The organism is Lentzea aerocolonigenes, assembly GCF_000955955.1.
Classification (GTDB): Bacteria; Actinomycetota; Actinomycetes; order Mycobacteriales; family Pseudonocardiaceae; genus Lentzea; species Lentzea aerocolonigenes_A.
Genome location: NZ_JYJG01000045.1, coordinates 1 through 56,994, shown reverse-complemented (window position 1 = coordinate 56,994; position 56,994 = coordinate 1). Strand labels below are relative to the sequence as shown.

At 68.1% G+C, this 56,994-nt stretch carries 52 protein-coding genes (1 of these 52 only partly in view); 28 read left to right on the top strand and 24 right to left on the bottom strand.

Annotated features, from left to right (window positions below):
- From UK23_RS08655 to UK23_RS08625, 7 genes are all read left to right on the top strand, one after another.
- Positions 1–215, top strand: partial view of a MarR family winged helix-turn-helix transcriptional regulator gene (locus UK23_RS08655; RefSeq protein WP_045310911.1) — the 3' portion only. 223 nt of this gene lie to the left of the window's left edge; 215 of the gene's 438 nt are visible here — the last part of the coding sequence; its start codon lies beyond the left edge, outside the window; it ends in the stop codon at positions 213–215.
- Between the two features lie 122 nt (positions 216–337).
- Complete coding sequence (locus UK23_RS08650; RefSeq protein WP_045310871.1) at positions 338–2,551, top strand: xanthine dehydrogenase family protein molybdopterin-binding subunit; 2,214 nt, start codon at positions 338–340, stop codon at positions 2,549–2,551.
- A gap of 12 nt (positions 2,552–2,563) precedes the next feature.
- The gene (locus UK23_RS08645; RefSeq protein ID WP_045310870.1) at positions 2,564–3,022 is read left to right on the top strand and encodes a (2Fe-2S)-binding protein; all 459 of its coding nucleotides are present in this window, start codon (positions 2,564–2,566) and stop codon (positions 3,020–3,022) included.
- Positions 3,023–3,032: 10 nt separating this feature from the next.
- Positions 3,033–4,274: an SLC13 family permease gene (locus UK23_RS08640; RefSeq protein ID WP_045310869.1), complete on the top strand. Its 1,242-nt coding sequence runs from the start codon at positions 3,033–3,035 to the stop codon at positions 4,272–4,274.
- A 2-nt stretch (positions 4,275–4,276) separates the two neighbouring features.
- Positions 4,277–4,711: a universal stress protein gene (locus tag UK23_RS08635; protein ID WP_045310868.1), complete on the top strand. Its 435-nt coding sequence runs from the start codon at positions 4,277–4,279 to the stop codon at positions 4,709–4,711.
- A gap of 37 nt (positions 4,712–4,748) precedes the next feature.
- Positions 4,749–5,735: a hypothetical protein gene (locus UK23_RS08630; protein ID WP_045310867.1), complete on the top strand. Its 987-nt coding sequence runs from the start codon at positions 4,749–4,751 to the stop codon at positions 5,733–5,735.
- 94 nt (positions 5,736–5,829) lie between these two features.
- The gene (locus UK23_RS08625) at positions 5,830–6,600 is read left to right on the top strand and encodes a TIGR02452 family protein (protein ID WP_045310866.1); all 771 of its coding nucleotides are present in this window, start codon (positions 5,830–5,832) and stop codon (positions 6,598–6,600) included.
- Here UK23_RS08625 and UK23_RS08620 read toward each other — a convergent pair.
- Positions 6,584–7,366 (bottom strand): hypothetical protein, encoded by a 783-nt coding sequence (locus tag UK23_RS08620; RefSeq protein WP_045310865.1) that lies wholly within the window; start codon positions 7,364–7,366, stop codon positions 6,584–6,586. The genes UK23_RS08625 and UK23_RS08620 overlap by 17 nt on opposite strands.
- Entirely contained in the window at positions 7,356–7,886 is a 531-nt protein-coding gene (locus tag UK23_RS08615) for a SigE family RNA polymerase sigma factor (RefSeq protein WP_045310864.1), read from the bottom strand. The genes UK23_RS08620 and UK23_RS08615 overlap by 11 nt, the downstream gene beginning before the upstream one ends.
- Positions 7,887–7,922: 36 nt before the next feature.
- Between UK23_RS08615 and UK23_RS08610 the strand changes: the two genes are divergently transcribed.
- Positions 7,923–8,381, top strand: coding sequence for a MarR family winged helix-turn-helix transcriptional regulator (locus UK23_RS08610; RefSeq protein WP_231114425.1), 459 nt, complete (start codon positions 7,923–7,925; stop codon positions 8,379–8,381).
- On the opposite strand, the gene UK23_RS08605 is transcribed toward UK23_RS08610, so the two are convergent.
- Positions 8,338–8,991 (bottom strand): FMN-dependent NADH-azoreductase, encoded by a 654-nt coding sequence (locus UK23_RS08605; protein WP_045310862.1) that lies wholly within the window; start codon positions 8,989–8,991, stop codon positions 8,338–8,340. The two genes, UK23_RS08610 and UK23_RS08605, sit on opposite strands and share 44 nt — an antisense overlap.
- Positions 8,992–9,087: 96 nt before the next feature.
- On the opposite strand from UK23_RS08605, the gene UK23_RS08600 reads away from it, so the two are divergent.
- From UK23_RS08600 to UK23_RS08575, 6 genes are all read left to right on the top strand, one after another.
- A complete protein-coding gene (locus tag UK23_RS08600; RefSeq protein WP_045310861.1) occupies positions 9,088–9,768 on the top strand; it encodes a nitroreductase in 681 nt (226 codons plus the stop codon).
- A gap of 67 nt (positions 9,769–9,835) precedes the next feature.
- Positions 9,836–10,357, top strand: a complete 522-nt coding sequence (locus tag UK23_RS08595) for a ribbon-helix-helix protein, CopG family (RefSeq protein ID WP_045310860.1) — start codon at positions 9,836–9,838, stop codon at positions 10,355–10,357.
- A 69-nt stretch (positions 10,358–10,426) separates the two neighbouring features.
- Positions 10,427–11,269: a DUF4097 family beta strand repeat-containing protein gene (locus UK23_RS08590; RefSeq protein ID WP_045310859.1), complete on the top strand. Its 843-nt coding sequence runs from the start codon at positions 10,427–10,429 to the stop codon at positions 11,267–11,269.
- Positions 11,270–11,279: 10 nt separating this feature from the next.
- On the top strand, positions 11,280–12,206 hold the full coding sequence (locus tag UK23_RS08585) for a daunorubicin resistance protein DrrA family ABC transporter ATP-binding protein (RefSeq protein WP_045310858.1): 927 nt from the start codon (positions 11,280–11,282) through the stop codon (positions 12,204–12,206).
- Entirely contained in the window at positions 12,203–12,985 is a 783-nt protein-coding gene (locus UK23_RS08580; protein WP_045310857.1) for an ABC transporter permease, read from the top strand. Before UK23_RS08585 ends, UK23_RS08580 begins: the two co-directional genes overlap by 4 nt.
- 32 nt (positions 12,986–13,017) lie before the next feature.
- Complete coding sequence (locus UK23_RS08575) at positions 13,018–14,214, top strand: cytochrome P450 (protein ID WP_045310856.1); 1,197 nt, start codon at positions 13,018–13,020, stop codon at positions 14,212–14,214.
- A 4-nt stretch (positions 14,215–14,218) separates the two neighbouring features.
- On the opposite strand, the gene UK23_RS08570 is transcribed toward UK23_RS08575, so the two are convergent.
- Positions 14,219–14,740: an RICIN domain-containing protein gene (locus UK23_RS08570; RefSeq protein ID WP_052684477.1), complete on the bottom strand. Its 522-nt coding sequence runs from the start codon at positions 14,738–14,740 to the stop codon at positions 14,219–14,221.
- A 179-nt stretch (positions 14,741–14,919) separates the two neighbouring features.
- On the opposite strand from UK23_RS08570, the gene UK23_RS08565 reads away from it, so the two are divergent.
- Positions 14,920–15,774: a hypothetical protein gene (locus UK23_RS08565; RefSeq protein WP_045310855.1), complete on the top strand. Its 855-nt coding sequence runs from the start codon at positions 14,920–14,922 to the stop codon at positions 15,772–15,774.
- Here the strand turns inward: UK23_RS08565 and UK23_RS48400 are convergent.
- The 6 genes from UK23_RS48400 to UK23_RS08535 form a co-directional block, all read right to left on the bottom strand.
- A complete protein-coding gene (locus UK23_RS48400) occupies positions 15,771–16,715 on the bottom strand; it encodes a LuxR C-terminal-related transcriptional regulator (RefSeq protein ID WP_052684476.1) in 945 nt (314 codons plus the stop codon). The two genes, UK23_RS08565 and UK23_RS48400, sit on opposite strands and share 4 nt — an antisense overlap.
- 77 nt (positions 16,716–16,792) lie before the next feature.
- The gene (locus tag UK23_RS08555) at positions 16,793–17,494 is read right to left on the bottom strand and encodes a 3-oxoacyl-ACP reductase family protein (protein ID WP_045310854.1); all 702 of its coding nucleotides are present in this window, start codon (positions 17,492–17,494) and stop codon (positions 16,793–16,795) included.
- Between the two features lie 51 nt (positions 17,495–17,545).
- Positions 17,546–19,417, bottom strand: a complete 1,872-nt coding sequence (locus UK23_RS08550) for a hypothetical protein (protein WP_045310853.1) — start codon at positions 19,415–19,417, stop codon at positions 17,546–17,548.
- 93 nt (positions 19,418–19,510) lie between these two features.
- Entirely contained in the window at positions 19,511–20,491 is a 981-nt protein-coding gene (locus tag UK23_RS08545; protein WP_045310852.1) for a fatty acid desaturase family protein, read from the bottom strand.
- Between the two features lie 55 nt (positions 20,492–20,546).
- On the bottom strand, positions 20,547–20,897 hold the full coding sequence (locus tag UK23_RS08540; protein ID WP_045310851.1) for a VOC family protein: 351 nt from the start codon (positions 20,895–20,897) through the stop codon (positions 20,547–20,549).
- A 30-nt stretch (positions 20,898–20,927) separates the two neighbouring features.
- Positions 20,928–21,554, bottom strand: a complete 627-nt coding sequence (locus UK23_RS08535; protein ID WP_045310850.1) for a class I SAM-dependent methyltransferase — start codon at positions 21,552–21,554, stop codon at positions 20,928–20,930.
- A gap of 14 nt (positions 21,555–21,568) precedes the next feature.
- Between UK23_RS08535 and UK23_RS08530 the strand changes: the two genes are divergently transcribed.
- From UK23_RS08530 to UK23_RS08520, 3 genes are all read left to right on the top strand, one after another.
- Complete coding sequence (locus tag UK23_RS08530) at positions 21,569–22,714, top strand: amidohydrolase family protein (RefSeq protein WP_045310849.1); 1,146 nt, start codon at positions 21,569–21,571, stop codon at positions 22,712–22,714.
- 195 nt (positions 22,715–22,909) lie between these two features.
- The gene (locus UK23_RS08525; RefSeq protein ID WP_196777663.1) at positions 22,910–23,101 is read left to right on the top strand and encodes a hypothetical protein; all 192 of its coding nucleotides are present in this window, start codon (positions 22,910–22,912) and stop codon (positions 23,099–23,101) included.
- Positions 23,102–23,103: 2 nt separating this feature from the next.
- Positions 23,104–24,918, top strand: a complete 1,815-nt coding sequence (locus UK23_RS08520) for an HEXXH motif domain-containing protein (protein WP_045310847.1) — start codon at positions 23,104–23,106, stop codon at positions 24,916–24,918.
- 6 nt (positions 24,919–24,924) lie between these two features.
- Here the strand turns inward: UK23_RS08520 and fxsT are convergent, their stop codons facing one another.
- From fxsT to UK23_RS08505, 3 genes are read right to left on the bottom strand one after another with little or no spacing between them, the layout of a single operon-like run.
- A complete protein-coding gene (gene fxsT, locus UK23_RS08515) occupies positions 24,925–29,262 on the bottom strand; it encodes an FxSxx-COOH system tetratricopeptide repeat protein (protein ID WP_269112250.1) in 4,338 nt (1,445 codons plus the stop codon).
- Position 29,263: 1 nt separating this feature from the next.
- Entirely contained in the window at positions 29,264–30,340 is a 1,077-nt protein-coding gene (locus UK23_RS08510; protein ID WP_045310846.1) for an AAA family ATPase, read from the bottom strand.
- The gene (locus tag UK23_RS08505; RefSeq protein WP_156212960.1) at positions 30,337–32,067 is read right to left on the bottom strand and encodes a hypothetical protein; all 1,731 of its coding nucleotides are present in this window, start codon (positions 32,065–32,067) and stop codon (positions 30,337–30,339) included. Before UK23_RS08505 ends, UK23_RS08510 begins: the two co-directional genes overlap by 4 nt.
- A gap of 395 nt (positions 32,068–32,462) precedes the next feature.
- Here UK23_RS08505 and UK23_RS08500 point away from each other — a divergent pair, with 395 nt between their 5' ends.
- Together UK23_RS08500 and UK23_RS08495 are read left to right on the top strand one after the other, a co-directional pair.
- Positions 32,463–33,116, top strand: coding sequence for a Crp/Fnr family transcriptional regulator (locus tag UK23_RS08500; protein WP_045310845.1), 654 nt, complete (start codon positions 32,463–32,465; stop codon positions 33,114–33,116).
- A 68-nt stretch (positions 33,117–33,184) separates the two neighbouring features.
- The gene (locus UK23_RS08495; RefSeq protein WP_052684474.1) at positions 33,185–33,514 is read left to right on the top strand and encodes a hypothetical protein; all 330 of its coding nucleotides are present in this window, start codon (positions 33,185–33,187) and stop codon (positions 33,512–33,514) included.
- Between the two features lie 166 nt (positions 33,515–33,680).
- Here the strand turns inward: UK23_RS08495 and UK23_RS08490 are convergent, their stop codons facing one another.
- The 4 genes from UK23_RS08490 to UK23_RS08475 are packed head-to-tail and all read right to left on the bottom strand — an operon-like array spanning position 33,681 to position 38,083.
- Complete coding sequence (locus UK23_RS08490) at positions 33,681–34,946, bottom strand: ABC transporter substrate-binding protein (protein WP_156212958.1); 1,266 nt, start codon at positions 34,944–34,946, stop codon at positions 33,681–33,683.
- A gap of 47 nt (positions 34,947–34,993) precedes the next feature.
- Positions 34,994–35,845 carry a carbohydrate ABC transporter permease gene (locus tag UK23_RS08485; protein WP_196777662.1) on the bottom strand — a complete coding sequence of 284 codons (852 nt, stop codon included), beginning with the start codon at positions 35,843–35,845 and terminating at the stop codon, positions 34,994–34,996.
- Entirely contained in the window at positions 35,826–36,785 is a 960-nt protein-coding gene (locus UK23_RS08480) for a carbohydrate ABC transporter permease (RefSeq protein WP_052684473.1), read from the bottom strand. The genes UK23_RS08485 and UK23_RS08480 overlap by 20 nt, the downstream gene beginning before the upstream one ends.
- A complete protein-coding gene (locus UK23_RS08475; RefSeq protein ID WP_156212956.1) occupies positions 36,785–38,083 on the bottom strand; it encodes an ABC transporter substrate-binding protein in 1,299 nt (432 codons plus the stop codon). The genes UK23_RS08480 and UK23_RS08475 overlap by 1 nt, the downstream gene beginning before the upstream one ends.
- A 305-nt stretch (positions 38,084–38,388) precedes the next feature.
- Between UK23_RS08475 and UK23_RS08470 the strand changes: the two genes are divergently transcribed.
- The 6 genes from UK23_RS08470 to UK23_RS48390 all read left to right on the top strand — a co-directional run bounded on the left by UK23_RS08470 (position 38,389) and on the right by UK23_RS48390 (position 45,618).
- Positions 38,389–39,273, top strand: a complete 885-nt coding sequence (locus UK23_RS08470) for an SIS domain-containing protein (RefSeq protein ID WP_045310843.1) — start codon at positions 38,389–38,391, stop codon at positions 39,271–39,273.
- 30 nt (positions 39,274–39,303) lie between these two features.
- Complete coding sequence (locus UK23_RS08465) at positions 39,304–40,398, top strand: GntR family transcriptional regulator (protein ID WP_045310842.1); 1,095 nt, start codon at positions 39,304–39,306, stop codon at positions 40,396–40,398.
- A 42-nt stretch (positions 40,399–40,440) separates the two neighbouring features.
- A complete protein-coding gene (locus tag UK23_RS08460) occupies positions 40,441–42,396 on the top strand; it encodes a DUF5107 domain-containing protein (RefSeq protein WP_045310841.1) in 1,956 nt (651 codons plus the stop codon).
- A gap of 135 nt (positions 42,397–42,531) precedes the next feature.
- Complete coding sequence (locus UK23_RS08455) at positions 42,532–44,541, top strand: glycoside hydrolase family 27 protein (protein ID WP_045310840.1); 2,010 nt, start codon at positions 42,532–42,534, stop codon at positions 44,539–44,541.
- A gap of 112 nt (positions 44,542–44,653) precedes the next feature.
- Entirely contained in the window at positions 44,654–45,265 is a 612-nt protein-coding gene (locus tag UK23_RS48395; RefSeq protein WP_052684470.1) for a hypothetical protein, read from the top strand.
- Positions 45,259–45,618, top strand: a complete 360-nt coding sequence (locus tag UK23_RS48390; protein ID WP_052684469.1) for a response regulator transcription factor — start codon at positions 45,259–45,261, stop codon at positions 45,616–45,618. Before UK23_RS48395 ends, UK23_RS48390 begins: the two co-directional genes overlap by 7 nt.
- A gap of 58 nt (positions 45,619–45,676) precedes the next feature.
- On the opposite strand, the gene UK23_RS08445 is transcribed toward UK23_RS48390, so the two are convergent.
- Entirely contained in the window at positions 45,677–47,752 is a 2,076-nt protein-coding gene (locus UK23_RS08445; RefSeq protein ID WP_082114510.1) for a M4 family metallopeptidase, read from the bottom strand.
- 384 nt (positions 47,753–48,136) lie between these two features.
- On the opposite strand from UK23_RS08445, the gene UK23_RS08440 reads away from it, so the two are divergent.
- Both UK23_RS08440 and UK23_RS51340 read left to right on the top strand, forming a co-directional pair.
- The gene (locus UK23_RS08440) at positions 48,137–50,212 is read left to right on the top strand and encodes a putative Ig domain-containing protein (RefSeq protein WP_045310902.1); all 2,076 of its coding nucleotides are present in this window, start codon (positions 48,137–48,139) and stop codon (positions 50,210–50,212) included.
- 143 nt (positions 50,213–50,355) lie between these two features.
- Positions 50,356–50,595 (top strand): hypothetical protein, encoded by a 240-nt coding sequence (locus UK23_RS51340; protein WP_156212954.1) that lies wholly within the window; start codon positions 50,356–50,358, stop codon positions 50,593–50,595.
- Between the two features lie 28 nt (positions 50,596–50,623).
- Here the strand turns inward: UK23_RS51340 and UK23_RS08435 are convergent, their stop codons facing one another.
- The 6 genes from UK23_RS08435 to UK23_RS08415 all read right to left on the bottom strand — a co-directional run bounded on the left by UK23_RS08435 (position 50,624) and on the right by UK23_RS08415 (position 56,523).
- A complete protein-coding gene (locus UK23_RS08435) occupies positions 50,624–51,454 on the bottom strand; it encodes a transglutaminase-like domain-containing protein (protein ID WP_052684468.1) in 831 nt (276 codons plus the stop codon).
- A gap of 55 nt (positions 51,455–51,509) precedes the next feature.
- Positions 51,510–51,665, bottom strand: a complete 156-nt coding sequence (locus UK23_RS52575) for a DUF6307 family protein (RefSeq protein ID WP_196777661.1) — start codon at positions 51,663–51,665, stop codon at positions 51,510–51,512.
- Positions 51,662–52,225 carry a DUF5994 family protein gene (locus UK23_RS08430; RefSeq protein WP_196777660.1) on the bottom strand — a complete coding sequence of 188 codons (564 nt, stop codon included), beginning with the start codon at positions 52,223–52,225 and terminating at the stop codon, positions 51,662–51,664. Before UK23_RS08430 ends, UK23_RS52575 begins: the two co-directional genes overlap by 4 nt.
- A gap of 776 nt (positions 52,226–53,001) precedes the next feature.
- Entirely contained in the window at positions 53,002–53,166 is a 165-nt protein-coding gene (locus tag UK23_RS54955) for an RGCVC family protein (RefSeq protein ID WP_196777659.1), read from the bottom strand.
- Positions 53,153–54,289, bottom strand: coding sequence for a N(5)-(carboxyethyl)ornithine synthase (locus UK23_RS08420; protein WP_045310838.1), 1,137 nt, complete (start codon positions 54,287–54,289; stop codon positions 53,153–53,155). Before UK23_RS08420 ends, UK23_RS54955 begins: the two co-directional genes overlap by 14 nt.
- A gap of 1,016 nt (positions 54,290–55,305) precedes the next feature.
- The gene (locus UK23_RS08415; RefSeq protein ID WP_045310837.1) at positions 55,306–56,523 is read right to left on the bottom strand and encodes a hypothetical protein; all 1,218 of its coding nucleotides are present in this window, start codon (positions 56,521–56,523) and stop codon (positions 55,306–55,308) included.
- Positions 56,524–56,994: the final 471 nt, after the last annotated feature.

The following is a 56,994-nucleotide window of genomic DNA, read 5'->3' as shown; positions in this document are numbered from 1 at the left end:
GGTATGTCGTGCGCGAGCCGGACCGCGTGGACAGCCGCGTCAGGCGGGCGGTTCTCACGAAACGCGGCCGGAAGCTCGTGGAGGACAGCAGGAGGATTCGCCGGGAGTTCGACGTCCACGGTGACGACGCGGTGAAGCGGGCGTTGATCCGGTTGCTGGACGCGACCGGCGGTACGGAACGCGTGCTGAGGCGCCGGGTGCCACTGGTCGAGTGAGTCGGTCTCAGCTACGGCGAATCGTTCGGGTTCGTGCCGCAGTTGCGGTGATCCGCCAGTCAGTCCTGCGCCCATTCGGCTGACGGTCGTACCCGGCTGGTCCGGATGTCGTTGACGAGTACATGACCTGTGACAACGAAGTCCCGGTCCCCGATGCCCGGGTCCCCTTACGTCGTCGGCAGTTCCTCGCGTTCCTGGTGGCCGCTCCGGTGCTGACCGTTGCGGTTCCCGGCACTGCGGAGGCGGTCCTCCCGACACTGCCGCAACCGGCCGAGATCATGGATCTCGGCGACATCCTCATCCTGGCCGGAACACCGACAGCCGGTGCGCTCGCTGTGCTGAGCGTCGGCGAGGACGGTGTCGTCACGCTCGAACTGCCTCGTGCCGAGGTCGGCCAGGGCATCACCACTGCCACCGCGATGCTCGTCGCGGAGGAGCTCGACCTGCCGCTTTCGCAGGTGCGGGTCGTGCTCGCGGATGCGCGGCCGGAGCTGCTGTTCAACCAGCTCACCGGTGGTTCCAACACGATCCGGTCGGTGTACGGGCCGGTCCGTCAGGCGGCGGCGGCTGCACGGGCCAGGCTTCTCGCGGCGGCTTCCGAGCAGTACGGCGTGGCGGCTTCTCGACTGTCCACACGCGACGGTGGTGTGATCCTGCCGGACGGGCGGTACATCGCGTACGGGCTGCTGACTTCTGCGGCGGCCCAGTTGACCGGGGTCTTCGCCGCGCAACCGAAACCTGTCTCGGAGCACCGGCTGGTCGGCACTCCGCAGTCGCGCATCGACGCCCGTGCGATGGTCACCGGTCAGTTCAAGTACACGCTCGACCACGACGTACCCGGCGCGATGCCGACGGTGGTGCGCCGGCCGCCGACGATCAACGGCACGGTGAAGTCGGTTGATTCGAGCGTGGCGAAAGCGATGCCCGGTGTGCTGGCCGTCGGCGTGGTGCCGACGGGTGTCGCGGTCGTGGCGGAGACGTTCGGGCAGGCCATGGCCGCTCGGGACGCGTTGCAGGTGACCTGGCACCCCGGCACGATCGACGCGTTGTCGGACAAGGAGATCCGGGCGAAGCTGCGGGCGGCGGCGCTGCCGTTCGTGGTGCCGCCGCTGCTGACCCAGCACGTCGACATGGAGTTCGACTTCGCGTTCGTCAGCCACGCTCCGATGGAGACGAACTCGGCGATCGCGGACGTGCGTGACGACCGGGCGGAGATCTGGGCGGGCCTGAAGTCGCCGATCGTGGCGCGTCAGACGATCGCCTCTGTCGTCGGGCTGCCCGAGTCCGCGGTGACCGTGCACGTGATGCAGGGCGGCGGATCGTTCGGGCGCAGGTTGTTCTTCGACGCGGCGATCGAGGCCGCGCAGATCTCGAAGGCGTTGCGGCGCCCGGTGAAGCTGATGTGGTCGCGCACTGATGACATGCGGCACGGCCGTGCGCGCGCGGCCAGTCACCACAAGCTGCGGGCGACGTTCGGGCTCGGCAACGTGCTGACGTTCGAGCACCGGGTGGCGTCCGTGGAGACCGACTTCCGGCACGGGCTCGGCGAGATTCTCACGGCGACGGCGGCGTCATTGCCCGTTGGAGGCAACCTTTCCTTTGCACAGACGGTGTTTTTGACGACCTGTCACGTGCCCTACAACTTCGGCGTGGTGACCTCGTTGCTCAACGAGGTGCCGTTGAAGATGCACACGGGGTCGTGGCGGTCGGTCTACTCGGCCAACACCCGTGGTGCGGAAGAGATCGTGGTCGACCAGCTCGCCGCGCGGATGGGCAAGGATCCTGTCGCGTTCCGCCGCGAGTACCTCAAGCACGATCGCCAGCGCGCGGTGCTGGACAAGGTGGCCGCGGAAGGTCAGTGGGGCCGGGCGATGCCTCGGGGGTTCGCTCAGGGGGTGGCGTTCCACGACGAGTACCAGTCGTGCACGGCCTGTCTGGTCGAGATCGACGCCAGGGATCCGCAGAACCCGCGCGTGGTCAAGGCGGTGATCGCGGCCGACGTCGGCCGCCCGATCAACCCGCGCGGCCTGGAGGCGCAGCTGCTCGGTGGCCTGACCGACGCCATCTCCACCACGCTGCGCGCTGGTCTGCACATCGATCGCGGTCTGCCGCTGGAGGGCTCGTACTCGCAGTTCCACTACGCGCGGCAGAAGGACGCGCCGCTGGACGTGCGGATCTTCGTCATGCCGGCGACCGGTGAACCCGGCGGTGCGGGCGAGCTGGGCGTGCCGGCCGCGGTGGGCGCGATCGCCAACGCCTACGCGCGGGCAACGGGTGTGGTGCCGCGCAGCTTCCCGATCATCTTCCCGGTCGACTTCGAGCCGTTCCCGCGCTGAAGGAGCGTCCCTGTGCCTACCTACACCTTCGTCGTCAACGGCCGGGCGGTCACCGTGGACGCGCCCGCCGACCTGGCGCTGCTCTGGGTGCTGCGCGACAAGCTCGGGGTGCGCGGCCCGAAGTTCGGCTGCGGCATCGGGGTGTGCCGCGCCTGCACGTCCCACCTCGACGGCGCGGAGATCCAGCCGTGCGTGACGCCGGTTTCCTCGTGCTCGGGGAAGACGGTGACCACGATCGAGGGGCTGGCGTCGGGTGACGACCTCCACCCCGTTCAGGAGGCGTGGCTGGAGCAGGACGTCGCTCAGTGCGGCTACTGCCAGCCGGGTCAGATCATGGCGGCCGCGGCGTTGCTGAAGAACAAGAGCGAGCCGACGGACGAGGACATCGACCGGATCGCGAACGTGTGCCGGTGCGGGACGTACTTCCGCATCCGGCAGGCCATCAAGTCGGCGGCCGCGAAGATGTCCTAACGTTTGCGCCGTGCTGGCGCTGTCTGTGTTGTTGCTGGCGGCCGTGCTGGTCTGCGCGGTCGTCCGGCCGTGGGGATGGCCCGAGGCGGCGGTGGCGGTGCCGGCCGGGCTGCTCGTCGTGCTGGTCGGCGCGTTGCCCCTCGGCCACGCCGTGGACGAGGCGGTGCGGCTGGGGCCCGTGATCGGGTTCCTGGCCGCGATCCTCGTGCTGGCGCAACTGTGTGACGACGACGGCCTCTTCCACGCGTGCGGGACGTGGATGGCGCGGGCCTCGGGCGGGCGGCCTCGGACGTTGCTGGGCGGTGTGTTCGTCACGGCGTCGGTGATCACGGCGGTGTTGAGCCTCGACGCCACCGTGGTGTTGCTGACGCCCGTGGTGTTCGCGACGGCCGCACAGCTCGGGGTGCGGCCCAAGCCCCACGTCTACGCGTGCACGCACCTGTCGAACTCCGCGTCCCTGCTGCTGCCGGTGTCGAACCTGACGAACCTGCTGGCGTTCGCGTCCAGTGGGCTGAGCTTCACGCGGTTCGCGGCGTTGATGGCGTTGCCGTGGGTGGTGGCGATCGGCCTCGAATATGTGGTGTTCCGGCGGTTCTTCCGCACCGATCTCGACGCGCCGGTGCACGCCCCGTCGGTGCGGCCGCCGCGTGAGCTGCCGGTGTTCGCGCTGGCCACGGTCGGGCTGACGCTGGTCGGGTTCGTCGTGGCGTCGGCTACTGGGATCGACCCGGCGTGGGCTGCGTGTGCGGGTGCCGTGGCGATGGCGGTCCGTGCGCTGATGAAACGTCGTACGTCCGTGTTGAAGATCGTGCAGTCTGCTTCGTTGCCGTTTCTCGCGTTCGTGCTCGGCCTCGGTGTCGTGGTGCGGGCGGTGGTGGACAACGGGCTCGACGAGGTGCTCGAGAACGTGGTGCCGAGCGGCAACGGGCTGCTGGCGTTGCTCGGTGTCGCGGCGGTCGCGGCAGTGCTGGCGAACGTGATCAACAACCTGCCCGCGGTGCTCGTGCTGCTGCCGCTGGTCGTGCCGCTCGGGTCCGGGGCGGTGCTGGCGGTGCTGCTGGGCGTGAACCTCGGACCCAATCTGACCTACGCCGGGTCGCTGGCCACGTTGCTGTGGCGGCGGATCGTGCACGACCACGACACCGAGGTGAACCTGCCAGAGTTCACCCGGCTCGGCCTGCTCGCCGTGCCTGCCACCCTGGCCGGCGCGGTCGTGGCACTGTGGGCGTCCCTGCACGTGATCGGAGGATGACCATGACAGTCGTCGTGTGGATCGCCGACGACACCTGGCAGTCCAGTGTGGACGCGGCCCGCGCACACGGGTCCGACTTCCTGCTGCTGCACGTGAGTGATCACGACGTACCCGGCGCGGCTCATGGCGCGTTCGCCGGGCTGTTCGGCAGAGGTCAGCCCGCGCGAGACCCCGGCACCCAGCTGGACCACCTCGCCGCGGACCACGCTTCGAGGCTGCTGGAGGCGGCCGCCGCACGCTTGGGGATGCCGTGCACGACGTCCGCGCGAGTGGGGCGGGTTGAGCACGAAGTCGTTGCGGCAGCTCGAGATGCCTCGCTCCTCGTGGTGTGCCGGGACGGCGACGTCAGCCATGCGGGCCCGCGCAGTCTCGGTCCGCCGACGCGGTTCGTCGTCGACCACGCGACCTGCCCGGTGCTGCTGGTCTGGCCGTCTTAAGTTGCGTGCACGCAAAATTGCGTGTACGCATTTAGGTATGAGAGCAAAGGGCATCGCTTACGACACCGGCTTCGTCCGTGACGGTGAGATCTCCGTACCGGAGTTCGATCTCGGCGTGGTCGCGCGGGATCTGCGGGTCATCAGGGACGACCTGCACTGCAACGCCGTGCACCTGGTCGGCGGCTCGCCGGAACGGCTGGAGCAGTCCGCTCGGATCGCGGCCTCGCTCGGTCTGGAGGTGTGGTTCTCGCCGTACCCGCTGGAGCTGACGCAGGCCGAGATCCTGGAGCTCTTCGTCGACTGCGCCCAGCGCGCCGAACGGGTCCGGGCCGAAGGCGCCGAGGTCGTGTTCGTGGCGGGTGTCGAGATGAGCATCATGAACGTCGGTTTCGTGCCGGGAGACGACGTGATGGACCGGGTGACCCGGCTGGTCAGCCACCCCGACCGAATGGCGGAGGCCGCCGCGAGCCTCAACGAGTTCCTGGCCACGGCGGTCAAGGCGATCCGGGCCGAGTTCCGCGGCAGGATCACCTATGCCTGCATCCACTTCGAGCGGATCGACTGGAGCCTGTTCGACATCATGTCGTTCGAGCACATCCGGTCGGCCGAGGTCGCCGACCAGTACCCGGCGTCGGTGCGAAGCCTGGTGGCGCAGGGGAAACCGGTGGCGATCACCGGGTTCGGCACCGCGGCCTGGAAGGGGTCGGGTGCGGTCGCGCCGCGCAGCATGGGAATCGTCGAGAGCGACGAGTCCGGGCTGCCGGTGCGCCTGCAGGACGGCTACGTCCGGGACGAGGACGAGCAGGCGGTGTACCTGCGGGAGCTGCTGGAGATCTTCGAGGCCGAGGGAGTGGACGGCGCGTTCGTGTACCTGTTCGCGCTCGCCAACTACCCACATCGGCCGGACGAGCCGAGCCGTGACTTCGACATGGCGAGTCCGGGGATCGTGAAGGTCTACGACGACGGGCACTGGGAACCCAAGGCCGCGTTCCACACCGTGGCCGAGATCTATGCGCGGATCTGAGGGCGGCAGCGGGAAATAAGCCTTGGACCCGCGCAGTTCGGTTGCGGGAGGGCGGGAAAACCGCTTGGCCTGCTGGGCGACAATGAGATCCATCATGAGCAGCAGGCTGCGGGCGATCGCCCGCGAGACCGTCGAGATCGCGGAACGGGGTTCCTACGGCGAGGTCTCGATCGAGGTGACTCCGGCGGTGTCCGGAACGGTCCTCCACCTGCCGGACGACGAGCTGTCGTTGCCACAGCAGGGAGAGCCGGCCGAAGTCGACGTCACGAATGAGTCCACTTTGGAGGCGACGCGACGGCTCGGCGGTGACGTCGCCGCGCTGGTCTTCGCTTCCGCGCGCAACCCCGGCGGTGGGTTCCTCAACGGCGCACAAGCACAGGAGGAGAGCGTCGCGCGGTCGTCGGCGCTCTACCCCTGCCTGCTCGCGGCCGGTGACTTCTACCGGCACCACCGCGCGCACGAGGACCTGACGTACAGCGACCGCGTGATCTACTCGCCGAACGTGCCGGTTTTCCGCGACGACAAGGGAAACCTGCTCGACGCGCCGTACCCGGTGTCGTTCCTGACTGCGGCGGCACCGAACAGGTCGGCGATCGTGCGCAACCAGCCCGAGCGGGAAGCGGGCATTCCGGCCGCGCTGCTGCAACGTGCCGTTCGAGTTCTGCACGTTGCGGCAGCGCACGGCCATCGGCGGCTCGTGCTCGGTGCCTGGGGCTGCGGTGTGTTCGGCAACGAGCCCGCTGTCGTGGCCGGGACTTTTCAGACCGCACTGCGGGACAACAGGTACTTCGACCACGTCGTCTTCGCCGTGCTGGACCGGCAGCAGGGCACGCCGACGCTGAACGCGTTCACCCGACCCTGGTGAAGCCGTCCGGGATCTGGGTCTTCAGCGCCGCGAGGTTCTCCGGCGTCGGCGGCAGCCACGTCACGTCGAACGGTGTGCCGCCGTCCTGCACCCACCGCCAGCGCATCGGCAGGTAGGTGGCGGCGTCGACCCACATCTCGGTCGCCACCCCGGCCTTGTCCGCGGAGATGTCCAGCCGGACGGCCGGGGTGCCGTTGATCGGCTCCGACGGCCCGGCCACGGTGATGCGGCCGTCCCTGATCGCCTTCTGGATCTCCTCCGGCGTCCATACCTGGTCGTCCGGCGTCTCGCCCGGCGTGCTGCGGTACGTGCGCGCGCGATGGTCGACGAAGATGTCGCCGGCGGCCGAGCGGCTCAGGTCGACGATCGGCCTGCCGTCCACCGAGGCCTGGTAGCGGAACGCGCTGCCGTCCGCGGCGTGCCAGCGTTCACTCAGGCCCTTCTCGCCCGGCCGGAAGTACTTCTCCTTCTCGTCGGACGGGGCCTGTTCGTGGATCACCATGCCGCGCACGCCTTCCAGCGCGGCGTTGGTGCGTTCCAGCTGGTACGCCACCTCGACAGGCGCGGCTTCCGGCTGTTGTTGTTGTGGCACCAGGACGGCGGCGGCCGCGGCGGCGGCGACCACGGGAAGCACCAGCCACGGCCAGCGGACGGTCTTCTTGCGCTTCACCGACGCGAGCAGCGCGGCGGAGTTGGCCGTCACGCCCTCGACCTCGGCGTGCAGCACGGCACGCACGTCGTCAAGCAGTTCGTTCTCAGACACCATGAGCCTTCTCCGTGATCTGTTCCCCGAGCAGTTCCCGCAACCGGGCGACGGCACGGCTCGTGTGCGCTTTGACGGTTCCCTCTGACATGCGCAGCGTCTCCGCCGTCTCCGCCACCGAGAGGTCGGCGAAGAACCGCAGCACCACCACCTCCCGCTGGCGGCGCGGCAGCTTCGCCAACGCCCGGCGCAGCGTGTCGCGATCGGCGACCATGTCCGCCGGGTCAGGCCCGGCCGGCACCCGCTCGGCGTTCGTCAGCTCCTCTTCGGACACTCGCCTGCGCGCCCATCGCCACCGGTCGCGTGCGAGGTTGACCAGCACCTGCCGGACGAACGCCTCGGGTGCCGTGATGGACTTCCAGCGCGTGGCCAGCCGCAGCAGTGCGGTCTGCAGGATGTCCTCGGCGTGACCGACGTCCCCCACCAGAAGCACGGCTGTGCGCAGCAGCGCGGTCGACCGGTCCAGCACGAACCGGTCGAAGTCGGCGCTCGTTTCTCGTTGCACGATGAGGTAGACGACCATCTGAAGGCGGCGGTTTACACGGGTAGCATGCCCGTCGTGACCAAGCCCGCGCGTGCGACCGACCGTCCAGGAGACGTGTCGCCGTTCGCGCTGGGGTTGCTGCTGCGCCGGGCCCACTGGCGCGCGGCCGCGGTGATGGGGGAGGCGTTGCGGCCGCTGGGCATCGAGCTGCGGCACTTCGCCGTGCTGATGGAGCTGGTCAACAACGGGCCGACGATGCAGCGCGACCTGGCGCCGGCCACCGGCACGGACAAGGCCGGGATCATGCGCATCGTCGACGACCTCGAGCGCAAGGGACTGGCCGTGCGCAAGGCCGTTCCCGGTGATCGGCGGGCACGGGCCGTGGAGATCACTCCGGCCGGGCTGGCGCTGTTCGACGAGGGGCACGTGGCCGCGAAGCCGGTGTCCGACCGGCTCGGATCGGTGCTCGACGCCGAGGAACGCGATCAGCTCACCGCGTTGCTGACCAAGCTCGCTCATTCAGAAGACGCTTAGGGTCTGTGTCGAAGTCCCCAGCCCGCACGGCGGCTTCCGCCACAGCGCGCTCGCGGGACGCCTCGTAGAGCGGGACCAACGCCGCCATCGCCGGGTTGCGCGGTGCCATCGTGAGCTCCGGGACGATGAAGCCGACCTCCAGGCCGAGGCTGCCGCCCAGCACGGCCTCCAGGTAGTTCCGCACGAACTCGAACCCCTCGCGCGGCGTGCCCGGCGCGTACGAACCACCCCGGCTGGCCACGACGGTGGCTGGTTTGCCAAGGCATGACGGCGCTTCGCCTGACGTGCGGCCGAGCAGGATCACGTTGTCCAGCCAGGCTTTCAGCGTCGACGGGATCGCGTAGTTGTACATCGGCGCACCGATCAGCAGGGCGTCCGCGCTCTCCAGTTCCTCGATCAGTTCGAGCCTCGAGGCGAACGCGGCGGAGTCCCTGCGCGCGTAACCCTCGGCGGTGATGTGCGGCACCGGCGAGGCGGCGAGGTCGCGGTAGATCACCGTGCCGTCCGGGTGCTGTTCCTCCCAGGTCCTGCGGAAGACCGCGGTGACCGAGCGGGACGCGGACGCCTCACCGTGGAACACGGAGGAGTCGATGTGCAGCAACGTGGCCATGTGTTCTCTCCTACTTCGGATCGCTCGAAACGGTATCGATCGATACTATTTCAATCGTAACGACACGAGCGCGTCAAGTGAGGGGATGGGGTTGTGATGGACGTCTACGAGGCCGTCACGAGCAGGCGGGCGGTGCGTGCGTTCACCGATCAGGAAGTTCCGCGCGAGGTGCTGGAACACATGCTGACGGCCGCGGCCTGGGCGCCCTCCGGCTCGAACATCCAGCCGTGGCACATCTACGTGGTGACCGGGCAATCGTTGGCGGAGCTGAAGAAGCGCACGCTGGACCGGCTGGCCGCTGGCGACGCGTGGGACGACCCGGAGTACCAGCAGTACCCACCGGTGCTGAAGCCGCCGTACGCCGAGCGCCGGTCAGCTTTCGGGCAACAGCGGTACGGCGCTCTCGGCATCGAGCGCGGTGACCTGGAGGCGCGGCAACGGGCGGCCTCGGCGAACTGGGACGCCTTCGGGGCGCCCGTCGTGTTGTTCTGCTACCTCGACCGCGGCATGGGCTCGCCGCAGTGGTCCGACGCCGGCATGTACCTGCAGACGGTGATGCTGCTGCTGCGCGAGGAAGGCCTGCACAGCTGTCCTCAGATGGCGTGGGCGAAGTTCCACCGCGCGGTGGCCGAGACCGTGGCGCCACCTGATGACCTCGTGCTCTTCTGCGGCCTGTCGATCGGGTACGAGGATGGCGCCAAAGCGGAGCCACGCACCGGCCGCGCGCCGCTCCAGGAGACCGTCACGTTCCTTGAGCAGGCCTCTGACCTGCAGTGAGCCAAAGTGATGCCATTCTGAGCCAGAATTGCTTGCTGGTGGCGCCACCGTGTGCCATAGTGATGCCATGGATCTGACCCCGTATGTGGCTTCCCTCGGTCGCGAGCTGCTGACCGCCGTCGAAACCGGCGGCGACGAAGCGAGTGCGACGGTCGAGCGGTTGACCGTGACGATGGAGTCGGCGATCCGGCTGGCACTGCTCGAAGCGCTGTCCGCCGCCGCCGACGAGATCACCGCGGACCTGGCGCCGGACTCGGTGCAGGTGATGCTGCGGGGCCGTGACCCGAAGTTCGTCGTGACGCGCCGGACGCCGGAGCAGCCGGTCGCCGTCGCGCCGGAGCCCGTCGCGGCACCCGCCGAGGACGTGGCGGCCGGCTTCGAGGACGGCACCACCGTGCGCATCAACGTCCGGCTGCCCGAGCCGCTCAAGGCCGCGATCGACGAGGCGGCGGCCAAGGAGGGCCGCTCGGTCAACGCGTGGCTCGTGCGCGCCGCTTCGGCCCAGCTCGCGCCGAAGCGCGAGTCCGGCCCCGAAACGCTGATCGAGGGCCTCACGGGCACCCAGCGTTTCGTCGGCTGGGTCCGCTAACCACACCCGTTCTTCCGCGCGTCTCTGAGCTGCGGAGACGTTCCTGCGACACCTTCTGAGGGGACAGCCATGCCTTCTTACGACACGCCAGAACCGATTTCCGTACTGCTCGACGTCTACGCGGGCTACGTCCAGATCGTCGCGAGTGACCGCACCGACACCACGGTCGACGTGCGCCCGTCCGACCCGTCCGACTCCTCGGACATCGAGGCCGCGCAGAAGACCCGAGTCGACTACTCCGACGGCACGCTGATGATCCGCGGCCCGAAGCGGACCTTCGACTTCTCGAAGAGGACCAGGTCCGTCGACATCGTGGTCGAGGTGCCCACCGGGTCCAAAGTGGACGCCGACGTGACGGCCGGCAGCACCCGCACCACCGGCGTGCTCGGCGTGACCGAGGTCGACATGTCCGCCGGCAACATCCACGTCGACCGGGCCGGCTCGCTGAAGGCGGACACCGGTGCCGGTGTGGTCCACGTCGGCGCGGTCAAGGGCAACGCCGAGGTCAAGACCGGCAGCGGCCACATCCGCGTCGGCACGGTCGACGGCTCACTGGTCGTCAAGAACTCCAACGGGCACATCGAGGTCGGCACGGTCGAAGGCGAACTGCGGGCCCGTTCGGCCAACGGCGACATCAACGTCGAACGAGCCGGTGCTCTCGTGGAGGCCAAGACCGCCATGGGGTCGATCGGCATCGGTGAGGTCGTCCGCGACACCGTCTCGCTGAACACCGCGATGGGCGGCGTCGAGGTCGGGATCGCGCAGGGCACCGCCGCGTGGATCGACGCCAAGACCAGCTTCGGCCGCGTCACCAACACGCTCGAGGGCAGTGACGGTCCCGGCAACGCCGCGCAGACCGTCAAGGTCACCGCCCACACGTCCTTCGGCGACATCACCGTCCGCCGTGCCTGAGGGGAACTCCATGAACGCGATCACGGCCACCGGCCTGCGCAGGTCCTACGGTGACAACGAAGTGCTGAAGGGCGTCGACCTGAACGTCCAGCGCGGCACGGTCTTCTCGTTGCTCGGCGCGAACGGCGCCGGCAAGACCACCATGGTCAAGATCCTCTCCACGCTGATCCGCGCGGACTCCGGCAGCGCTTCCGTTGCGGGACATGACGTTGCCCGTGACCCCAACGCCGTCCGCGCCGCGATCGGGGTCACCGGCCAGTTCTCCGCCGTCGACAACCTGATGACGGGCCGCGAGAACCTGAAGCTGATGGCCGACCTGCACCACCTCGGCCGCGCGGTGGGAAAGCTCAAGGTCGAGCAGCTGCTGGAGAAGTTCGACCTGGTCGACGCGGCGGACAAGTCGGCGTCCACCTACTCGGGCGGCATGCGGCGCCGGCTCGACCTCGCGATGACGCTGGTCGGTACGCCGCAGGTGATCTTCCTGGACGAGCCGACCACCGGTCTCGACCCGCGCAGCCGCCGGGCCATGTGGGAGATCGTGCGCAGGCTCGTCGCCGACGGCATCACGATCTTCCTCACCACCCAGTACCTCGAGGAGGCGGACGAGCTCGCGGACCGGATCGCCGTGCTGGACAACGGGAAGATCGTCGCCGAGGGCACCGCGGACGAGCTCAAGCGCCGCATCCACGGTGGGCACGTCCTGTTGCAGTTCAACGATCCCCGCCACCTCGAAGCCGCAGCCCGGGTGGTGCACAACGCTTCCCGCGACGGCGAGGCGCTCGCGTTGCGCGTGCCGAACGACGGCAGCGTCAGCTCGCTCAAGGCACTGCTCGACCAGCTCGACGAGCACTCGGTGCCGGTCGACTCGCTCAGCACGCACACCCCCGACCTCGACGACGTCTTCCTCGCCCTGACCGAGAAAGTGACCCAGCCATGACCTACGTGCTGACCGACTCGGCGACCATGGTGCGCCGCAACCTGAAGCGGATGATCCGCTACCCGTCGATGACGTTCCAGCTGCTGATCATGCCGGTCGTCTTCCTGCTGCTGTTCGTCTACGTCTTCGGCGGCACGCTCGGCGCCGGCATCGGCGGACCGACCGGCGGCCGGGCGGAGTACCTGAACTACGTGACGCCGACGATCATCCTGATGGCGATCACCGCGGCGGTGCAGGGCACGTCGATCTCGATCGCGATGGACATGACCGAGGGCATCGTCGACAGGTTCCGCACCATGGCGATCGCCCGCGTGTCCGTCCTGACCGGACACGTGATCGGCAGCCTCGTGCAGACCGTGCTGGCCATGACGTTCGTGTTCGGTGTCGCGGTCGCGATCGGCTTCCGGCCGCAGGCGAACTTCGTCGAATGGCTCGCGCTGGCCGGCCTGTTGATCGCGATGGCGTTCGCGCTGATCTGGTTCTCCGCGGCGCTGGGCCTCGCGAGCAAGACCGTCGAGGGATCGAGCAACATCGGTCTGCCGCTGATCCTGCTCCCGTTCTTCGGCAACGGTTTCGTGCCGACCGACTCCATGCCGGCCGCACTGCGCTGGTTCGCCGAGTACCAGCCGTTCACCCCGTTCATCGACGCCCTGCGCGGCCTGCTGATGGGCACGCCGATCGGCAACAGCGGCTACATCGCCTTCGGCTGGTGCGTCGTCATCGGCGTCGGCGGCTACCTCTGGTCCAAGAAGCTCTTCAACCGCGAATCCACCCGCTGAACCAGCCAGGCCAGCCAAAGGAGAACACTGTCATGCAGCACGGACTTCCCATGGACCGCGACGTCACCCCGTTCGACCCGCCCGCCCGGATCGCCGAGCTGCGGTCGTCGCGTCCGGTCAGCCCGATGCTCTTCCCCGACGGCCACGAGGGCTGGCTGATCACCGGCTACGAAGCGGTGCGAGCGGCTTTAGCGGACACCAGGTTCAGCTCACGGCAGGACCTCGGCATCCTGCACGTGCCGTACCCGGTGCCCGGCATGCCGGAGCAGACCGAGCCGTCCCCGCAGGTGCCCGGCCTGTTCCTGGCCATGGACCCGCCGGACCACACCCGGTTGCGGCGCAAGCTCACCGGAGCGTTCACGGTCAGGCGGATGAAGGCTCTGGAAGAGCACATCATCGAGATCACCGAACGGCAGCTGGACGAGCTGGCGAGCCTCACCCCGCCGGTCGACCTCGTGCAGGCGTTCGCGCTTCCGGTGCCGTCACTGGTGATCTGCGAGATGCTCGGTGTGCCCTACGACGACCGCGAGTCCTTCCAGCACAACTTCTCCAGGTTCATGGAGAGGGAGATCGACCTGGAGGAGAAGATGGCCGTCTGGGTCGCGCTGAACACGTTCCTGGCCGAACTGGTCACGGCGAAGCGCGCCGAGCCCGGCGACGACCTGCTGTCCGACCTCGCCCGCGACGAGGACCTCAGCATCGAGGAACTGGTCGGCATCTCGTTCCTGTTGCTGCTCGCCGGTCATGAGACGACGGCGAACATGTTGGCGCTGGGCACTTTCGCGCTGCTGGAGCACCCTGACCAGATGGCCGCGCTGCGGGACCGGCCAGAGCTGATCCCGGACGCCGTTGAAGAGTTGTTGCGCTACCTCGCGGTCGGCGACATCTTCTTCCGGTACGCCGCCGAGGACATCGAGTTCTTCGGGGAGACGATCCGCGAGGGTTCGACGGTGGTCGTGTCGCTGCTGGCGGGCAACCACGACTCCGCGAAGTTCGAGGACGCCGACAAGCTGGACGTGCACCGCAACGCACGCGGGCACCTGTCGTTCGGGCACGGCATCCACCAGTGCCTCGGGCAGCAGCTGGCGCGCATCGAGATGCGGGCCGGGTTCGAGGGGCTGCTGCGCCGGTTCCCGAGCCTTCACCTCGCGGTGGAAGCCCGCGAGGTGAAGCTCAAGACGGACATGAACATCTACGGCGTGCACGCCCTGCCCGTCACCTGGGCCTAGCGCTTCAGCCGATGTTGAGGCGGAACTGCTGCTCCGGCGTCCCGGCCACGCACTGCCAGATGTTGAGGATCACGCGGTCGTCCGTGCTGGCCCACGGCACGTCGAGGCACAGGTTGCTGTTGCGGTTGATGAAGTTGTAGTACCCGTTGCCGAGATCGGCGAGCCACCACTGCTGGGTCAGGCTGCCGTTGCAGTTGAACTGCTGGGTGCGGGCACCGTTGTGGCCCCAGCCGTACTCGATGTCGATGCACTTGCGGCTGCTCTGGTTCGAGATCTCGTAGAAGCCGTCGCGGTTCTGCAGGAACAGGAACTTCGCCGCGGGCGTGTGGTCGCAGCGGTACTGCTGGATCCAGGCACCGTTGTCGCCGGACTGTCCCGCCAGGTTCACGCACTTGCCGCTGTTGCGGTTGATCGCCTCGGCGTAGAACGCGCCGGGCGCGGCGCTGGCGGGTGCGGTGATCGTCGCCAGTGCCGCGATCGCCATGCCGGCGGCGAGGGCGATGCCCCGAACGATTCTGCTGCGCATTTGTCGTACTCCCAACTGGGTTCGGGTGGTGTGCGGCAAAGCTAGGCAACGGATTTGGTGCCGGGTAAGGGGAACTGGCGGCCAATGGCCGGTACCGGCCAGGGGGAGATGGCCGGATTGGGACAGTGTCCGGATCCGGTCGTTCCCCGTTTCCCGATCTCTCAGTAGGTTCTGCGGCCATGGGATTGCGGAAAGTTCTGCTGGCCTTCGTGATGCTCCTGACGGTCGTCACGCCGGCGGAGGCGTATGAGCCGTGTGCGTTGTGGGAGCGGCAGGTCTACGCGGTCACGGGGGACGGCGCGCTGGTCGAGCACACCTTCTGCCTCGACGCGAACCGGAGCACCGGCCTGTCGCGCTGGACCGGTGACCGAGTGGTCGCCCGCTCCGGCTGGGACGAGGTGACCACGGCCTTCTGGTCGGGCCACGAGCACGGTGACGGCGTGTACTACCGCGTGGTGGGCAGCGGCCTGTACTGGTCGAGCGATCTCACGTCGTGGCAGCAGATCGGCCGCAAGACCGACTGGAGCGCGTTCACCTCGCTGACGTCTCCGGAGCCGGGTGTCATCTACGGCACCGAGTCCTCCGGTGCCGTGCGCCGATGGGAGCACAGCGGCTGGCAGGACGGCGCGGACACGTGGGGCGCGGCGAGCACCACGGCCGTGTTGCCCAAGGGAAGCGTGCTGTACGGCCACACCTATGCCGGGTTCATCGGCAACTCGGGGACCGTGAACGTCTGGGGCCCCGACTTCACCAGGTCGAAGCTCCGCATCACCGTGCCGGACGGAGTGGACCGCGGCGCGATCGTGCCGTTCGACCTGGAGCAGAGGTATCCCAACTCGGCCTTCGCCCTCACGTCGAACGGAGGCAAGCTGGTCCTGCTGCTGCCGGGCACGTGCGCGAAGCTCGAACGCCCCTGGGTGGCCGGCGACGAGACCGGTGGCGGATACGTCCTCCTCTTCGCGGGCGGGTACCAGCGGCATGGCACGGGGCCGGTCGAGTGGCAGTGCGGCGGGCCCAACGGGCCGGTCAACTAGTCGAGCCAGCCATCGCGGACGATCATCGCCGTAGCCGTGATCCTGTTGTCCACACCCAAAAGGTCGAGTGCGGCGGAGATGTGCCGCCGCACCGTCCGTTCGCTCACGTCGAGGTGACGGGCGATCGCGGCGTCGGTCATCCCGCCGATCATCAGGCGAAGCACCGTGCGCTGATGGGCCGAGAACTTGCTCACCGCGCCGTTGTCGTGCAACGGAAGCGCGTTGTTCCACAGCATCTCGAAGTACATGCGCAATGCCGCCACGATGACCGGAGCCCTGACCAGCACGGCACCTTCCATACCGGTGCGGTCCAACGGCAGCAGCGCCGCGCGGTCGTCGACGAGCACCATCTTCATCGGCAGCTCGGGCAGAACCCTGAGCTGCCAGCCGCCTTCCGCGCATCGCCGGACCATCTCGCCCGCGAACGGCAGGTCCAGCACCGCTCTGGAGTAGATGTTGCGGAACTGGACCCCGCGTTCCAGCACGGCGGCCGGCGGCACCTTGGCGGACCGGCCGTCCGGCGGGTTGCGGTAGTGCTCGGTCTCCAGGTTGGCGAAGTCGCGTTCGGCGGACAGGCACAGCTCGACGGACAGCGCGCCGATCTCGGCAGGATCCGTGTGGACGCTGATGCCGCTGTCGTCCCGGTCCGCATTGGCGACGAATTCTTTCTGCAGCACCTGCATTTGCTCGCGGGCGCGCACGATCATGCGGTGCTGGTCGAGGAGCTGGCGTTGCACGGTGATCAGCGCCTGGTCGACCGCGCGCGACGGTTCGACCGGGACGATCACCGGTTCGCCCACGAAACGCTTGCGGGCGAACCCGGCCTCGACCAGCTCCTCGACCTCTTCGGCGTCGGTGAGGGGCAGCTGACCTGCTCGCAGCAGCCGTTGGTAGAGCTCGGCCGCTGGCGCGTTCAGCAGGCCCGCTAAGACGTCCGACATCGTCCGGCTCTCCCTCGCAGTGAGTGCGGAGAACCTAGCCCACGGCGGCTGAACGGGTTTTACAGCCTCGCACCGGCCTACGCGGTGAAGCCGCCGTCGGCGTTGATGCTGGCCCCGGTGACGTACGTGCCCGCGTCACCTGCCAGTGCCGCAACGACTTCGGCGATCTCCTCCGGCTGCCCGAAGCGTCCCAACGCGGTCAGTCCGCGAATGGTGTCCGCCATCGGCCCGTCTGCCGGATTCAGGTCCGTGTCGATCGGACCGGGGTTGACGATGTTCGCGGTGATGCCGCGCGGGGCCAGTTCGCGCGCGAGGCCCTTCGTCATGCCGATGAGCGCTGTCTTGCTGGCCGAGTAGAGCGCGAAACCGGGAAAAGGTGAATGCACGGCGACGTTGCTGCCGATGCTGATGATGCGCCCGCCCTCGCGCATGTGCCGCGCCGCCGCTCGTGAGGCGAGAAACGGCGCGCGCACGTTGACCGCCATGGTGCGGTCGAACTCTTCCTGGCCCAGGTCTTCCAACGGACCGACCTGGAACACGGCCGCGTTGTTCACGAGGATGTCGAGACGGCCGAACTCCGCGGCCGTCTCTTCCACCGCCGCCACCACGGCTTCCGGGTCCTCGCTGTCCGCCTGGATGGCGAACCCGTTGTCCGGCTTGGTGTTCTGATAAGTCACTGCCACTCGCGCGCCCAGTGCGGCGAGCTTGAACGCCACAGCAGCCCCGATCCCGCGGCTTCCACCGGTGATCAGGGCTGCTTTCCCTTCAAGTGATCCCATGCGTTTCAGCCTGCTGGAATCAGTGCGAAGGATCTGGCGGGAATCGGACCGTCAGCTGTTGCCTCGGGTGTAGGCCCACGCGGTGCGGTTGACGGAGTCCTCAAGACCCGTGAAGCCCTCGTTGGGGTTCAGCACGTCCTCCTGGTAGTCGACGTCGACGTCGTCCGCCGTGCCACCGACGGCGTCCGGCCCGACCCCGAACATGCCCTTCGGGTTGCCGCCCTGGTCCATGAGGCTGTTGACCGCGTTGAACTGGTCCTGGTGCCAGCTGCCCGACATGTGCCCGGCCTCGTGGGCGGTGATGTTGCCGATCGCCCTGCCGATGAACGCGGCCTTGTCGACCGTGGCCGGGGTGATGTAGGTGTTCAGCGAGGTGGCGGACTGGCCGGCCGGCTTGCTGAGCACGTCCAGCAGCACCAGCGCGGTCTCCTCCTTGCCGAAGTTGCCCGCGTCGATCGACTGCGCGATGCCGACGGTCGAGATGCCGGACTCGGCGATGGTGCCGCCGACGACCACGCGGCTGACGTTCTTCTGGCCCCACGGGTCGGCGTGGTCGCGGCTGTTGAGGACGCGCACGGCGAACCGCTTGTTGGTGCCCTTGGCGGCGAGGTCGTGCTCGATGTTCTCGCGCACGGTCGCGACCACGGAGTCGATCACGGCGTTCTCGTCGGCGTTGGTGAGACCCCACGCGGGCAGGAAGTTCTTGAGCGGCGAGAGGTCCCGGTTGCCGGCCGGGTCGGCGCCGAAGATCCGGGTGTTGACGCGCGCGCCGTCGAAGTCGAGGAAGATCGTCAGCACCTCCGGCCGCGGGTTGAGCTCCGAGCCGGGGCGGTAGGCCTCGACCGTGACGTCGTAGGCACCGTCACCGTCCTCGACGCCGACGGTGTAGCGGCCGTCCTTCGGCGCCACGAAGTCCGCGACGGCGTTGCCACCGGCGGGCATCGGCGAGTTCTCCGCGTACAGGAAGCTGAAGTCCTGCGACGAACCGAAGACCTCGCGCCCGGCCGGGTCGTGGACCATGACCCGCGTCGCCCGGCCCGCCGCCGACGCGCCGAGCACGTCGCCCGCCTTGAGGTCGACGGAGAAGAAGTCCCTGTCCACCTGGCCGTCGCCGGTCGCGATGGTCAGGTCGTACGCGCCCTCGGTGGTGACGCGCTTGCCGGTGCCGGGCTTCAGCGGGTCGGTCGGGACCCCGCCGGGGCCCGCGCCCGCGACCATGACGTAGACGTCGGTGCCCGGCTGCACGAAGACCCGGAGCCTGCTGTCCGTGGTGCCGACGAGGTTGTCGTTCTGGCCCTGCAACTGGCCGTTCGCGTCGAACGCGGCGAGCAGCGTGTCCAGGTCGCCGGTCGGCGTGTGCGTCTCGACGGTCGCCCACTGCCCGGTCGCACCACCGGTCAGCTTGTAGAAGTCGTGGTCGCCGCTGCCGTCACCCGCGCTGCCGTACGGGCCGTCGCCGATCGTGCCGCTGGTCCGCACGGCCCGTCCCTGTGCGGGCACGTGGGTGTCAGCGGCGTTCGGAATGGCGTCGTTCATCTCGGGGAACGGCGTGACGACCGGGATGGTCGGGTCGCCCGCTAGGTCACCCGTGAGCTTGAGCTTCGGGTTCTTGCCACGTCCGGTGCCGAACCCGGCCACGTGCTCGGCCTGGGCGGGCGTGTCGTTCGCGCCCTGCCCGGTCTCCTTCTCGCCGTAGGTCAGCGGTGTCCCCGCGGACTTCGCGGCGATCGCGGCCCGCGCCTGCTTGCGGGACTCCCGGTTCCGCTGCACCGCGGCCCAGTCGATCTTGGCTTCGGCAGGCAGGAAAGCCAGCATCGGATCGGGCTGGCTGACCTGCTGCACGGGTTCGGCGGCCGACTGACCGGCGGCGACGAGTGACAGTGCGACACCTGCGGCGAGCACGCCGAAGAGACGTTTGCGCATATGAGGTTCCCCCAGTTCGGTCTACCACCGAGGAAACCAGCGCTCACGGTCGTGGACGAGCGTTTTGGTCAGCCTTTGTCCACTTTTGGACAATCAGGCGGGTTTGCGCATCGGTGCCGAGACCTCGTGCAGGTACTCCAGCACGTACCCGTACGACCGGAACAAGCCGCACTGCGCGTAGGAGATCTGGTGCTTCTCGCAGAACTCGCTGACGATCAGCTGCGCGTGCTTCAGGGCCGGGCGCGGCATGCTCGGGAACAGGTGGTGCTCGATCTGGTAGTTCAGCCCGCCGAGCAGGAAGTCGGTGAACCAGCCGCCGCGGACGTTGCGCGAGGTCAGCACCTGCTTGCGGAGGAAGTCGAGGGTGTGCCCGGCCGACAGCACCGGCATGCCCTTGTGGTTGGGGGCGAAGGAACAGCCCATGTAGAAGCCCCACAGACCCTGGTGCACCAGGATGAACGCGACCGCGTAGACGGGGGAGAGGACCCAGAACACCGCGGCCAGGTAGACGACGACGTTCGCGATCATCAGGAAGCGCTCACGGCCCGAGTGCCGGATCGAGTGCCAGTGCAGTGCGTAGCCTTCGAGGAACAGCAACGGGAAGAACAACGCCGCCTGGTGCGAGGCGATCCACCGCAGCGGGCCGCGCTTGGACTCGCCCTGCTTCTGCGTGAACGCCAGCACCGAGATGTCGACGTCCGGGTCCTCGTCCTCGTGGTTCGGGTTGGCGTGGTGGCGGTTGTGCTTGCTCACCCACCAGTCGTGGCTGACGCCGATGAGCCCGCTGTGGACGTAACCGGTGAGCAGGTTCCACCGCTTCGCCGTGAAGATCTGCTTGTGGCCGGCGTCGTGCCCGATGAACGCCAGCTGCGTCGTCATGACGGCCAGCACGACCGCCACGGCGAGCTGCCACCACGAGTCCCCGAGCAAGGCGAACGCCACCCACGCGCCCGCGTAGACCACCAGGTTCGCGGTGATCCGCGCGAGGTAGTAACCGCGCCGCCGAGCCAGCAGGCCGGCCTGCTTGATCTCGGTGGACAACTGGGCGAAGTCGCTCGCCTGCCGGAGTGTCATTTGCGCATAATGCCCGGTCGCCGCGTCCAGGCAATGCACGGCCGATGAAGTGCGGCTACCAGGCCACCAAACAGAACGGGTGTCCGGCAGGATCCGCGTAGACGTCGAACGACTCGCCGCCGCCCTCGAGCTTGCGCGCGCCCAGCTCAAGAACCCTCTGACCTGCAGTTTTGCGATCGTCCACGCGAATGTCGAAGTGCATGTGCGCTGATTCGCCCGGCCACGCGGGTGGTGTCCAGCCGGTCACCCGCGCGAAGGCGACACCGGGGCGGTCGGGTGCGTCGCCGATGACGACCCAGCCGGGGTCGTCCTGCACGCGGGTCATGCCGAGCAGCTTCTCGTAGAACCCCGCGAGGGCCCGCGGGTCGGGACAGTCGATCACCAGGCCGTGCCATCGTCCGATCATGCGCGGGAGCGTCTCACCGAATGCGGACAGTTACTGTCCGCTGGCCTTCCTCGCCACGAGCCGTTCCACCAGACCGAGCTTGAACCGTTGCCGCTGTTCGACCTGCAGCTGGTGCGCCTGCACCAGACGCAGTGGCCGGCGCAGGAAGTGCTCTCCCGCCATCGGAATCGTCACCCGTTCCACGAGCCACTGCAGTGCGCGCGCGATCCGGGACGAGCTCTCCACGTGGTCGACGAGGATCAACCGGCCGCCGGGCTTCAGCACCCTGATCATCTCGGCGATCGCGGTCTCGTGGTCCGGGATCGCGCACAGGCCCAGGGTGCACACGACCGTGTCGAACTCCGCGTCGCCGAACGGGAGGGCGTGCGCTGTGCCCTGCCGCAGGGTCACCCCGTGCCGCAGGTCGTGGGCGCGAGCCCGGGCGAGGCCGAGCATCTGCTCGCTGAGGTCGATGCCGGTGAGCGTGACGTCCTCGGGGTAGTGCGGCAGGTTCAGCCCGGTGCCGATGGCGACCTCCAGCACCTCGCCTGATGCCTGCGAGCACGCCCACCTGCGCGAGTCGCCGAAGAGTTTCCGGTCCAGGAAACCCATTTCCGCGTCGTAGGTCGCGGACTTCCGGTCCCAGTACTGCTGCCAGCGGGCGCTGCGATCGGTCATGGTTCACTCCTACCGTGGCGACGACGATCGTGAACGCGCGGGTGTTCGACGGGACGACGTCGCGGGACTGGACCTCTGTCCGGTTCGCGGACGGGCTGATCACCGAGTGCTCGGCCGGCTCCGGCGCCCATGCCGGCGACGAGGTCGTGGACGCGGCGGGCGGGACCGTGCTGCCCGGTCTGATCGACTCCCACGTGCACCTCGTTCCCGGCGCTCTCGTCCAGTCGCTGAACTGCGGCGTCACCACCGTGCTCGACATGTTCAGCATGCCGGACGTCGTGGCCGCCGCGCGGGAGCGAGCTCGTGGTGCCGACGCGGCGGACGTGCGGTCGGCGGGTGTCGGTGCCACCGCGCCCGGCGGCCACCCGTCGATGATGTACGACCCGTTCCCGACGCTGACCGCCGCTGACCAGGCCTCGCGGTTCGTGTCGGACCGGATCGCCGAGGGCTCGGACTACCTGAAGATCTTCTCCGGCGTCGGTGGCCGGTGGCCGTCGCTGGACCCCTCGACCATCACGGCGCTGGTCACGGCGGCGCACTCGCGCGGCTTGGTCGTCGTCGCCCACGTGAGCTCGACGGCCGGTCTCGAAGAGGTCGTGTCCGCCGGTGCCGACGTGGTGGCGCACATCCCGTTGGACGCGGAGCTGCCTGGTTCTCTGGTCGAGCGCATGGCCGGAATCGCGGTGGGGCCGACGCTCGCCACCGTCGAGAACACTCTCGGAGCGAGCAGCCGGCCGTATTCGCGGGCGCAGGACAACGTGCGGCGGCTGGTGGACACGGGAGTCACGCTGCTGGCGGGCACCGACGCCCCGAACCCCGGGACCGAGTTCGGCGCAAGCCTGCATCGGGAACTGGAGCTGCTCGTCCGGTGCGGTCTCAGCCCGGCGCAGGCCCTGGCTGCCGCGACTTCCTCTCCTGCACAGGTGTTCGGCCTCGCGGACCGGGGACGTGTCGCGGTCGGGCAGCGCGCGGATCTGGTTCTCGTGTCAGGAGATCCGCTGACGGACATCTCCGCTGTGCGCGGCATCGAACGGATCTGGCGCGGCGGCACGGCCTGCGAGCGTCGCCCGTTCGTTCCCGATCCCGCCGAGGCCGAGCAGCTCGCCGCGTTCGACGCGCGCATCGCCGAAGCCGTCGCGGCGGTGCGCCGGCGCCGCTGAAAGCGGTGCTGGCCAAAAGGTTTCCATTTCCTGTCCAATTCCAGGCCAGCAGCGCCGACGACGGCTCACCTCTGCAACCACTGGTCGTTTCGGCGCAGGGAAACGCAAGGTATCGGCCTACCTGAACGCGTCGTTGTTGCGCCATCATGGGATTGCCTGCACCGACCGGCACTCGGCGTGAGGGGAATCGACACCATGAGCTCATCGGGCTTGGAGCCGGACCTGGAATCCGCGCTGATCGACCTCGAAGGCGTTCCGTTCACCAGGTTGCGCGATCTCGACAGCGACCTGCTCCGGCGATCGCTGCGGCACGTCGTCGAGCGCACCGGTCTCGTGAGCCAGGGCTACAGAAGCACCAGCTCGTCGGGTGGTGAGCGAATCGACTGATCATGCCGTATTCCACCCCGTTCCACCGCATGTCGTGGGGTGATTTCGACGCCTTCGCGCGCCTCCGCGGTGATGCGTCGATGATCGGCCGGTTGCGCGGAGCCGAACTCAGCAGACGAAAACTGTTGGTGCACGCGTTACTCGAATCCTCCGCGAAAACGCCGGGGGCGTATGGCTCGTTGCCTCCGCTCGAAGCGGTGTGGGACCTGCTCGCGCGGGTCGAGAACGTGTCGCCCGCTTCGCTCGACCGCGCGTTCGCGCACCCGTACACCGGAAGCTGGGCCGGCTACACGACCCGGTTGCTGGCACACGGCGCCGACGGCGTTTGTCCACTGTGGATTCACGTCGGCCACGTGCACGCGCTCGCGGCAGCCGCGGCGATCACGGCCGATCTGGACTTCGAGATCTCCGTGCCGCTGTGGGACGGCAACGCGGTCCTGCCCTCGCTCGGGACGGCTCGGTTGCCGGCCAGGGCCCGGTTCTCGACAGCCGAGGTGCGAGGACGACGCGGCCGCTACACGGTATCCGGCGAGAACGGTGAGGTCCGGCTGCCTGTCAGGCTCGACTCCGATGCCCCCGGCTGGTGGGCCCTGCGCTCGTGCGGCATGGGCGCGGAAAGGAATCGGCTTTCGGTGACGCTGGACGACCTCGATCCCTATCGCGGTCTGCACGAGCCGTTGCCACCGGAACGCCTGGAGGCAGCCGAGGTCGGCACGTGGCGGCGGCTGCTGGGCGAAGCCTGGGCACTCCTGCTCGACGCCACTCCTGAGCTCGCCGGAATGGTCGCCTCCGGCCTGGATTCGTTGGTACCCAAGCCGAACGTGCCTTTCCAGACCCCGAGCGCGTCGACCGGTGAGGCCTTCGGCAGCGCGGTGATCGGGCTGCCGGTGGACGCGTTCGACCTCGCCGCGACGTTGGTGCACGAGTTCCAGCACATCGTGCTGGGGGGCATCCTCCACCTGACACAGCTCTACGAAAACGACCGCACAGAGCGGATTTACGTGCCGTGGCGCGACGACCCCCGGCCTCTCGGCGGAGCACTCACGGGTGTCTACGCGTTCTTCGGCGTGACCGCGTTCTGGCGCAGGACGGCTCAGTCCGAGAGCGGCGAGTCGCGGCGCGCTTGGTTCGAGTTCGCCTACTGGCGCGACCAGACCTGGCGCACCCTCCGGACTCTGCGCCGCGATTCGACGCTGACCGAAGCCGGGCAACGGTTTCTCGCCGGTGTCGCGGAGGTGCTCGAACCGTGGCGACACGAACCGGTGCCCGAGGACGTCCTGGACCTGACCGAGCTGCTCGCGTCCGACCACCGGGCGGGGTGGAGGCTGCGGCATCTGCGTCCCGATCCCGCGATGGTCTCCACGGCGGCCGACGCCTGGCTGGCCGGTCGGGCGAGGCCGCCGGTCGTCCTGTCCCCGCCCGACCTCCCGCCGACGCCGGTGCCGGACGGACCGTGGTCGCGCAGCCGTGCCACGTTGGTACGCCTCGGTTTGGGCAAACGCGGGAGCAAGGACGTGCACGAGCTGTGGCCGGAGGTTCCCGGCGCCACCTACGCGGACTACGCGCTGGCGACCGGCCGCCGCGCCGACGCCGCCCGGAGCTACCGCGCGGAGCTGCGCGAGGATCCCGACCGGCCGGCGTCACTCGTCGGGCTGGGACTCGCCCTCAACGGGGCCGGACCCAACCCGGCCGCACGCGCGTTGCTGCACTGCCCTGAAATGGTGCGTGCGGTGCACCGTGAACTCCGGCGCACCGCACGTGACGTACCTACTCCGGAGACGCTCGCCTGGTGGCTCGGCCAGCTCGTCTCCGGATGAGTCCTCCTACATCAGCAACGGGTCGATGTCGCAGTTGGCCCGCATCCCCTTGGCCGCCGCGATGGTTCCGGGGTGCGCCTCGCCCAGCACCTTGCGGTACCGGTCCACCACAGGATCGCGGTAGGGCGCGGCTTCCTCCTCCCGGCCTGCCGCCCGCAGGTCGTGGCCGAGGTTGAGCGCCGCGGCGAGCACGGTGGGATGGTTGGCGCCGAGCACTCGCCCGCCGCGCTCCACGGCGTCCTGGCCCAGCGCGATCGCGCGCTCGGTCTCGCCCAGAGCCGCTAGGTCGCTCGCCAGGTTGACCGTGGCGACGATCGCGTAGGGGTGGTTCGGACCGAGACCACTGCGGAAGAGTTCCAGCGCCCGTTCGTCGAGCACCCTCGCCTCCGCCGTCTCTCCCTTGAGCCGCATCGTCACCGCCAGGTCGACCGTCGCCGCGATGGCGTGGGGATGGGCTTCCCCGAGACCACGCCGGTACCGCTCGAACGTGTCCTCGCCCAGCTTCTTCGCCCCGGCCAGGTCTCCCGAGTGGCGAAGGTCGATCGAATGCGCCAGGGCACACGCCATTCTGGTCTCGTGGTCGGGTCCGTAGAGGAGGCTGAACTGGGCGAGCGCCGGCGTGGACAGCTCCAGCGCCCGTGCGTGGTCGCCGTCCTTGCGCCTCGCCACCGACAGGAGGAACGAGAAAGTCGCCTGCTCCGGGTGGTCCGCGGGGAACCGCGCCCGGAACACCTCGGTGAACTTCTCCTGGTCGATCCGCGCCCGCAGGTAGTCACCCGCCTCGCGCCGGTCGACGATCTCCGAGGCGTAGCTGCTGAGCGTCCTCTGGTGGTCGGGGCCCAGCACCTTGCTCCTGCGGTCGGCGGTGTCGAGGTCGAGCTCGGCCGCCGCCAGGTACTCACCGGACAGCCGGAGGCTGATGCCGTGCTGGTACGCCGCGTTGAGAGCCTCGGGATCGTCCTCGCCGAACAGCCGCTTGGACTTGTGGTAGATCTCCTCGCTCAGTTTCGCGGCGGACGCGAAGTCGCCCTGCGCCCGGTAGTCGATCACGATGTTGGTCTGCAGTGCGAGTGCCTCTTCACTGTCCTCTCCGGACACTTCGATCTGGCGCTGCAGGGTGAGCTGGTTGACCCGCGAGGCTTCCTCGTACCGCCCCACGCCCCACAGGTAGAAACCGAGCCGTGAGGCCACTTCCAGCGTCTGCGGATGAGTGGGTCCCAGCTTGCGCTCGAACTTCTCGCTCGCGCGCTCGGCGACGCGCGCGGCCTCCTCGTGGTCGCCCCAGGCGGAGAGGAAGCGCATCAGGTTGATGATGAGCTGCCGTGGCCAGCTGTCGTCGCAGTCGACGATGTCGGACGCGTAGGCGTGCGGCAGCAGCTCGCGGTAGCGCGGCCAGTGCCGGCTCGACTCGGGGTCGTTGGGGTCGAGACTGGCGAGTAGCTGGTGCGCGCCGTGCATCATCTGCGCGTGCACCTGCGGCGCCATGGTCCGGTTGCGCAGCACCAACTGGACCAACCGGTGCAGCTGCAAGGTGTTGTTGCCGTGGTCGATCTTCGCGAGCCCGTAGCGGTTGATGTCGCGGATGGCCCTCGCGAGCTTGATCGGGTCGCGCAGGGCGGCGTCCAGCTCCGGGGAGATCGACACCCGGCTGACCCCGGTGAACAGGTCGCGCGAGATCGGTTCCGGCGAGAAGAAGGCGCAGATGTGCAGAATCTGGTGTGCCGCCGGGTTTCTCGTCTTCAGCTCGTCGAACGACACGTTCCAGGCGGCGGCGACCGAGAGGTCGTAGTCAGTCGGGGCGGACGTGTCGAGGATTTCCGCGACGGACTCGTCGAACAGCCGCAGGTACTCGCTCACCGGCATGCCGGTGACGGCGCGCCAGGCCGCCGCCTGCTCGATGGCGAGGGGGAGGTCGCCCAGCTTCTCCGCCAGCACGTTCGCGTCGCCCTCGTCGATCTCCGGGCCGCGTTTGCCGAGCAGCTCGATGCTCTCCGAGCGGTCGAACACCGCGAGCTCCAGCGGACGGGCCACGCCGGCCCAGTCCGGGTTGCGGGAGGTGATCAGCACTTCGCCGGGACCGTTGGCCGGGAAGAACGGGCGCACTTCCTCCGGGCTCTCGGCCGCGTCGAAGACGAGCAGCCAGCGGCGGAACGGACGGCCGACGCGCAGCGCCTCGCGCACGGCGGGCACGGCGGTGTTCGCGTCGGAGGCACCGGGCAGCCCGAGCTGACGCGCCAGTTCGGTGAGGCCGGCGCGGATCTGGGTCGGGCGGGCCGCCTCGATCCACCAGATGAGGTCGTAGTCCTGCAGATGGCGGTAGATGTACTCGGTCGCCATCTGGGTCTTGCCGATACCGCCCATGCCGTGCAGCGCGGACGGGAGAACCGCGGTGGCGCCTCCTGCGGTCAGACGTTTGCCGAGCTGCTCCAGCAGTTCCACGCGCCCGGTGAAGTTCGGGTTTCGCGGCGGCACATTTCCCCAGACGATCGGCGGATCATCCGACCTTCGTTCGTGAAACGTTCGCGAACTCAATGCGGGATGAACCGTCATACCGCTCGTCTCAGGAAGGCCGACATCGCGCGACCCGGCGGAATACACCGCGGCCGATACGGAATGCGCCTGTGGATCGGATACCGTCGACTTGCTGGGGCGCTCGGCCGTATCGGGCATGTCCTTGCTCGCCATCCTTGTTGACTTTATTGATTCAGAAGATGGCACGACGTCGCGTGCCACCGCATTCCTCAGCCGATCCGCGCGCGACAGGTAAGGCCCTGACAACGCCCCCATCACCGCACGCTGCAGCCCGACTTCGGCAGCGTTGGAACTAGAGGGCACCGGGTCCGGCGTGTTGTCCGGGTCCGCTATCGCTTCCATGAGACGCCCGAGTGCCGGAATGTGCTCCCCGAATTCGGCCGCAGCCGTTCGCACGACGCCCGCGGTCTCGGACCGGCGAGCGCCGTTGAGCAGCAGCTCACGTACTTTCTCGGGAAAGACAAAGGTGCTGGAGTCCCAGGTGGACTTGTCGTCTTTGGGAGCCGAAGAATAGTCCAGCAGACCGCTCATAAGCAATTCTGAGACGTGCTCCGGTCCTGCCTCCGGGACGAATCGCCGGCTAATGAGTTTCACGACTTCGAGGTTGGCCGGGACCGCGGCGAGCAACGTCGCGAGACGCAGAGCGGGCGGCGAGGCAAGGCTTCTGAACCGGCCGACGTGCTCTTTTGCCGATACGTCGTCATCCGGCACGGCTCGTGTTTCGCGGGTGACCAGCAGCACCGTGCCGCCGGCCGGGCGGCGGTGCCCCGCCGTGATCAGCCGCGCCCACCACCTCAGGTACCGAGGTTGCAATTCGATCACCGGCACCGGTACGGCATCGTCGCGCAGCGCCGCAGCCGGATCGTCGTCGAGCCAGGCATCGGGCAGGTCGAACGTCCAGCGGCTGTTGGGACGCAACGCGGCCGGCACGCTGAGGTTCGCCCGGTGCAGCGGTACCGCGCCGCGGCCCCAGAGCCATTGGGGCAACATGTGCAGCACGCTCACCGGCATGGACCGCGCCCAGCGAGCCAGCATCGGGTTCAGCAGGCCCGGCTTCCAGACGCCTCCGACCCCGTCGGTCACGAGCAGCACGACTCGGCGTCCGGAGACGTCGAGCACCTCGGCAGGGTCACGCGCGGGCGCGCCAGGCGTACCACCGCGCAAAACCGGAACCTCCGTGCCGTCCTCGTTGCGGACGACGTCGACCAAGCGGAACTGGATCGTGCGGAAGGCCCCCAGTCGCGTGAGCATCTCCATGAATGCGACGACTTTCGGCCGCCACAGCGACATTGAGGGACTGTCGTCCAAAACGACGGTCAGATCGAGCCAACGCTCCGGACTCGAACGGGTGATCGGCCACCAGCTGCCGGTTCGCGCAACCTGCTCCGCGGTCGCGACCTCGTCCAGAACCGTTGCGCCGTCCCGGAAAGAGGCGATCTCGCGCTTCAGCGGCCGCAACGCCCTGAAGCACTCCAGCGTCTCGGCCAGTCCGGGCACCACGGCGGCGGCCGGTGGCAGATCCCGGTGGCCGTTCTCGTCGAGGCTCGGCGGGCGTGGAAGCGGTGTCCTGGCGACTTCGTCCGGTGCCGCCGCGGGGAAGGGTTCTGGTTCATGCGAAACCGGCGCGTCGGGAACAGGCGCCTCGTCATCCACGGCCTCGGCGGGTACCGGCTTCACGGCTTCTGGCAGCACGGGGCCGGGCGGATCCGGATCGCCTTGGTCGCGGCTCTCCGTCGTCCCGCCGCGCATCGCGGCGGCCAGCCACAGCACGTCCGCTACTTCGGGCCAGTCCAAGCCCTCGAGGCCGTCCACGTCACTGCCCCGTCGTCAGTCTGCGCCAGATGGCGTTCAGCAGCCGCTGCCACGACACGTCGTCCGGCTGGTACGCGCCCGAGGTGGCGAGGAAAACGGCGTCCAGCAGGCGATCGGCTGGCAGCCCACCCTCCGCGCGGCTCTTCTCGATGAACTCGCGCACCAGCCGTTCGCGGTGCTCGCCCTTGGTGTCCAACAGGTGGTTGGCCACCATGGCGGCCAACTGCTCCACCGTCGGGTCCTTGATCTCGAGTTGCAGGACCCGGCGCAGGAACGCGGGCGGGAACTCGCGCTCTCCGTTGCTCGTCATGACGACGACCGGGAACGCGCGACAGCCGACCCTGCCGTCCACGACGGTCGCCGTGCCGTTGGGATCGTTGGTGTGGACGGTGACCTCGCGCGTCTGGTTGCGCACGCGAGCCAGTTCCGGGATGACGAACTCGCCGTCCTCGAAAATGCTCAGCAGATCGTTCGGGAGATCCGATTCGGACTTGTCCAGCTCGTCGATCAGAACAACTCGCGGAAGTCTGCTGGGCAAGAACGCCGTACCCAGCGGGCCGAGTCTGACGAATTCGCCGATGGATGCTTCTTCGGCGCCACCTGATCGGGCCTGACCGGCAGCGGCGGCCTGAACCCTGCCAATCGCGTCATAATCGAACAGACCAGAATTCAGCGTGGTACGACTGGTGATCGACCACCTGAGCACTCGTCCGAGCCGCAGTTCTCTGGCAATCCGCCAGGCCAGACTCGACTTCCCGACGCCGGGCTTTCCGGTCAGCAAAAGCGGCCTGCGCAGGTACAATGCCGCGTTGACCATGTCCAGCTCGTGCGCGTCGACATCGGATTCGGCCAGGTGTATTTCCGGTCCCAACCTGCGATCGGCCTCACCGTCGTCGTCCGGCGGAACATCCTTCTCCGGAAGCGGGCCGCCGTCGAAATCGCGCCACGGCGGTGGCGGCGGAAGTATCTCGGCGAGGTCGATGTCGTGGATTTCGCGCCCAGTGCCGCGGTAAATCCACCAGTCAGGTGCATCGATGCCAACGCGCTGGCCGTCTGTTCGGTGTTCGTGCACGCTCATTTCGCGCCCCCACTCGACGTCGGCGAAAGAGATCCGCCTGGAACGATTTTCCGATGCGGGTCGTCGAGCAGCACCACGAGATCCCGGACGAGGTCGTGGTCGGTCGCGGCCAGGTGGGCTTCGCGATGACGGCCGGGCACCCCGCCGATGTCGCCACCGTTGAGCAGATGGCCCACCAGCTCACGCAGGTCCTCGGCAGTCGCCCGGGGGTGCCAGACGATCAAGGGCACGCCACTTCGCAACGCGGCGGTCAGCGCGTCGGGTCCGGCGCTCGGATCCGGATGCGCGGAAGGTGGCTCGTCCATGACCAACCCAACCCACGTGGTCTCACTCAGCACGGCGTCGATCGGATTCTCCTTGGTTTCCCCTGATCCGTACGGGTGAATTCGCCGCAACGACATGTTGTCATCGGCAGCGGAGTCCCACCTCATGCGCCACAGGCGATGCCAATGAGCGGACCGCATTCGCTCCAGAGACCTGAGCGCCAGCGGGTAATCGTATACCAGAGGTTTCGGGTATCCCGACCGGTGTTCCTTCCGCCAGGACATGATCGGAATTTGCAGGAGCGGGCGGGGCACGACGAATTCCAGGGCGACGGAAATAGCCTGGTCGGACCATGCGCCCTCGGCTTCGACGATCACGTCGTCGATTCGCTGTTCCAGCTCGTCCACGGCCAGCTCGCACACCCCGCCGCGGAGTGGCGGCCACTCCAGCGGATCGTCTTGACGCCACCAGGAAAGAACACACTGGCTGTCGTCGATCGCGTCCAGCTCGATCATGATCATCAGGTACAGCCGCGGTTCGGCGGGCAGCGGAATTCTGACCGCCTGGCGTTCCCGTTGCTCGCCGGTGCGTCGCAGATTGTGAATCTTCTGCGCAACCCAGGCCGCCAGCTCGGCGGCATTGTCGTCACCGAGGTCCGCGGCGAGCAGCGCCAGAAATTCGAGGGCAGGGGGAATTCCGTCCGGGCCGGCGTTGACATCGGCCAGATGGAGAAAAGCGTCCCAGACGGAGCGAAAGCGGGGTACCGGAATCGCCGAGTGCGTGGCGCGGCTGACGATCATCGGCAGGCGTGCGGTCTCCACACCCGACAGGAGGCTTTGCAGGACTTTCAAGTCGTCGCCGGGGAACAGGTCGCGTACGAGGAGGTCCTCATCGGGTACGGCCACGGCACTCGGCGCCCAGCCGCCGCCGTGGAGCCGCAGCCAGGCGTGCCCTTCGTACGACTTCACGGAGACGTCGATGCGGCGGTACGACTCCGGTGCGCTGGCCGGGTCCTGCGCGATCACCTCGTCGTAGAAGTAGGCACTGGCGATGAACGCGACCAGTTGCCCCGACCCGCGCAGTTCCGCCTTCGCCTCCTCCGCGTCGAGGATGCGGCAGGCCAGCACCACCGCGTTGCCCACCCAGCCGTGCTCGTTCCTGCGGATGTCGCCTGCGTGCAGCCCCACCCTGAGCTTGAACTGGGCCGCCGGATCGTGAGTCGCGTTGTACCGGCGGAGCTCGGCGGCCAGGCGGTCCGGCAGTTTGTCGGCGAGCTCGCTCTTCGACACGGAGGGCGGAACCAGGATCAGGGCGCCGTCACCCCGATCCTCGATGACGCAGCCGCCGGGATCGGCACCGGCGGCGGCGAGCGCGGCCCTCAGCACGTCGTACAGGCCCTCCTGCACCGCGAGCTGATGCGCGAGCGTTCTGTCCTCACGGGTGAATTCCGCAACGTCGACCACGACGATCGTCCTGTGCTCGGTCGGTGGTGAGAGCGACACGACCGTCCTTCCCTCCACGACGTCACGCCGGCACCAGCCGGCGACCCGATTCGTCGTGTACCAGACCAACCGGCCGGGCTGTGCGCTGATTGACGCACAACGCCTGGTTCCACCCTTCGGCATCTCGTCCCCGCAGACGCCCCCGCGGGGTAACTACAGCAGCTGTCGCTCGGTACCAACGAGCGGATGGGCACACCCGGCCGGAGAATTCAGCCGATAGGACGAGCAGGGCCACCGGCGTGACCCGCCGGGATCTTCGGGAAGCCGGCGCCGGCCGTTACAACCACCGGTTCGAACCCGGTGGATTAGATCGATCGGGGCAATGACCGCCGTCCTGATCCGTGAATCATGGATGTATGGGGCTCGACCAGTCGTTCTGGGAGATACTCGACGTCACCGACCAAGCGGCCCTGCGAGCCGCGGCGACCCGCGTGACGTTCGAGGCCGGATCGGTGATCTGCCATCAGGGGGACAGGTCGCGGAACATGCTGGTCGTGTCGCACGGTCGGGTGCGGGTCAGCCGGTTCACCCTCAGCGGCGAGGAAGCCGTGCTCGCGGTCCGGGGGCCCGGTGAGATCATCGGTGAGCTTTCCGCCATCGACGGCGGGGGCCGTACCTCGACCGTCACCGCGGTGGACGCCGTGAGCGGCATGGTGATTTCCGCTCAGGCCTTGAAGAAGCTCTGCGAGGAACACCCGAAGATCGTGTGGGCGGTGTTGTGCGTCGTGGTGTCGCGGCAGCGTGCCACGGGCGATCAGCAGGACCTCCGGACCGGGCCCTCGTTGCACCGGGTGGCCGCCGTGCTGCTCGACCTCGCGCACCGCGGGGCCAGTGACATGATCACCACGGTGCCGCTCAGCCAGCGCGAACTCGCAGGGATCGCGGGCATCTCGCGCGAGACTCTGGTGCGGGCGTTGAAGACGTTGCGGGAGGCGGGGATCATCGAGACGCGCCGCACCAGCGTCGAAATTCTACGTGAGGACGCACTTCGGTCCCTGTGCGGCATTTGACGCAAACGTTCCGGCTCGATGGCGTTCTCCTTGGTGGACAAGAAGCCGAGGACACATCAGGAGCCGTCATGAAGCGCCACCCGTTGCCGGAAGCCAACTCCCGCAAGCAGATGGCGCGTGCCCGCCGCAAGCACACCGAACGGGTGCTGCTCGCGGTCGTCTTCACCGCCGTCGAGATCTGGGCCGTCGTGGCCACCGTGGTGCGCCTCGACGACGACGGGGTGCTCGCCGTCGCGGTTTCGGTCGTGCTGTCGGCCGCGCTGATCGCCGTCTGGGACACCTGGCAGTCGATTTTCGCCACCGGAAGGGCGTTGCGGTCGCCGGAACCGGCGGAGACGCCTGCCGAGGAGGCGAACCCCGAGGTGCAGAGCCCCGGGATGAAGCTGGTGCGGTTGTAGAGCCAGGTGTGGCCGCGGCGTAGGGGGGCGCGGCCACACCGCCCAACTGGGGGCTGCCGATGGGGTCCGGGGGTGAAGGCTCCCCGGCAGGGGGCCTCGGGCTCACGCGTGGTGAAGACGGACGTGGCGTGGACCGGTCCCGGTTACAAGTTCGCCTTCGACGGGCTCAGCTGTTCTTGCGCCAGTAGTCGGCCTGCCGCCGCACCAGTTCCGCGACGAACCCCGCCACGTCGATCCTGCCCTTCAGCAGCTCGTCGTTGACGGGTTCGAACACCTCCGCGGCATAGCCGGTGATCTCGAGGATGCCGTCGAGCGGCTGGGACACGGGCAGGGCCGCCAGTGCCCTGCCGACGTCCGCCAGGTCGTCGGGCGCGGGCAGCTCCGGGTTCGGGGTGAGGTTCTTCGCGACCGTCGCGATCTTCGAGAGCGTGCCGTCCTTGAAGAAGTGGGCGATGAACCGCTCCGCCAGTGACGCCCGGCCGGCCGTCGCCGGGATGGCGAAACCGATGGTGCTGACCGGCACCGCGGTCGACGCACCAGGCAGCGGCACGAAGCGGAACTGGAAACCCTGCACCGCGGACGGGCCGATCTCACTGGGTGTCCAGCTGCCCATCAGCAGGAAGTCGGTCTTGTGCCGGGCCCAGTCCAGCTGAGCTGACGGCCAGCGCGAGTCGGCAGCCCGAGCGTCGAAGTACCCCAGGTCCACAAAGGACTTCACTCTGGTCACCGCCTCACGGACATCAGGTCTCTCCCAGGCGCGGCCCGTTCTGTCCCGAGCCAGCTCCCTGACCTTTCCCGGCCCGAGAGCACCCTGGAGCGCGCCGATCGTCCAGTACGAGCCGTACCCGGAGATGTCCGCGTCCAGTGCGATCGGTGCGCGACCCGCTTTCCTGCACTTCGCCATCAACGCGGCCAGCTCGTTCCACGTCCTCGGAGGCTCGTCGGCCACTGCGGCCATCGCCGAGCCGTCGAACCAGAGGCCGTGGCCGATGACCTCGTACGGCATCAGGAACATCTGACCGTCCTGCCGGAGCGACTCCAGGTACTTGGGGGAGATCAACTCGCCGACGGTGCGGCCCATCCCCGGTACCTGCGCTGAGAGCACCGGAGCGAGGTCGCGGAAGCCGCGCGACGCGACCAGAGCCGCACGGACCTTCGTGTTCTCCTGGTCCACCAGGTCCGGCACCGCGTCACGGTCGTCCGCCAGCTTGGTCAGCACCTCGCGTCCCTGCCAGCGGACGTCGACCGTGATGCCGGTGTCGCGTTTGAAGTCGGCGATCGCCTGTGCGAGCACGTGCGCCTGTGGTTCGTTCTCCTTCCACATCGACCAGTACGTGAACGACGTCGCCTCGTGGGCTGTCGCACCGCAGGCGGCCAGGGCCGGCGCGATCACCGCTGCTGTGAGCAGGCGGCGTCGAGTCAGGGTTCTCAAAGCGTGCTCCCGAACGGATTGTGTCCATTGTGGAACGACGATGGGTACTACTTGACGGCTCCGAGGGTCATGCCCTCGACGATCCGCCTGCCGAGCCAGACGTAGAGCAACAACATGGGCAGCACCAGGATGCAGACGCCGGCGAACAGGGCGCCGTAGTCCGAGCCCGAGTACTGCTGGCTCTGCATGAAACCGAGCAGTGCCAACGGGAGTGTCTGCAGATCGGTGTCCTGGATGAACACCAGCGCGAGGAACGTCTCGTTCCACAGCCCGATCGCGTTGAGCAGTAGCGCGGTGATCAGCCCACCGCGGGCCAGGGGCAGCGAGATCTGCAGGAACGTGCGCAACGGTCCCGCGCCGTCGATCGCGGCGGCTTCCTCGACCTCCTCCGGCAACGACCCGAAGAACGCGGTCAGCAGGAAGACCGTGAAGGGCAACGAGAGTGCGACGTACAGGATGAAGAGCCCGACGAGACTGTTGATCAGTCCGATGTTCTCCAGCATGACGAACAGCGGGATCACGATGACCTGGACCGGAATTCCGATGCCCAGCGCGAAGAAGAGCGCCATCACGCCGGAGATCCGCGTGCCCGAGCGGGCCAGCGCGTACGCGGCCGGTGCGGAGATCGCCACCAGCACCACCGCGGACCCGGCGACGAGTACGACGGTGTTCAGGGTGGCCGCACCGAATCCGCTCTCGTCCCACGCCTTGAGGAAGTTGCCGAACTCGCCGAACGTCGACAGCCCCCACGGGTCGCTGAAGATCGCGGTGTGCTCCCGCAGCGCGGCGAGGCCCATCCAGGCCAGCACACCGATGTTGAAGATCGCGAGCAGCCAGACCAGGCCTACTCCGACGCGGTGGGGGAGGCCGTGACCGTCCCTAGAACTGAATCTGAGCACGGCGCATCACCCTTCGCAGCAGGACGACCAGGACACCCACGACGACCAGCATCACGACGGCGGAGGCCGAGGCGTAGCCGAACTGGAACTGCGGGTTGCGGCCGCCGAACGTGGAGCCGTAGATGAACAGGGCGCTGTTCCACACCTCGACGGTGGGCATGTCGTTGGTGGTGCCGCCGAACGCGTAGATGAACTCGAAGATCTTCAGCGAGGAGATCGTCCAGATCACCGCGGCGGTGGCCACCACGTCCCACGTCAGCGGCAGCGTGATGTACCAGAACCGTTGCCACGCCGTCGCTCCCGCCAACGCCGAGTCCTCGTACAGGTCGGCGGGGATGCGGTCGACGCCGGCCATGATGATCGTGGTGAAGAAGCCGGTGTTCACCCAGACCAGACCGATGCAGATCACCGTGAACAGGTTGTCGCCCAACCAGTTCGGCGTGCTGCCGGTGATCCCGTGCCACAACGTGGTCAGCAGGCCCTCCGGCGAGCGGAACAGGAAGCCCCACAGCACCGACAGGACCACCGGGGAGACGATGTAGGGGAAGAACAGCACCGCGCGGACGAACTTGCGGCCGCGCATCTCGCGCAACACCATCGTCAGGGCGAACGACAGGGCGAACGTGGCGGCACCGACACCGACCAGGATCAGCATCGTGTTGGCGAACGAGTCGATGAACGTCGAGTCGCCCAGCAGAATCTCGTAGTTCTGCAGTCCACGGGGTTCGAGGTCACCCACGCCGTCCCAGCGGTGGAAGCTGACCCACACCGACGCCAGGACCGGGCCGACGAAGAAAACCAGGTACAGCACCAGGGCCGGTGCGATGAACGGCCAGAACAGGGCGCGGCGGCGACGGCCCAGTGGCGTGAGCGATGCGGCGGACGCCTTCGTCCGCCGCACCCCACGCCCGGCGACCGCCGTCGCGGACGCAACAGCCATCAGCCGTTCTTCTTCCAGTAGTTCGCCTGCTTCTCGGCGAGCTGGGAGAGGAACCCGGCCACGTCGGTCTTGCCCTTGATCAGCTGGTCGGACACCGGGTGGAACACCTCGTCCACGTAACCGGGAATCTGGTCGATCCCGTCGTACGGACGCGACACCGGCATCGTCTTCAGCGCGTCGGCCAGGCCTTTGAGCGCTTCCGGAGCGGGCAGGGCCGGGTTCGGCGTGAGGTTGCCCGTCTCGGTCGCGATCTTGGCCAGGTTCTCGTCCTTGAGGAAGTAGGCGATGAACTTCTCGGCCGGCGCGGCGTGCTTGGCCGGTTTCGGGATGGCGAAGCCGATCGTGCTCGCGGGCACCGCGTTCTTCGCGCCGGGCAGCGGGGTGAAGTGGAACTGGAAGCCCGGCGCGGCCTTGCCGCCCACCTCGCTCGGCGCCCAGGAGCCCATCAACAGGAAGTCCGCCTGGCCCTGCGCCCACTTCTCCTGCACGGCCGGCCACTTGGAACCGTCGTAGCCGTTGATGAAGTACCCCTTGTCCACCAGGTCCTTCACCCGCGCGAGCCCCTCGCGGACCTCGGGGGTGTCCCACGCCTTGCCGCTCTTGTCGCCGGCGAGATCCCTGACCTTGCCCGCGCCGAGCGAGCCCTGCAGCGCGCCGATGGTCCAGTAGGAGTTGTAGGAGGCGATGTCGGCGTCCAGCGCGATCGGTGCCCTGCCCTCGGCCTTCCGCTTGGCGAACACCGCTGCCAGCTCGTCCCAGCTCTTCGGCGGCGTCTTCACCACGTCGGGCAGCGCCGCACCGTTGAACCACAGGCCGTGCCCGATCACCTCGTACGGCACCAGGAACGCCTTGCCGTCCTTCTTCAGCTGCTCGGTGTTCTTCGCGTCCAGCACGTCGGAAACCTTGCGCCCGCTGCCGGGAAGCTCCGCGCCGTACACACCGGTGAGATCCCGGAACTGGTCCGAGGACACCAGGCTCGACTGCACCTTGTTCTGCTCCTGGTCGATCAGGTCCGGCACGTCGCCGCCGCGCAGCGCGGGCACGACCTTCTTGAGCACGTCCCTGCCCTGCCACTGCACCTCGACGTGGATGCCGGTGTCGCGCTCGAAGCCGGTGACCGCCTGTGCCAGCACCTTGGCCTGTGGCTCGTTCTCCTTCCACATCGACCAGTAGGTGAAGGACTTGTCGGATGCACTCGAGTCATCCGAACCGCCGCCGCACCCGGCGGCGGTCAACACGAGGGCGCCCGTCCAGAGCAGCGCGGCTGCTCTGGCGGGGAAGGCTTTGGTACGGGTCACGATGCACTCCCTGGCTGTGCCTTGCGTCACTGCTGAGCGATTGTGCACATAGTTCCTTCGGTTTGAGCAGTAGTCAACAACCAAGCTGTCACCGATTGAACACGCTGGCGTTCGCGGGCGTTCACACGTCCACGATGACCCCTGACGTCGATCTCGGCACGGTGAAGCCTGGCTGTGCAGATGTGGGAGTGGCGCTGGACGAACCCGCCGGAAGACCGGGTGCTGGGAAGTTATTGCAAGATGATGCAAACTTGGTGCACATTAGAAGCACTAATGAACATCACTGCGTACCCCGGGAGGGTCCTTTGAGCACGTTCACTCACGTCGGGGTGGAGATCGCCAGCCAGCCGGACTGCTGGCGGCAGGCAGCCGAACTGGCCGGTGACGTCGGCGACCTGCTTCCCGGCCGAGGCGAGCGCGTCGCGGTCGTCGGCTGCGGCACCTCCTGGTTCATCGCTCAGTCCTGTGCGGCGCTTCGGGAGTCACTCGGCCTGGGTGTCACGGACGCCTTCGCCGCGTCCGAGTTCCCCGGCGCGCGCGACTATGACCGCGTAGTCGCCATCACGCGTTCCGGAACGACATCGGAGGTGCTCGATCTTCTGGGCACGCTGCGCGTACCGACCCTCGCGCTAACGGCGGACGGCACCACGCCGGTGCGGGAGATCGCGGACGAGACCGTCGTCCTCGACTTCGCCGACGAGGCGTCGGTGGTGCAGACGCGGTTCGCGACCAGCGTCCTCACCCTGCTGCGCAGGCACTTCGGCCTGAACGTCGATGCCGCGATCGCCGACGCCGAACGTGCGCTGGCGACGGAACTGTCCCCGGCGTGGACCGGTGCCGAGCAGTTCACCTTCCTCGGTCGCGGGTGGACGGTCGGCCTGGCCCACGAGGCCGCGCTCAAGATGCGCGAGGCCGCCGGGGCGTGGACCGAGTCGTACCCCGCGATGGACTACCGCCACGGCCCGATCAGCATCACCAGCCCCGGCCGGGTCGCGTGGATGTTCGGCGACGAGCCGGAGGGGCTGTCCGGCGACGTGGCCGCCACGGGTGGCACCTACGTGGCCAACGGGCTCGACCCGGTGGCGGAGCTCGTCCTCGTCCAGCGGCTGGCCGTGCGGATCGCCGGGCAACGCGGCCTGAACCCCGACCAGCCGCGGCACCTGACCCGGTCGGTGATCCTCAAGGGGTGAACCCAGGTCGCCATGAGGTATGAATAGAGTATGAATCGTGCGAAGGGTGCCGCGCCGGACCGGGTGCCCCGGGGGGTCAAGGCGCGGCAACTGGCCGACGAGCTGCGGCGCGGGATCGCCGAACTGCGCTGGCCGGACGGGCGGTTGCCGACCGAGCAGCAGCTCGCCGCGGAGCAGGGGGTCAGCGTCAACACCGTGCGGCGGGCGGTCGATCTGCTCGTCGCCGACGGCCTGGTCTACCGGCGGCAGGGCTCCGGAACGTACGTCGAGCAGTCCGGCGTGGCGGGCACGTCCTCGACCGGGCCGGTGATCGGCGTGTGCATGCCTTCGATGACGTACTACTTCCCGCGGTTGATCGCCGCGATCGAGCAGGAGATCGCCGCGTCAGGTGGTCAGATGCTGCTCAGCAGCAGTGACTACGACCTCGCCCGCGAACGCGAGGTGGTGGACCGGATGCTCGCCACCGGGGTGCAGGGGATCGTCATCGCCCCCGAACTGCCGCCCGGCGGTGCCAGGGCGGCGTTGAGCAGGCTGCAGGCGCTGCCGGTGCCGATCGTCACCGTGGAACGGTGGCTCGGCACCGAGGACGACGAGCACGAGTTGGTGTGCACGAACCGGATCGCGGGCGGTTACGCGGCGGCTCGCCACCTGCTGGAGTTCGGCCACACCGGGATCGCGTTCCTGTCGCGCAGCAGCCCGCACCTCGACCAGGTCGCCAGGGGCATGCGCGGCGCGCTGGCCGAGGCGGGACACGAGATGGTGCAGGTGGACGCGCCGCGCCGGTGGACGCCCGCGGACGCGTCGGACCTGGTCACCAAGCTGCTCGAACGGAAGGTCACCGCGGCCGTGTGCGTGGCTGACCGTGAGGCGGCGTTGCTGGTGACGGCTGCGCACCAGCGCGGTTTGCGGGTGCCCGACGACCTGTCGCTGATCAGCTACGACGACGAGGTGGCTGATCTCGCCGAGGTACCGCTGACGGCGCTCTCGCCGGCGAAGGCCGAGGTGGGACGCCTGGCGGTGCGGACGCTGATGCGACGGCTGCGGGAGCCGGAGGCGCCGGTCGTGCAGCAGTTCGTGCTGCCCGAGCTGAAGGTCCGCGAGTCGACCGGACCGGTCCGCCGATAATTCATACTGTACTTAACGTATGAATCTAGGTACCTTCGAGGAATGAATAGTGCTCTGACGCTGAGCGTGCTGTCCATGCCCACCGCCTGGGTAGGGCCGGTCAACCCGCTTCCGCCGCTGTTCAGGGCCGGCGATCCGCACGTGGTCGCAGATCTCGGCGACGCCGACGAGGAGCTGAGCCGCAACGCCGGCTACGGGCGCGTGTCGTCGGTCATGCCGTATCTCATGCAGGACTCGTACGGCCGGGAGCGCACGACCGCCGAGCACCGTGTCGCCGTGCTGGAGAACGACGTCCTGCGGGCGACCTTCCTGCTCGACGCGGGCGGCAGGCTGTGGTCGCTGATCCACAAGCCGTCCGGGAGGGAGCTGCTGTTCTCCAACCCGGTGTTCCAGCCGGCGAACCTGGCCCTGCGCAACGCGTGGTTCGCCGGCGGCGTCGAGTGGAACATCGGCACGATCGGCCACACGCCCACCACCTGCGAGCCGTTGCACGCCGTGAGGGCAGTCCGCCCGGACGGCACGCCGGTGCTGCGGATGTACGAGTACGAGCGGTTGCGCCGTGTGGTGTTCCAGATCGACGCCTACCTGCCGGAGTCCTCACCGGTCCTGCTGGTGCACGTCACCATCGTGAACCCGAACGACCACGAGGTGCCGATGTACTGGTGGTCCAACATCGCGGTCCCGCAGGGCGAGAACGTGCGCGTGGTCGCCCCGGCGGACGAGGCGTACCGCTTCACCTACGACAAGACCATCCGCCGCGTCGCCGTGCCCGAGTCCGATGGCCTGGAACGCACCTACCCGTCGCGCGCGGTGAACTCCAGCGACCTCTTCTTCGACATCCCCGCCGGGAGCAGGCACTGGATCGCCGCGCTCGACGGTGCCGGTGCGGGACTGGTCCAGACGTCGACGAAACGGCTCGCCGGACGCAAGCTGTTCGTGTGGGGCAAGCACACCGGTGGGGAGCGGTGGCAGGAGTGGCTGTCCGAACCGGGCCAGGGCTACCTGGAGATCCAGGCGGGCCTCGCGCGCACACAGCTCGAACACCTGCCGATGCCCGCCCACGCGCAGTGGCGCTGGGTCGAGGCCTACGGTCTCGCGCAGGCCGATCCGGTCGCGGTGCACGGCGACTGGGCGCAGGCGCGTGCGGCCGTCGAGTCCGGACTCGACGAGCTGGTGGACGCCACCGGACTGGACAAGGAGCTGCTCGCCGCCGAGTCCTGGGTGGACAGTGCCCCGGTCGAGCACCTGCACTCCGGAACCGGTTGGGGCGCACTGGAACACCGTCTTCGCGTCGCCGCCGGTGACCACTCGTTCGAGCGGGCCGCCACACCGTTCCCCGAGCACACTCTCGGGCCCGAGCAGTTGCCGTGGATCAGTTTGCTCGACACCGGCGAACTTCCCGCGGGCGATGTCTCCACGCCGCCGCCGTCCTACCAGGTCGCTCCTGAATGGGGTCCGTTGCTCGAAGACGCTCAGGGCTGGCTGCCGTGCTTGCTTCGCGGTGTGCTCCAGTGCTCGAGCGGTGACGTCGAGGCGGCCGAGAAGTCCTGGTTCGCGTCGATCACAGAGATGCCCAACGCGTGGGCGTGGCGCAACCTAGGCGCGCTGTTCGTGCACCGCGGTGAGCACGAGACCGCCGTGGAGGCGTACGCGAAGGCACACCGCCTCGCTCCCGGCCTGCTCGCGCTGAGCCTGGAGTACGTCGGCCTGCTGCTGGAGCTGAACCGGCAGGCGCACGCACTGGCGGTCATCGCGGGCCTTCCGGCGGAACACCGCCAGGACGGACGGGTTCGGTTGTTCGAGGCGCGGTGTGCGGTGGACACCGGCGATCTGGCCAGGGCGGGCCGGTTGATCGACGAGGGCATCGTGGTTCCGGCCATCCGCGAGTCCAACGTCGCGTTGAGCGACCTCTGGCTGGGCTACCAGGCCAAGCGCGGCGGGCCGATCGCCGAACTGCCTCGCGACTACGACTTCCGCATGCACCCGCGCGGCGAGTGACCCCTGCTCGTGGCCGGTGAACCGCCGTCTCGCCGGCCACGCCCTTCTCCAAGCCACTTCTGAACACGGGAGCCGTCCCACCCCTGCAGGGCGGCTCCCACCCCGCTTCCGCAGCACGAACCGAGGAGTCCGTTCATGCACCCGTCGAAATGGCCCCTGATCACCGCGACGGCACTTCTCGCCGCCGTCACCGTGGCGATGGCCTCGCAACAGGCAGTCGCACTCTCGCGAACCGTTCCGGACGACACGGTCAACATCGATCATTCCTACGCGACCAAACCGCGGATGATCCTGCGCTCGGAGTCCTGGTCCAAGACCACCGCGGCCAGCATGAAGAAGACGGCCGATGACGCCGTCTCCACCGGTCTGGCCGACCTGGGCTGGAACACGGTCTCGTTCGACGACACCTGGGCGGTCCGGTCCGACTGCACCGACTGGGACGCGAACGCCACCGTCGTGCCGAACTGCGCGAGCGGCCGCGACAAGATCACGGGCAACCTCATCCCGTCGCCGACGAAGTACCCCAACGGCCTGAAGGACGTCGGGGACCACCTGCACGGCAAGGGGATGTTCTTCGGCGTCTACGCCAGCGGCGGCAAGTACATGTGCGACTCGGGCGGGCGGGTGGCGTCTCCCGGCAGCTACGACAACTTCCAGAAGGACTTCGCGTTCTTCGCGAGCGTCGGCGCGGACTACATCAAACTCGACTACTGCGGTGAGCCGAACACGACGAACAAGTGCTGCTTCACCCACCTCGACTCCGACCTCGAGATCGACACGGCCATCGAGTCGGCGCGGCGCGCCGCCACCGCGATCAACGCCGTCAAGTCCGCCGCCGACGCCACGAAGCGCCGGTCGATGGTGCTCAACATCTCCGCTCCGGCGTACGCGAACTGGAGCAACGACACCTACGACACGGCGCTGTACAAGCGTCTGATGGACAGCGTCGTGCCCGCGGGACACGCCTACCGCATCGGCGGTGACGTCGGCGGGACCAGTTGGGCAGGCACCGTCGGGCTCGTGGACATGACCAACGCGTTGCGCTCCTACGGCAAGCAGGGCCACTTCCTCGACCCCGACCGGCTGTACTTCGACGACTCGGCGATGGCGACCGACAGCAAGCTCGGCGGCTACGCGATGTGGGCGATGCAGAACAGCCACATGGTCGCGATGGTGCGCAACTCCACCGCCAGCGGTGCGATCTCGTCGACGCAGGCGAACCTCATGAAGAAGCCCAGTCTGATCGCGGTGGGCCAGGATTCGCTGGCGATTCCGGCGAAGCGAGTCGCTCAGGGCACCGGCTACGACGTCTTCGCCAAGCCGTTGAGCAACGGCGACTACGCGGTCGCGATCATGAACCGGTCGGCCACGGCGCCGGTCACCGCCACCACGAAGGGCTCGGTGATCGGGACGTCCGCGAAGAACTTCACGCTCACGACGATCCTCGGCCCCGACATCACGTCGATCGACGCGAACGGCGGCTTCAGCGTCACGGTCCCCGCGGCCACGGCCGTCATGTACCGCCTGAAGGTCAGTTCCACCGCCACCTACTCCGGCTGGAACGCCGGCCCCGACGGTTCGCACGCCCGCAACGCCACCGCGATCACCGACAGCGACGCGCCGACCGCGGGCACCTGGGACGCGAGCGGCCGCACCCTGTCGTCCGACCGGCTGGCCGCCAACGCCCAGCTGCCGGACGGGACGGCGCTCAGCGTCAAGGCCGGCCAGACCGTCACCCTCGGCGGCGTCTCCTACACGTGGCCCAGCACGACCTCCGGGAACTTCGACTCCGTGAAGCCGGTAGGACAGACGATCGAGTACCGCTACACCGGCTCGAAGGTGAACTTCCTCGGCGCCTCAGGTACCGGCGAAGCCGGTGGGACGATCCGCCTCAACTACAGCGACGGCACGTCCAGCAGCTCGTCGTGGGGCTTCCCCAGCTGGAGCTGCGCGAGCGCGGCGACCTACCCGGCCACAGTCGCGTTCAAAGTGTTGGGGCGCAACGACACCAACGGCCTGACGAGCACGAGCACGGCGTACTGCCTGTACACGAGGTCGGTGCCGATCACGTCCGGGAAGACGCTGGTGTCGATCACCCTGCCGAACGCGCCGAGCGTTCGCGTCTTCGCCGTCAAGGTGGCCTGACCGGCCTGTTCCTCATCGCGGGCGTGATCCCGCGATCCATGATCATCGCCAGGTCGGTGCCCCGATCTGGCGATGATTTTTTCTACTGACCTCTGACCCACCCGAGGTTGCGATGTTCCTGCTCGAACCCGCCAGGCTCGACGAGCTCTCCAACACCGTCGACCTGGCGCTGCTGCAGCTCAAGCAAGCCACCGCCGAACGGCTGGCCGAACACGTGAGTGCTCCCGTGGAAGCGGTGCGGTGCGCATTGGCCGAGTTGGTCACGGCCACGCTCGTCTACCAGTTCGGCCGCACCGAGAACGGACCGTTCATCCCCATCGCCGCGGAAGGCGCGCTCAACGCGTTGATTCAGCGCCGGCGCGGCGAACTGGCGGCGATGCAGGTCGAAGTCGCGAAGCTCGTCGCCGGGCTGCACCGCGAGGCGGGCCACAGCGCCGGGGCCGGGGTGGAGCTGGTCGAGGGGACCGAGGCGGCGGTGGCTGCGTTCGCCGGTGTCCAGCTGAACGCTCGCACCGAGGTGGCCGGCGTGCTGTCGCCGCCCTTTCCGCACGACCGGTCGATCCCGAACCCGATCGAGCTCGCGCAGCTCGCGGCAGGAGTGTCCTACCGGTGCGTCTACTCGCTCGCCGGGATGTCCTGGCAGGAGGCCGTCGACGACGTGCGCCACCTGATCGCGGCGGGGAGCAGGCGCGGATTCTCCCGGACACCACGGCGAAGATGGTGATCGCGGACCGCCGCGTCGCCATGATTCCCGTGTCCGGCGACGACTGCGGTGGCTCGGTGCGGTTGCTCGTGCGCGCACCGGCCATTGTGGACATTCTGGTCGCGTACTTCGAGCTGCTCTGGGCGAGGGCGGTCCCGGTCGACCTGACGCCACCGCCGGATGACGGACTGAACGCGCGTGACCGTGAGCTGCTCACGTTGCTCGCGGCCGGGATGAAGGACCGTGCCATCGCCAGAGCCCTCGGCATCACCGAGCGAACAGTCGGCCGCAGGCTCACCGCGCTGATGTACGCGCTCGGCGTGGACACCAGGTTCCAGGCCGGCGTCGTCGCGGCGCACCGCGGCTGGCTGTAGCCCCGTCACACGACGAGACCGGGCGGGGGTTTCCCCGCCCGGTCTCGCGCTGCCTCGGTCAGCTCAGGTTCACAGCTGCGTCGTCCAGCACGAACGACGTCTTGAGAGAGGAGTCCTCGGCACCGGTGAACTTGATCGTCACGGTCTGCCCGGCGAACGCGGACAGGTCGATGCTCTTCTGCGTGTAACCCGTTCCCTTGTTGAGGTTCGAGTACGTCGCGAGCGTGGTCGATCCAGCTTGGACGGTCAGCTTGTCGTAGACGGCACTGGTGGTCGTCTCCGCGGTGTCGATGTGGAGCCAGAACGCCAGCGTGGCCTTGCAGCCTGCCGGGATGGTGATGTTCTGGGACAGCGTGTCGGTGGCCGCGTAGCCGTACCCGGCGAGCCAGGCGTCGTAGGTGCCGCCGTGCGCGGGCTGGCCGGAGCCGCCCCACTGGCCGATCGCGCCCGTGGTGCCCGACCAGCCGGTCGCGCCGGACTCGAAGCCGCCGTTGGTCAGCTTCTGGCCCGAGCAGCCGGTCGGCGGCTTCGGGGTCGTGGTGCTGGTCGGCGGAGTGGTCGTGGTGGGGGTACCGGAGCAGGTCGGCTCACCGGTCTGCGCGCCCAGGCTCACCGCGTCCCAGGCCGCCTTGACCTTGTTGAACATGTCGCAGCTGTTCGGGAACAGCGTCTTCGCCGACTGCAGCGTCCAGGTGCGGTACTTGCCGTAGTTGCTGCCGCTGGTCTTCAGCTGCATCGCGCCGTAGAGGATCTTCTGCGCGTCCTTGATGCCGATGCCGGCGAGGTTGCTCGTGCCGTTGCAGGTGGCGCTGGTGGGCTTGCCGCTGCCCGGGTTGGTGCCCTCGGCGAGGAGGTAGAACCAGTGGTTGCCGGGGCCAGCGGCGGCGTGCACCTCCGCGTTCGGCACGCTGCTCGAGTAGCAGTCCGGGTGGCCGGAGACCAGCGACGGCTTGTACATGTAGCGGATCGGACCCGCTCCCACCAGGTTCACGCTCTCGCCGATGGTGTAGTCCGGCGTGTCGTTCGTCGACGCGTTGATGAAGAACTCCGTCGACGTGCCCAGCGCGTCCGCGATGAACTCCCGGGTGCCACCACCGGAGACGCCGCCGCTGCCGGTGTGGTCGTCGACGCCGTGGCCGGCCTCATGGCCCACCACGTCGATCGCGGAGATCCACTTGCTCGTGCCCTGGCTGTGCCCGATCTGGATCTCGTAACCGTTGTAGTAGGCGTTCACGTCGTCCAGGCCGACCCGGATCGGCCAGCCGCCGCCGTTGCCGTCGAAGCCGTTGCGCCCCAGCCACTGGGACAGCATCTCCCGTTCCTTCTCCGCGGCGAAGAGCGCGTCCACACAGCCGGTTTCCCTGCTGGTGGCATCGCCGTTGCCCCACGCGTCGTCGGAACCGGAGAACGTCGTGTTGTTCGCCGCGTCCTGACACACCACGGAGGTCTGGTTCGGGTCCTGCATCTTGTAGGTGCCACCGGAGTTGGTGGTGCCGATGGTCACCGTGCCGCTGTAGGCGGAGTCGCCGGTGCCTTCGACGACGTGTTCACTCGTACCGGCGACCGCGCCCGTCTGCGCGTCGACGTAGACGTCCAGCACCGACGGCTCCCCGTCCTTGGTGCCCGCGACCCTGGTGTTCCACACGAGCTTGTTCTGCGCTGCCAGCACGGACAGGACAGGAGCCTGTGCCGAGTCCACTTCGGACAGCTGCGCGGCGGCCACCTGCGCGGCCTGCGCCTGATCCAGCTTCGCGTGCGGGTTGATCCCGGTGATCGGCCGGTCCTGTGCCACCGAGGTGAACAGGACCCGGCCGGACGGGTCGGTCTGCACGACCAGGTCGCCGTCGACGACGGGCAGACCCTTGTGCTTCCTGGCGTAGTTGACGAACTGCACGCCGGGGCCGGACTCGACCTTCGTCTCCACGAAGGTGTCGTCGTCCGCGGCGGCCAGTGCGGCGGGCCGGTCGGCCACGAGGCTCGCGGCCGCGTTGTGGGCGTTGTCCCTGGCCTGAGCCGGGGACACCGAGGGTGTGGTGGGCGGTGCGGCGTGCGGGGACGCGAGTGCGGTCCCGACCAGGGCCGCGCCGACCGCCACCGCGCCGGCGATGGCGAGGAGGCGTTGCGAGGATTTCATCAGCGGTCCTTTCCCTGAGTTCCGGACGGGATCCGGTATTCAGGAAATGCAGGGAGTGAACGGCGATCGGCCGTTCGTGGTCAGGAACGGTACATCGCGTTCTGCGGTGATCGGGAAGTCTCTTTTCACATTCATCAAACTGGTAAAACAATGTCGCTGTTGACGATGTCCACCTTCGGACAATGTCTGATCACACCCTTGATCGCCGTTCGATGGCGACCTATCGTGCCTGCCCACGCCGGTCTTGACGGCAAGAAGAAGCAGTCTTTGTCATCGCTTGAGGATCGTTCGGAAAACAATACCTATGACGGGTAGTCGAGCGCGTCAGCGGAAACAAAGCTGTGCGGCACCCCGATGGGCGGGGTGAACGGAAAGGGCGACCTCATGCGAACGAGGGTGTTTTCTGCGTGCCTTGCGCTGACCGTGAGCGCATCCGGGCTGATTGCGCTGGCCGCACCGGCGGCAGGCGCGGCCTGCGGTGACCAGGTGATGGGCAACGGCGGCTTCGAATCCGGCGCCGCGCCGTGGTCGGCGACCAGCGGTGTCATCTCAAGTGCCACGGCCGGCGAGCCCGCGCACGGTGGCACCAAGATCGCCTGGCTGGACGGATACGGCTCGACCCACACCGACACGCTGTCCCAGTCCGTGACGCTGCCCGCCGGCTGCGCGTCGGCGACGTTGACCTACTGGCTCCACATCGACACCAAGGAGACGACCAGCACCCGCTATGACACCTTGGTGCTGCAGGCCGGGTCCGACACCTTGGCCAGCTACTCCAATGTGGACCAGGCCGCGGGGTACGTGCGGCGCACCGTCGACCTGTCGCGCTACCTCGGTCAGACCGTGACGCTCAAGTTCACCGGCACCGAGGACTCCGGACTTGCCACCGACTTCGTGCTCGACGACTTCTCGTTGACCACCGCGGGTGGGAGCGTTCAATCCCCGGCCGTGACGTCGCCGGGCAACCAGACGACGGCGGCCGGGCAGCCCGTCTCGCTGCAGCTCCAGGCGAGCGACCCGCAGGGCGACGCCCTGACCTACACCGCGACCGGGCTGCCCGCGGGGCTGTCGATCGGCGCGAGCACCGGCAAGATCACCGGCACGCCCACCTCGGCGGGAACCTCGTCGGTCACAGTCACGGCGAAGGACCCCGGTGGCCACACCGGCAGTGCGACCTTCACCTGGACCGTCACGCCGGCGCAGGCCGACACCACTCGCACACCGATCAAGCCCGCGTACACGGCCAATCTGACGTCGAACAGCTCCGGCGACACCTGGACCGGCCACCAGTCGGTGAGCTTCACCAACGCCTCCCCGGCCACGCTGCCCGAGGTGTACCTGCGGCTGTGGGACAACTACCACGGCTCCTGCCCGACGACCCCGATCACCGTCACGAACGTCACCGGCGGCACACCCGCCGCGCTCAGCGTGAACTGCACCGCCCTGAAGATCACCCTGCCCACCCCGCTGGCGCAGAACCAGTCCGCCACCGTCGCGTTCGACCTCAAGATCGTCGTCCCCGGCGGCGCCGACCGCTTCGGTCACGACGGAGCGTTCAACATGATCGGCAACGCGCTGCCCGTGCTCGCGGTGCGCGACGGTGCCGGCTGGCACCTGGACCCGTACACCAACAACGGCGAGTCGTTCTACACCGTCATCGGTGACTTCGACGTGACCCTGGTGCACCCCACCAGCCTGCTCACCCCGGCCACCGGAACCTCGACCGAGACCACCAGCGGCACCACCACGACGACCCGTGCCACCGCCACCGAGGTGCGCGACTTCGCCTGGGCCGCCGGACCGTTCAAGAAGATCAGCAAGACCTCCGGCAAGGGCGTGGCCGTGAACGTGTACTCGGTGAGCGCGATCTCCAGCAGCGACGCCAACTCCATGCTGACCCTGGCCACCGACTCGGTCGACGTCCACTCAGGACGGTTCGGCGACTACCCCTACGGCGAGCTCGACATCGTGCTGGACAACAACTTCTGGTTCGGCGGCATGGAGTACCCCGGTTTCGTCCTCGACCTCGTGTCGAACGTCGCGCTGCCGCACGAGATCGCGCACCAGTGGTGGTACGGCATCGTCGGCGACGACGAGTACAGCTCGCCGTGGCTGGACGAGAGCTTCACCGACTACGCCACTGACCTCTACCGCGGCGTCAACGGTTCCGGCTGCGGCATCACCTGGCAGTCGGCCGACGAGAAGCTGACCAACTCGATGGCCTACTGGGACACGCACTCCTCCAGGTACTCGGCCGTGGTGTACGGCTACGGCAAGTGCGTGCTGCACGACCTGCGCCGGCTCATCGGTGACACGGCCATGACGAACCTGCTTCGCAACTACGCCCAGTCGCACTGGTACGGCGTGTCCACCACCGCGGAGTTCAAAGCCGCGGCACAAGCGGCAGCCGGCTCAACCGACCTGACGTCGTTCTGGACGTCACACCGGGTGGAGGGCTGAGAATTCCCGCGGGCGGTCTGAGCACACCGGGCCGCCCGCGGGAGACCACCACGCTCTGGCGGCGTGACCCTGACTCCAGGGACGATGAGCGCGCTGATCAAGAGTCCTCAGGTTGCAGACGGCGTTGGCGCCAGGTGATGCCGGTGAGTGTCGTTTCCGCACTTCAAGTCCAAGATACGTCGCACGCTGCTGTCGCGATCTGCCGCCCTGAATCGCCGCACGTCAGGGATCTCGGGCGCAACTCGGGCTCCTCGGGCGTGCTTTCCGCCGTGCTCCAGGACGTCGAGCGGGCGGTCACGGTGATCGTGGCGACGGTCGTCGGGCTCACCTTCGCGTTCGGCTTCGCCAACGTCCTCAACCTTCAGGCGAGGATCAGGCCGTAGGTGCGGTGTGGTTGTGAATGAACGACTTTCAGGGGCGCCGGATCAGCTCGCGGTCCTCTTCGGCGTGGACGACCATCGATTCCAGCTGCGGCCCGCCGAAGGTGGTGGCCATGGCGACATCGGCGGCGTCTCTGCCGCGGCCGATGACGACGCGGCCTTTGCGGGGTGTGTTGTTGCGCGGGTCGAAGGTCCACCAGCGGTCGCCCAGCCAGACCTCCATCCACGCCGCGAAGTCCATCGGCGCTCCGTCCGGTGGCACGTCGAGATCCGGCAGATAGCCGAAGACGTAGCGGGCCGGAATGTTGAGCGCCCGGCAGAACGAGATCGCCAGGTGCGCGAAGTCGCGACAGACGCCGATGCCCGTGGCGTTGACGTCGGCCGCGGTGGACAGTGCGGTGGAAGTGCCGTAGCCGAAGCTCAGGTGGTCGTGGACGTGCCGGCAGATCTGCCGCACCCGCTGGTAGCCGGGCGGATGCGCGCCGAACCTCGACCAGGCCTCATCGCCCAGGACGTCGGAAAGGCAGTAGCGGCTGGGCAGGGTGTGGAGGAGCACGTCGTCCGGAAGATCCGCGGGCGCCGCTTCGGGCGCATCCTCGTCGATGTCCTCGACGCGGTCCGGCACCTCGGCCAGCGCGCTGTAGTGCATTGTGGACGGACCGGGTGGCAGCACGGCACGGGTGCAGGGGTTGCCGTACAGGTCCCGGTAGTGCCGCATGGCCAGGGCGGGCTCGAACACCAGTCGTTCACAGGTCACCCGCAGGTCCTGGTTGTCGGCGGGCCGCACTTGGAACACCGTCGAGGTGGGCACCTCTGCCCGATAGGTGAAGGCACAACCGATGCGCAGCAGCCGGGTGCTCACATGCGGCTCCTCGGCAGCTGGACGGCTCGGACTGTTCGAACACGGCGTCCGGTGATCAGCGCACCTTCTCGGGGATGTGGTCCAGCGAGCCCAGCACGTGGACGGCGAGATCTCGTGCGTGTTTCGCGCTGAGCTTGGAATGTGCTGTCAGTGTTTCTTGGACCAGCACGACTCTGCGCTCGTACAAGGACATGTAGGTGGGTGTCGTCATGAGGTGTGCCTGCTCACCTGTTGGGGGATTCGACCGCCCTCGGCTTCCCAGCCTGCGAGCGCGATACGGGTCAGGTTGGTCGTGTCCTGTGTCGCCGCGGTCACGCTGACGCCGGCGGCGAGCAGGTCGCCGACGGTCTGGTCGTTGTCGCGATCCGCGGCGAGCATCATGGTCTGGTGCGCCGCGGCCGGGTCGGTGTTCGACGGCACGACGAGCAGCGTGAGACGACGCCTGTTCGCCGCGACCACGTCCACGGTGTCCGCGGGTCGTGAGTAGAACCCGTCGAGCCGGATCTGACGGCCGCCGGAGATGACGCGACGGGGCGCGGAGTCCCACTCGGTGAGGTTGTAGTTCACGCGCAGCACGTCGCCCAGCCGAACCGCCAGCGTTGCGAGCAAGGCAGGCAGTTCGGCGGCGAGGTCCCGGGAACGAGGCCACCAGGCACCGTCGACATGCCCCGTGCTGGGCGCCTTCGGCCGCAACCGCAATCGTTGCGGGTGCCGAGGCTGCTCGGCCGCAGTGGCCAGTGGGGCGATCGGAAGGTGGGGTGCCGACGTCATGTCGGGACTCCAGTCTCCGGCCGGAGAAAAAGCCGGTTCTGTTTTTGCCGAGTACGACGTGAGCTTGAGCGCCCACATGCGAGATGTTCTCGACAAATCAACCGTACACCCATTCAGTCATGATCGGCGCAATGCAGCAGAAATTTTCAATTGCTGGCCGTCTGCGACTTGAAGGAAGTTTCAGGAAAAGCTGGCAGCGAGCCCCGTCCTCGCTGTGCGGCGACCAGCACGCGCCCCAGGTCAGCCGCGTCCACACGCTCGCTCCACCAGGGAAGACCGACGTCGGAGACCGCGAGAGCACCCGCCGAAGCTCGCCCGTCCACCGCACGACGGCCCGAAACCGCGGTACGTCGAGCACTGGCAGCTGATCCTCAGGAAGCGCACCCAAATTGCAGTGCTCGTGCGGAGCTTGATCGCGCACGTGAAGGCGGAGCGTGCGGGGGTGTCAATAAATTGGGAGGTCTTACCGGCGGCACTTGCCGACCTTCTCGAAATGTCCTGGCGTTCCCTTTCGGACGGCGTGGCCAAAATCCGGCCAGATCGCGCGACCGTCAATGCCCCTCTCCGCCGCTCGTTCGCCGGCACTGACCACCACGTGGTGCTCTGTAGCGGTGTGCTGGTACGTGTGGAGATGTAGCGCTCCGCTTGCCTGCTGAGCGGTGGATGCGGTCACGGACGCGTTCTCGCGGCTGCGCGAGGGGCCGAAGCGACGGTAGCGGCCAAACTGTCCGATGTGGAGTGTCCGTCACCTCTCGGTCGTATCACGTTGGCCCCCGTCATGGGCAGATGCAGCCTCGGGAAAGCGCGGACGCCGTGGTCGCGGTGCAGTAGCGAGTGCTGAGCGGATCGTGCGCCTGCCACGGATGTGGGCACACGTCGCAGGCGCCGGAAGCATCGGCGTGGTCAACGAGGGCGGCGGTTCGCGGCTCAGACGTGGGCATGCGGGTACTCCGATGAGCGGTGTTGGAAGGACAGGATGGCGGGGTTCTGGATGATGCCGGCGCGGATCTCGATGGCACGTCGGATGATCTCGTTGGACTCCCAGGCACCGGTGAGGACAGAGCGCAGGTGCGGGAGCAGCGCTTCGCTGATCTCCCAGGTCGCCGAGTTCCACAGGTAGGAGGGACTGTGGTCCACCCCGTAGTAGCGGACGTTGTCGCCCACCAGGAAGGACGGCTCCGCGAACGACGTGGGTCGGGCCCAGGTGAACCCCATTCCCCTGTCACAGGACACGTCGACGATGAGCGTCCCCGGAGACAATGCGGCCAGGTCGTCCTCGACGAGGAACGTCAGCGGCTTGTCTGGGTTCTGCAGCACGCAGTTGACGATGATGTCGTGCTTCGCGAGGAATCCTGCCAGCGGGACGCGCCCGGCGTCGGTCAACGCGTGGCTGCGCCGCGGATCGTCGTCGTCGTGGTCGAAATGAACCATCCGCGCGGAGTGGATCGGCGAGCCGACCGCCGTGACCCCGCGGTTGGTGAGGATGTCGACTTCGTGCATCCCGTGAGCTTTGAGAGCCGTCACGGCACCTCGTGCGGTGGCGCCGAAGCCGATCACGGCGGCGTTCAGTCTCCGGCCGTAGTCACCGGTCGAGCCGACGAGTTGCAAGGCGTGCAGCACCGAGCAGTAGCCAGCGAGCTCGTTGTTCTTGTGGAAGACGTGCAGACCGAATGAACCGTCGGCAGTCCAGTGGTTCATCGCTTCGAAGGCGATGAGCGTCAGCCGTCGTTCGATGGCCAGCTGGGTGAGCTTCGCGTCCTGCACGCAGTGCGGCCAGCCCCACAGCACCTGCCCCTCCCTGAGTTCTGCGACGTCCTCAGCGAGGGGTTTGGGCAGCAGGATGACATCGCATGCCGCGATGAGCTCTTGGCGCGAGCGCAGCCCCGCGACGGACGTGGCGAGTTGCTCGTCGGAGATGCCGAAGCGTTCACCGTAACCGCGTTCGAGGTAGATTCGGCCACGCAGATCCGCGTCCATCCGCTTGAGATGCAGCGGGTGGATCGGGAGCCGGAGCTCGTTCTCCTTGCGTGACCGTGCGATGACTCCGAGACTGAGGTGATCCACGTGGGTGTCTCTCTGATCGCTGATCGGCGTTGGTACCCGCGTCCCTGCGCTGATGCACAGCACGGCGCCTGAGGTGCCGGCGCAGCCCTGAGCGGGTCAGAGCGGCTCGGGGTTCTACCGGCTTCGCCTGGCATGAGCGACGAGCGCGGGCACTTCGATGGCGGGGTCGGTCGACAGCGGCCGCCAGCTCCCGTTGAAGTGCTCAGCGGACATCGCGTCCGATTTGAGCGGCAACCTCAGACCGTGTAGCACGGTCGGCGCTGCAGTGGTCCAGAGCAGATCCGAGATCATCTCGGCGCTCCCGCCTCCGGCCGAACCAGCCGGATTTCCCGATGCGCCCAAGGCGACATCGGCTTGACCGCCGATGCGCGACATACCCTCGGTGATTTCACTCTACGCTGCTCACAGCCGCAGGCTCGACGAAACCCGGAAGCCACCAGTCCGGCGGCAAGCAGGGCCGCGCTCACCGCTGCGCTGAAAAGGTCGGCTGAAACCGGTCGCCGTCCTGCCCATCGGGCGAACGTGAGGTTCACCGCGGGCGTGTGCGGAGGCCTGCTACGACCGCCAACGTGCTCGTGGTCGTCCGCACAACGCTGCTTTGCGGCACGTCAGCAACCGGCCCGCTTCGGGCTCGCGGTCAGGGATTCTGCAAGACGTGTCGTGGGCAGTGACGGTGATCATCGCGGCCGTTGTCGATCTGTCGATCCCTTGGGCTTCTCATGGCTACGAGATCACGGCGCCTCAGCAGAAGGTCTTCGGCCGTTGCGCAGGTTCACGCTGTTCGTCAGCGCCGTCTCGGCGGCTTTGAACGTTGCCGAGCCACTTCTGTCTGGCGACTACGGCAACGCGGCGTTCGATGCGGTGGAGCCCGTTGCTGTCGATCGGCTGGGCCGCGGCCGGGCCTCAGGTTCTCCAAACGCCCGCCCGGACCGAGGTCTCCTTGGTGCTCGGTGTCGAGCGGCGACTGACTGATGGCCAAGTCGCAACCACCGTTGCCGTCGCGCAGATCATCCGAGTCAGCGGCGGCCGTACATCGCTTCGAGCGCGGTGCGGCGGGTGGTGACGTCGTCAGGATCGTCGCCGAAGACAAGCAGGTGCAGCGTGGCCTGGTTGACCGGGTTGTCGGTGCGGCGGGTGTCGTGGCCTCCGGTGACAAGGAGCCCGCCGCGCTGCAACGCGGGCTGCAACGCGGCGAGCAGCGCGGCGATGGGTGCGGCGGTGGTGAGTTTCGTTGATTCCGACGGGCGATCGAGGGCGTCAGGACGGATGGTGTGCAACGCCAGGAGCGGGATGGACCCGCTGGTGATGCGGAAGTTGAGGTCGAGCATGACGAGCCTGCCGTCGTAGGTCTGGGCACAGTCGAGGCTGCACACGCCGCGGTAGCCGACGTCGGCGGCACGCTGGGCGATTGCGAGGCATTCGGTGAGCAGGTCGGCGGGAAGAGGCACGACGAGCCCGAAGCGGCCACCGGTGTAGATGCCGTCGGCGTCGATGCGCTGGTCGGTCACGGCCAGCAGGCGGGCTCTGCCGTCGGCGGCGACGTAGAGCTGAATGCCCCAGTTGCGGTGGATGTGCAGGTATTCCTCGACGACGACCTCGGTGAGGATGTCGGTGAACGCGGGCAGGGTGACCGGATCCCCGGCTCGGTGCAGATAGACGTCGAGGCTGGCGCCGTGGGCGGCGTTGGTGGCGGCTTTGAGGACCCACGACTTCTCGACGGGGGTTGCTTGGGCGAGTTCGTCGATGCCGAGGATCTCGCGGCGGGCTTGGAAGCGGGGGTCGACGAAGGTGCTGATGCTGGCTTTGTTGTTGAGGTAGCCGACGAGTTCGGCGCTTTTCACGGAGCGTTCGTCGGGGTGCAGGTTGGCGGGCTGCGGGTATTCCATGGAGAGGCGCAGGCCGTCGCTGAGGGCTTCGGTGACGCGGAGGGCGAACTCGGCCTCGGTGCGGAACTCGCGTGGGTCGGTGCAGACGGGCAGGCCGCCATCGAGGAGGGCGGCGAGGAGGTTGGGTTCGGTGCCGCCCGCGCTGGTGATGACGGGGGTGTCGGCGGCGACGGCGAGGGGGCGGGCGGACAGGACGTCGCGGGTGTTGCGGTGTCTGCTCGATGGCACAGCCGGTTCTTGGGCGGGGCGTGCGCAGACGGTGACGTCGGGGCCGTAGATGTCGGTGAGGGTGCGGGGTGCGGCCAGGGTCGGAGTGAGCGCGGAAGCGGTGATGGAGTTCTCCCTCATGGGGTTGGTTCGTGGGCCCGGTCCTGGGCGTGGAGTGGTGCGAATCGTCCGGCAGCGGTGAAACGCGCCTGGATGAGGCGGCGTCCGCTCCGGGTGAAGGCCCGTCTCTCGGCGTGAAACCGAGGCGAGAGCAGACACCAACTGTCTCACGTTTCGTGAGGCTTCAGGGGTGATGTCGGCGGCGCGAGAGTGAAGCCGACCACGCGGTGACGGCAGAGCGCGACAACGAGATTGTTCGAGCGCTCGTCGTCACCCAGGACACCGCACCCATCTACGCGCAGGTGCCTTCGGGTGGAGGGTCACCGCACTCCGATGTCGACGAGCTGGCGGAGACTTCACCTTGTCAGTCCTGCTGCGCGAGAGCGATGGCCTACCGGCAGGTTCGTGGCTGCGTGGTCCCTTGATCCCAGGGATGTCTCGAGCTCACAAACCATGATCCACAACGCAGAAACGGAGAATGAGGATGCACAC

What these genes read in the sequence shown, in the direction of transcription:
- UK23_RS08495 (WP_052684474.1), top strand. Translation starts at nt 33,185, where the DNA reads ATGAAGCGCCACCCGTTGCCGGAAGCCAACTCCCGCAAGCAGATGGCG.
- UK23_RS54955 (WP_196777659.1), bottom strand. Translation starts at nt 53,166, where the DNA reads ATGCCCACGTCTGAGCCGCGAACCGCCGCCCTCGTTGACCACGCCGAT.
- UK23_RS08565 (WP_045310855.1), top strand. Translation starts at nt 14,920, where the DNA reads ATGGGATTGCGGAAAGTTCTGCTGGCCTTCGTGATGCTCCTGACGGTC.
- UK23_RS08585 (WP_045310858.1), top strand. Translation starts at nt 11,280, where the DNA reads ATGAACGCGATCACGGCCACCGGCCTGCGCAGGTCCTACGGTGACAAC.
- UK23_RS08595 (WP_045310860.1), top strand. Translation starts at nt 9,836, where the DNA reads ATGGATCTGACCCCGTATGTGGCTTCCCTCGGTCGCGAGCTGCTGACC.
- UK23_RS08650 (WP_045310871.1), top strand. Translation starts at nt 338, where the DNA reads ATGACCTGTGACAACGAAGTCCCGGTCCCCGATGCCCGGGTCCCCTTA.
- UK23_RS08535 (WP_045310850.1), bottom strand. Translation starts at nt 21,554, where the DNA reads ATGACCGATCGCAGCGCCCGCTGGCAGCAGTACTGGGACCGGAAGTCC.
- UK23_RS08575 (WP_045310856.1), top strand. Translation starts at nt 13,018, where the DNA reads ATGCAGCACGGACTTCCCATGGACCGCGACGTCACCCCGTTCGACCCG.
- UK23_RS08625 (WP_045310866.1), top strand. Translation starts at nt 5,830, where the DNA reads ATGAGCAGCAGGCTGCGGGCGATCGCCCGCGAGACCGTCGAGATCGCG.
- UK23_RS08570 (WP_052684477.1), bottom strand. Translation starts at nt 14,740, where the DNA reads ATGCGCAGCAGAATCGTTCGGGGCATCGCCCTCGCCGCCGGCATGGCG.
- UK23_RS08525 (WP_196777663.1), top strand. Translation starts at nt 22,910, where the DNA reads ATGAGCTCATCGGGCTTGGAGCCGGACCTGGAATCCGCGCTGATCGAC.
- UK23_RS08550 (WP_045310853.1), bottom strand. Translation starts at nt 19,417, where the DNA reads ATGCGCAAACGTCTCTTCGGCGTGCTCGCCGCAGGTGTCGCACTGTCA.
- UK23_RS08540 (WP_045310851.1), bottom strand. Translation starts at nt 20,897, where the DNA reads ATGATCGGACGATGGCACGGCCTGGTGATCGACTGTCCCGACCCGCGG.
- UK23_RS08430 (WP_196777660.1), bottom strand. Translation starts at nt 52,225, where the DNA reads ATGACGTCGGCACCCCACCTTCCGATCGCCCCACTGGCCACTGCGGCC.
- UK23_RS08555 (WP_045310854.1), bottom strand. Translation starts at nt 17,494, where the DNA reads ATGGGATCACTTGAAGGGAAAGCAGCCCTGATCACCGGTGGAAGCCGC.
- UK23_RS08615 (WP_045310864.1), bottom strand. Translation starts at nt 7,886, where the DNA reads ATGGTCGTCTACCTCATCGTGCAACGAGAAACGAGCGCCGACTTCGAC.
- UK23_RS48390 (WP_052684469.1), top strand. Translation starts at nt 45,259, where the DNA reads ATGGTGATCGCGGACCGCCGCGTCGCCATGATTCCCGTGTCCGGCGAC.
- UK23_RS08635 (WP_045310868.1), top strand. Translation starts at nt 4,277, where the DNA reads ATGACAGTCGTCGTGTGGATCGCCGACGACACCTGGCAGTCCAGTGTG.
- UK23_RS08520 (WP_045310847.1), top strand. Translation starts at nt 23,104, where the DNA reads ATGCCGTATTCCACCCCGTTCCACCGCATGTCGTGGGGTGATTTCGAC.
- UK23_RS08605 (WP_045310862.1), bottom strand. Translation starts at nt 8,991, where the DNA reads ATGGCCACGTTGCTGCACATCGACTCCTCCGTGTTCCACGGTGAGGCG.
- UK23_RS08510 (WP_045310846.1), bottom strand. Translation starts at nt 30,340, where the DNA reads ATGAGCGTGCACGAACACCGAACAGACGGCCAGCGCGTTGGCATCGAT.
- UK23_RS08620 (WP_045310865.1), bottom strand. Translation starts at nt 7,366, where the DNA reads ATGGTGTCTGAGAACGAACTGCTTGACGACGTGCGTGCCGTGCTGCAC.
- UK23_RS08455 (WP_045310840.1), top strand. Translation starts at nt 42,532, where the DNA reads ATGCACCCGTCGAAATGGCCCCTGATCACCGCGACGGCACTTCTCGCC.
- UK23_RS08480 (WP_052684473.1), bottom strand. Translation starts at nt 36,785, where the DNA reads ATGGCTGTTGCGTCCGCGACGGCGGTCGCCGGGCGTGGGGTGCGGCGG.
- UK23_RS08500 (WP_045310845.1), top strand. Translation starts at nt 32,463, where the DNA reads ATGGGGCTCGACCAGTCGTTCTGGGAGATACTCGACGTCACCGACCAA.
- UK23_RS08415 (WP_045310837.1), bottom strand. Translation starts at nt 56,523, where the DNA reads ATGAGGGAGAACTCCATCACCGCTTCCGCGCTCACTCCGACCCTGGCC.
- UK23_RS08600 (WP_045310861.1), top strand. Translation starts at nt 9,088, where the DNA reads ATGGACGTCTACGAGGCCGTCACGAGCAGGCGGGCGGTGCGTGCGTTC.
- UK23_RS08590 (WP_045310859.1), top strand. Translation starts at nt 10,427, where the DNA reads ATGCCTTCTTACGACACGCCAGAACCGATTTCCGTACTGCTCGACGTC.
- UK23_RS08460 (WP_045310841.1), top strand. Translation starts at nt 40,441, where the DNA reads ATGAATAGTGCTCTGACGCTGAGCGTGCTGTCCATGCCCACCGCCTGG.
- UK23_RS08445 (WP_082114510.1), bottom strand. Translation starts at nt 47,752, where the DNA reads ATGAAATCCTCGCAACGCCTCCTCGCCATCGCCGGCGCGGTGGCGGTC.
- UK23_RS08440 (WP_045310902.1), top strand. Translation starts at nt 48,137, where the DNA reads ATGCGAACGAGGGTGTTTTCTGCGTGCCTTGCGCTGACCGTGAGCGCA.
- UK23_RS48400 (WP_052684476.1), bottom strand. Translation starts at nt 16,715, where the DNA reads ATGTCGGACGTCTTAGCGGGCCTGCTGAACGCGCCAGCGGCCGAGCTC.
- UK23_RS08630 (WP_045310867.1), top strand. Translation starts at nt 4,749, where the DNA reads ATGAGAGCAAAGGGCATCGCTTACGACACCGGCTTCGTCCGTGACGGT.
- UK23_RS52575 (WP_196777661.1), bottom strand. Translation starts at nt 51,665, where the DNA reads ATGACGACACCCACCTACATGTCCTTGTACGAGCGCAGAGTCGTGCTG.
- UK23_RS08545 (WP_045310852.1), bottom strand. Translation starts at nt 20,491, where the DNA reads ATGACACTCCGGCAGGCGAGCGACTTCGCCCAGTTGTCCACCGAGATC.
- UK23_RS08580 (WP_045310857.1), top strand. Translation starts at nt 12,203, where the DNA reads ATGACCTACGTGCTGACCGACTCGGCGACCATGGTGCGCCGCAACCTG.
- UK23_RS48395 (WP_052684470.1), top strand. Translation starts at nt 44,654, where the DNA reads ATGTTCCTGCTCGAACCCGCCAGGCTCGACGAGCTCTCCAACACCGTC.
- UK23_RS08465 (WP_045310842.1), top strand. Translation starts at nt 39,304, where the DNA reads ATGAATCGTGCGAAGGGTGCCGCGCCGGACCGGGTGCCCCGGGGGGTC.